Raw genomic sequence first — 57,053 nt, 5'->3', positions numbered from 1 at the left:
ATACAAGCTGGATATCCCGGAGATCTCAATGAAAAAGACCCTGACGGCGCTCGCCGTAACGGCAACCTTCGCCGCCCCCGTGTTCGCGCAAAGCAGCGTCACGCTGTACGGCGTGATCGACGAAGGCCTGAACTACACGAACAACGTCGGCACCGGCCACGTCTACGAAATGGCGAGCGGCTATGCCCAGGGCAGCCGCTGGGGCCTGAAGGGCGGCGAAGATCTTGGCGGCGGCATGAAGGCGATCTTCCAGCTCGAAAACGGCTTCGACGTGAACACCGGCCGGCTCAACCAGGGCGGCCGCATGTTCGGCCGCCAGGCCTACGTCGGCCTGAGCCAGACCCAGTACGGCACGCTGACGTTCGGCCGCCAGTACGACTCGGTGGTCGACTATCTCGCGCCGACCACGGCCAACGGCAACTGGGGCGGCTACCTGCTCGCCCACCCGTTCGACAACGACAACACCGACAACTCGTTCCGTCTCGACAACACGGTGAAGTACGCAAGCCCGAACTTCGGCGGCTTCCAGTTCGGCGGCGCATACAGCTTCAGCAACAGCACGAACTTCTCGGACAACCGCGCGTACAGCTTCGGCGCGCAGTACCAGAACAACGGCCTGCTGATCGGCGCCGCGTACCTGCAGGCGAACCATCCGGGCGACGGTTCGGCCGGCGCGATCACCGCGAACGACGCGAGCTACATCGCCGAGCGCATGCGCGTGTTCGGCGCGGGCATCAACTACACGTTCGGGCCCGCGACGGTCGGCTTCGCGTACACGAACTCGAACTACAAGAACCCGACCGGCAACGGCTACCTCGGCACGCCGGGCGCGATCATCGCCCCGGGCGCGACGGTCAGCGCGATCAAGTACCAGAACTTCGAGCTGAACGGTTCGTACCAGATCACGCCGGCGTTCATGGTCGGCGCACAGTACGTGCTGTCGCTCGAGAAGTACGACGCGTCGACCGGCACTGCGAAGCCGAAGATCCATTCGGCCGGGTTGATGGCCGACTACAACCTGTCGAAGCGCACCGACGTGTACGTGCAGGCCGCCTACCAGCACATCGCCGGCGACAAGACGAACTCGATCCTCGACAACGCGTTCATCCCCGGCACCGACGCGCCGTCGTCGACGTCGAACCAGGTGGCCGTGCGCATCGCGCTGCGCCACAAGTTCTGACGCAACCCGGTTCTCCGTTCTTCACGCGACACCCGCGCCGGTCTGCCCGAGGTGTCTTTGCCCGCCCGCAAGCGCAAGCCTGCCGGCGGGTTTTTTCATGTATCTGGCAACCCTCCAGGATTGCAGCCCAGCCTAGGCAGTAGAGCGTCCAATCGTTTCATTCCGCTCGCCAGGGAATGGGTGGCGGTCAGCACGGGCCAGCCTCAAGCAGCTTGCGTGCAACCGCAGGCAGGTCAGTGTCCGCAACCCCATCGAAGCTTGGGCTCATGCGTTGGCGCTTGGAACCGTCGGCGGCCGGCGCACGCAGCCCCAATTCTTCACAAAGCGTCGGCAGCATGGGGTGCGTGCCGGCATCTTTCAATCCCGTGACGAGAGGTTCCAGCAGTTTGCGAAGTTGCGCGTAGCCATCGGGCACGACTCAGTCTCGCAGCGCCATGGCACGCAGCAGCGCATCGATCTGCCCGAACGCATCCTGCTGCCACTGCTCGGGCGTGCGATCACCCAGCGCATGTGTGTCTTCGACGAAGCGCCTCACGCAGGTGGGACCGTATCCCTCGAAGGTATCGAATTTCTCGGCGATGTACCGAAAACCGCGTTTACCGCTCGCATGCCCCAGGAGTGGGAGACATTCTTGTGCAAGCGCCTCGATCTCACCAGGGTAGTTCCGCACGCAGTAGTAGATGTCGTAAGCGTCCTTCTGCTTGTAGCGACCCGCCAGCGCATGGCCTTTCATCGCCAGCAAAGCAGGAATCGAGCACACCGCGATCTCCACGCGGTTCGTCCCTCCGTCCGGCATCGCCCCGGTCACCGCCACAAGTTGATAGAACCGCATTGCCAGGTCTGCCCCATCCGCCCGTTGCACGGCGAAGTCGCTGATCAAGGGGGGATCGTTCTTGACGATTTCCGCGTCGCGCGGCATCAAGAAATCGACTACGACATCGATCGCTTCCCCGCCATCTCGCGCGGGAACCTTGCGAACCAATTGAAAGCGCCGAAGCCCCTCGCGCTGGGCGTATCCATGGCCTTGAAGCGCTCCGATCAAGGTCGCGTACTCGCCGTCGCCGAGTGCTTCCGCATCCAGTCCGACGTCCACGTCGAGCGTGCCGACGTGGGGCATGTCCTCGTTGGCCAGCAGCAGCCAGGGAACCGCGCCGCCGATGATGGCGAACTTGCCCTTGAAACTGCCAAGGATCTGGCCGATCTCGACCAGTACGGACTTTACGGCCGCGGTCGTGCGGTCGTCGTATTCGGCGGCCGACTGTGGTGCCTGGGATGGTGTCATTCGGGCCATGAGAGCTTTTCCTGGCGTAAGTGATCGGCGGCCTCCGCGCCGCGTTCGCCGGCAATGGAGAGGTCGAGGTAGGTCTGAACCGGACTCGTGCAGACCGCGCCTGGTGCAGGTTCGACTGTGTCGGCGAGTAGACCCAAGTCCTTCGGAACGGTGACAACCACGTTCTCGCCCTTCGATACGGATGCGAGCGTCAGGGCTATCTGGAGCTTGCCCAGACCTTCCTCGTCGGCGAAGAAGTAGTGCGTGCTGGTGCGCCCGTAAGGAGAAAGCCACTGCGCTGCCGAGAATGATGCGAAGGCAGCACGTACCGGACCCTCTTCGACGCGCAGTGCGCTTCGGGCCGCGTGTTCGAACGCGCTGCCGTGCAACGGCGTGTAGAACCGCAATCGCTCACCAGGCGGTGCCGTGTAGCTGTCGCGCCATGCGTCCAGTAGTGCGTCGGGCTCCGAGAGGACGAGGCCACCGTCCGACACACGCGCCCATTCTCGATCAATCAAGCCTGTGCGCACGTTGCTGACGTGTCCGAGACTGACCCCGGAGATGTCCGACAACTCGGTGACTCGCCATGCACGGCGTGGCTCGCGCAACATGGCGCGCAGCACTTGCGCGGATTTCGGCTTGAACAGCGACTTGAGTTCGCGTTGTTCGGACGCGGGCTTGTCCGCTACCACGCGTTCGATGAACACGCCACCGAAAGCAATTCGGGCATTTCCCTGCAAGTCGAGATAGCCGACGCCCTTCTCTTCGCACAACTGCCTCACTGCGGGAGAGATATAGGGGGCGATGAAGACAGGCGTCGCCTCGGGGGCTCGGTGCTCGACGTAATTCCGCAACTCCAGCAGCGCCGAGCGGGCGTACCGCGGTTGCCCGTTCGATTTGTACTCGCAGATGAGTATGTGCTTCCGCCCGTCCACGAGCAGCCGGGCGATCAAGTCCGGTTCCCAATCGCCGGACACGGCTTCGGCATCGATGCATTCGACCTGAAGGATCGGAATCTTCTCAAGCAACCCACGTAGCGCCTCACCGGCACGAGTTTCTTCTTTCATTGAATATGGCCCTTTCAGCATTCCTTGAAAATACCACATCTACTGAAATAGGAAGCGTAAATTTCACTAAAAACATAAATTTCAGCACATGCTGAAAATGATCTGTACATTGAAATTTTTGAGTGAGATAGCACCGTAGCTCACGCCCGGATCAACAACCGAGTTCAACCATACCGAGTGTCGGTACCAGGCTTGGACGGATATCCGCTGATTTATCCGACCCCGATTTAACTCGAACCGATACCGGTAAGAGCGTCGATTCGAGGAGGGATAAACACGGCACGATCAATCTTCTGTTGCCACAACTGTCCGCAGGCGTGCATTGGAGTCCGCCTTCCCCCGGGCAACAGCGACGTCATGGCGTCGACAAGATCACAGCCTCCGGCAATCATGATCGGTCGACATTCGCTGCGCAGCCGATACACTGTGTGCCGCCTCAACGGTCCGCCCCGACAAGCACCGTCTATCCCCCTGTCCCATTGCGCGCGCCCAGTCATCATGATCCAGTGGTCGGTCCGCGTGGCGCGCATCCCGATCCCATGGAGTCCCGCTTGAAACGCTGGCATCGCACGCTGCTTGCATTCACCACCACCCTCCTGGCCGCAGCATCCGCGCATGCCCGCGCGGTCTGTATCGTGGTCGCCGATGCGACCACCGGCCAGGTGCTCGTACAGCAAGGCGATTGTGCGACCCGCGTCACGCCCGCATCGACGTTCAAGATCGCGATCAGCCTGATGGGCTTCGATGCGGGCATCCTGAAGGACGAACACACGCCGACGCTCGACTTCCACGCCGGCTACCCCGAATGGGGCGGTGCGCCCTGGCGCGAACCGACCGACCCGGCACGCTGGATGACGCTGTCGATCTTCTGGTATTCGCAGCAGGTCGCGCAGGCGCTCGGGCAAGCGCGTTTCCAGCTGTACACGAGCGCATTCGGCTACGGCAACGCGGACGTCACCCGCCGGCAGGGCAAATTGAGCGGCTTGACGGGCGCCTGGGTCAATTCGTCGTTGCGGATCTCGCCGCTCGAACAGGTCGGCTTCATGTGCAGGGTCGCGAACCGGACGCTGCCGGTCAGCGCGCACGCGTATGACATGACCGAGCGGATCACGCTGATCGACAGGCAGCCGGACGGCTGGATCGTGCACGGCAAGACCGGCACGGGATCGCCGGGGCTCGGGTACGACGCGTCGCGCGCATACGGCTGGTTCGTCGGCTGGGCGGCGAAGGGGCCGCGCAAGCTCGCGTTCGCGTACCTGATCCAGGACGACCACCGGCAGGCGCCGAACGCCGGCCTGCGTGCGCGCGACACGTTCCTCGACGCGCTGCCGGCGCTCGCGCAATCGGCCCGGCCGCAATGAGCACCGGCCCGCGCAACGCGCGAATCGACCTGCTGCGCGGCGTGTCGATCGTGCTGGTCCTGCTGCATCACTTCAACATCCCCTACTCGCTGCGCGACACGTCGCTCGCGCGCATCGTCGGCTGGGACGCGGTCCATGCGAGCGTGCGCAACGGCAACTACGGCGTGACGATGTTCTTCGCGATCTCGGGCTACCTGATCACGTCGAATGCGCGCCGCCGCTGGGGCAGCCTCGGCGCGCTCGACGTGCGCGCGTTCTACGTGTCGCGTATCGCGCGCATCGTCCCGTGCCTGCTCCTGCTGCTCGCGCTCGTCAACGGCCTCGCGGCGGCCGGCGTGCCGATCTTCCAGAACCATGCGCCGGAAGGCATCCCGGTGTCGTTCTGGCTCGTGAATCTCGCGTCGCTCACGTTCTGGATGAACGTGCTGATCGGCGCGTACGGATGGGTCAACTACGCGCTCGGCGTGCTGTGGTCGCTGTCGGTCGAGGAGGTGTTCTACCTGTCGTTTCCGCTGCTGTGCATCGCGCTGCGCCGCGACGCGCGGCTGTTCGCGTTCTGGCTGCTGATTGCCGCGATCGGCCCCGTGTACCGTTTCACGCATGCTGGCGACGAAGGCGGATTCCTCTATGCGTACTTCGCGTGCTTCGACGGCATCGCGATCGGTTGCTGCACCGCGTTGCTCGCCGAGCGCGCGCGCTGGCAGGTACTCGCGACGACGCCCGTGCAATGGCTCGCGGCAGCGGCGATGACGGCGCTCTATCTCGCGTGGCCGATCGCGCAAAGCCATGTGATCGGGGTCTCCGCGATGGCGCTCGGCACGGCCGTGCTGCTGATCGGCGCGCATGCGGAACGCGGACGCACGCATGGCCGCGTGCTCGCACCGCTGCGCTGGAGCGGGCGGCTCAGCTACGAGCTGTATCTGTTCCACCTGATCGTGCTCGGCGCGCTGCGCACGTTCTGGCCGCCGCCTGCCACGCATGGCGACGGCAAGCTGGCGTTGCTCGTCGCGTACCTGGTGCTGTCGGCCGGCTTGAGCGCGGTCGTCGCGCGCGCGGTCTCCATCATTTTCCCTTGCACTGCGCGTGCATGTTCGCCACCCCAAACTCGCGCCACGGCCCCCATTCACCCCCCTGGCCGGGAACGTCGCCCAGCACCCACCAGCCGTTGAGCCAGTACTTGCCGGCGTAGGCCACTTTCTGGCAGGGCGTGGAATAGGTTTGCTTCGGATCCCACGACGCAACCGTCTCGCCGGCGTCGGCGCGCACCGTCACGCGATGGGTTGCCGTCGATTTGCGGTTCAGCGTATCGGTCACGGTCAGGCCGAAGTCGTATTCGCGCGCGCTGCCGGCCTTCGGCGCGACGAAGCTCACGGTCGCGCCCTGTTGGACGACCTGCAAGCCGGCCGGGCTCGTCCACGCGTACGACAGCCCCTTGCCGCTCGATTGCGCGCCCGACAGCGTCACGTGCTCGCCGCCCGCGATCGTCGACGGTCCGGCGATCGATGCGCCGGGCGGCGCGATCGCCTCCTGCGCCTTCACCTTGAGCACATGGGTCTTGCTCGCCGTATATCCGTTGGCATTGGTCACGGTCAGCCCGAATATATAGTCGCGATCCTTGTCGGACGGCGGGACGACGACGCTCGCGCTGCTGCCGGCCGGTTTCAGCGCGACGCCGGCCGGCGCGCTCCATGCGTATCGCAGGCGTTCGCCGACCGACGCCGCGCCGGACAACGTGACCGTTGTGTTCGCATCGGCTTGCGCGGGCCCCGTGATCGTCGCCTCCGGCAGCAGCACGCCGTCGTTTTGCACGGTGACCACCGCGCCGTCCGGCCCGACCGAGTTCACCGTGACGATCTTGCCCGACAGCGTGTCGTGCAGCGCGTGCCCCGGCATCAGCGGAGCATCCTTCATGCCGTTCGCGCTGCCCGGCGTCGTATCCACCAGCGTGTTCATCAGCGAGTTGCCCTGATACTTGACCGTTCTCACGATCACGCCGTTGACGAACGGATCGTCCGCTTTCCAGTCGTCGAAGCCGCGCAACGGCTGCCGGAATTCGAGCCACAACTGCGTACCGTCGCCGCGCGCGATGCGATAGCCTTTCGAGCCGGCCCGATCGCCGAACAGCGGCGTCAGCTTGTAGGTGCCGGACTCGCGAATCTCCGGGACATCCGTTTGATCGAGCCAGCCGGAGAACAGCTGGTAGCTACCCGGGTAAAGACGACGGCCGCCGCCACCGACCGTGTCGGACGGATCGTCGACCTTGCCCGTGCGGCATGCGTCGCCCACCTGCACGGCGCCGCCGACGGTCGGGCAATCCACCCGCGAATCGGGATGGGACGCACCGAGCGAATGGCCGAATTCGTGCGTCCACATCCAATACGCCTGGCCGCTATTGTTCGACAGGATCCAGTTGCCGGGCTTTGCCGCCAGCCCGGCCCAGTTGCAACTCGCCAGCTTCGGAAGGTCGACGAACAGGTAGTCGAACTGCGCCGGATCGACACCCCGCCCCTGCGCGGCCTTGCGTGCCGAATCGAGCAGCGCGCTCGACGTGCAGGTTGCCGGACGCGCGCCGAGGTCGACGTCGGCAAGCACCGTCCCGGCAAGCGTCGCCTTTCCGTGAGACGCCACTTCGATGTAGCGGCGCAGCGACGAATAGTCGTCGCCATCGCCGAACACGGCCTTGCGGATGACCTCATGATCCTTCGCCGCGGCATCGCTGAAGCGTGCGGCCAGCACCAGCGCCGTTTTCTCGCCCAGCAGCGGGCGCTGCGGCGGCGCGAACGTCGCCGCCGATACCCACGTCGCCGACGGCTCGCCACGGGCGGACTGCATCGCGACACCGTCGCCGCCCTCCCGGATCGCGAGCACTTCGTCCCGGCCCGTCGAAATCCGGTACGCGTTCAGCATGCCCAGCCGTCCGGCCGGCCCGGTCTCGAATCGCCACTGGGCCATCTTCGCATCGCCGCCGGCGCACGGCTCGACCGACACACGGCCCATGCCGGTATTGCCGGCCTGGGTGCGCAGGCACATGTCCTGGCCGCGCGCCTGCGTGGCCCCCGCGTTGCGGATCTGGTAGTAGCCCGCGCTCGGCACGAATGCCCAGTCCTGCGCGGCGCCGCCGTCGCAGGCGGCGACGACGGGATCGGTGCTTGCCGGTTGCCACGCCAGGCATCGCTCGGCGCCGTCCTGGTAATGCTTGATCGGGTCGTAGGCGGGGGCGGCGGATGCGCCGGTCGGTATCAGCAGGGCTGCGATGGCCGTTGACAGGGCCGTCAGCGCGAAAGTCGGGTTAAGGGGCTTCACAATCATGAGATAGCATTCGGCGCAAGCGGTGCGCATTGAAAGGAGTGCCCATTGTTCCAGCGCCCCGCAACCCGCTCAAACAACCTCAACTTTTCCTCAATACTCCAATTCAATGGATCGCCGGCGGCGTCGATTTCATGCGGAATCGGTACGCGCGCCCGTCTGTTCCGGGCCGGCCGAAACAGAGCTAGACTGTTGGACTGAAAATGCGGGATCGCGTGTTCCGGGCGGCTTGGCCCGCCGTGTCGTCGCCGTCATCCGAAAACATCGTATTCGGGGAAATTCCGCCCAATGCTCGACAGGCTCCGCCGGATTCCAACGCTCGCAGCGTCGGTACGACCGTCCACGTGGCTATTGCTGACCGGCGTCGCCATGCTTGCGGCGCTGAGTTGCACGCCGGCCGCCGAGACGCTGCTTTCGCCGCTCGACCGTCTTTACTGGGACCTGGTTACATCCGGCTTCGATCACGGCGCGCGCGACAAGGTCGCCGTGATCATGGTCGACAAAAAGACCATCGCCGAGATGGGCGACGGCGGGAGCTACACGCGCGCGGGCTATGCGAAGGTGCTGGACCGCGTCTCCGGCGCATCGAGCGTCGTGCTCGACATGACGATGATCACGGCGTCCCGGGACGATGCGCTGCTGGCGGCGGCGATCGCGAAGCACGGTCGCGTGGTATTGCCTGCGCAGGGGGCGCCGGTCAACGGAAGCGCCGAGACCATGATTTTTCCGGCGCGGCTGCTGCGCGAAGCGGCTGCCGCGGTCGGCCAGCGCAGCGTCGTGCTGGGCAGCGATCATCTGGTGCAGGGCATCGTGCCTTACGTCAGGAGTGGCGACGGCCACGAGATTCCGCACGTCGGCCTGCAGGCGATCCGCGTCGCGAACGCGCCGTTGCCGGACGTGCGCCGCCATGTGCAGGATCATGTGACCGGGATGGGGGATGTCGAAGGCGGCTCGATCCTGCTGCTCCTGCCGTTGCGCTTCGACCTCGACCGCTATTCACTCGTCGACGTGCTGAAAGGTCGCGTTCCCGCGTCGACATGGCACAACCGCATCGTGTTCATCGGCGACGGGATATCCGACCTGTCGGGTGCGTTCTATCTTTCGCCCCGGAGCGACGGGAGAGTGCGGCGCGTCGAGATCGATGCGCTCGTGACCGATGCGCTGCTCGCCGGGCGCCTGATGCTGCGCATGCCCACTTCGATACAACTGGCCGTCAGCATCGCGGTCGCGACCGGCATGCTGTTGACCTGCATGTTCGTGCCGGGCTGGCGCATGTACGGATTCGCGCTGGCGTGGCTGGCCGCATACGTCGCCGGCGAAACGGCGCTGCACGTCTACGGCGCGTACTGGACGCCGGTCGGGCCGTTGCTGGCGGTGTGCGTGACGATCTTCGCCGTCTGCGGCTGGCGGCGGGCAGGCAGCCTGCGCGCGGCCCTGATGAAGGAATACCGCGGGTTGCGCGGACTGGCCGGTCGGCATGCGTTCGCCGGTCTCGCGCAGCCGGCAGCCGCCGGCGACGCGGTGTCGATCGACGACGACGTCGTGCAGGCGATGTCCCGCATTCGCGAATGGCAATCGACCTATGTCGACGTGATCCATACGCTGCCTTATCCGATCTTCGTCGAACAGGACAGCCACCTGCTGATGTGCAACGAACGCGGCAGAGCGATGCTGAAATCGATCGACGTCGACAACGATGCGGCCGTCCGGCAGGTGCTCGGCATCGCGTACGACGAGATCCTGGCCGCGAAGGAGACGGGGAGGATTCACTCGGTCGAACTGACCTTGAACGCGCGCACGCACATGATGATGGTGACGCCGTTCGGCGACGGCGATCACCATCGCTCCACGGCGAGCATGATCTGCCTCGTCGACATTCACAACGTCAAGGCGGCGGTCGAAAGCGACCGGATGACGCTGCGCCACATGGCGCACGATCTGCGCAATCCGCTGTCGACCGTGCTGTCGCTGCTCGAGCAGCGCACCGTCGCCGACGGCGCGACAGATCCCGATTTTCTGGCGGATCTGCACAAGCTCGTCGACTACAGCTTGCGCGTCGCGCAGGATTTCACCCAACTGTCGCGTGCCGAACATCTCGACAAGAACGCCTATGTGCCGGTGTCCGTGAGCGATCTGGCAACCGAGGCGGTCGACCAGGTCTGGCACAGCGCGAGCGCGAAGCGGATCCGCGTCGAAGGTCCGCATGAAGACGGCGACGAGGTGTTCGTGCCCGGCACGCGCGACATGCTGCTGCGCGCGTTGATCAACCTGCTCGAAAATGCGATCAAGTATTCGGACGAGGAGACGGTCGTCGACGTGTGGATCAACGTCGGCGAGCGCAATGTTTCCATCACCGTGGAAGACAAGGGCATCGGCATTCCGGCGGAAGCGATGCCGCGACTTTTCGAGCCGTTCTTCCAGGTCGACGGCACGTATCGCGATGCGAGCCGCGGGGTCGGGCTGGGGCTGCCATTCGTCAGGACGGTCGTCGAGCGTCATGGCGGATCGATCGACGTGACGTCGACGCCGGGGCGGGGCAGCCGCTTCACCGTGCACTTGCCGGTGACCTGCGCGGAGCTGAACGGCCCGGCGTAACCGGCCGCCGCCGAAATGAAAAAAGCCCTCGCGCGAGGCGAGGGCCATGCCGGCATCGGTCGATGCCGGTTGAACGATACGGGTTTCGCGCCGGCCCGGGCGTGCGCCGCGGGCCGATGCTCGTCGGGATTCGCGTCAGTCCTTGTGCTCCTCCCAGGCCTGGTCCCACGCGGTGCCCTTGCCCGGCTCATACGCCCAGCCAGCCATTGAACACCAGTTGGTGTACGGGAACGGCTTGCATCGGTACAGCTTGCCGTTGTTCGACACGATGTCGCCGGCGCCGTACTTGGTGCCTTCCTTGTATTGCGGATGGTTGCCGCCGCCGTTGCCGCCGCCGCTTTCGCCGCCGTTACCGCCGCCGTTTTCGCCGCCGCCGTTTTCGCCACCGCCGTTGCCGCCGCCGTTTTCGCCTTCGCCGTTGCCGAAGACCGTCCACGCATCGCTCCACGCGGAGCCCTTGCCCGGTTCATAGGCGGCCGGCGCACCCGAGCACCAGCCGCTGTACGGGAACGGCTTGCATTGGTACAGCTTGCCCAGGTTCGATACGACGTCACCGGCCTTGTACTGCGTACCGGCCTTGTATGCCGGGTACTGGCCACCTTCGCCGCCGCCGTTGCCACCACCGCCGTTACCGCCGCCGCCCGTATCCGTCGCCTTCACGAGCACCGTGTGCTGCGCGGTGGACGACAGCTTGCCGTCGCCGACCTTGACCGAGAACGTGAACGACTGGTCCTTCGCGAGCTTCGGCGCGGTGAAGTGCAGCGCCGGGCCGGAAGCCTGCGCATCGATGCCGGACGGAGTCGTCCACTGGAACGTCAGTTTGTCGCCGTCCGGATCGGTCGATTTCTCGGCCGAGAGGACCACGGCCTGACCGCCGTCCGCCTGGGCCGGGCCGTTGAGCCGTGCGACCGGCGGACGGTTTTCGGCCGGCGGCGGTTCGACCGACGATTCGGCCTGAGCGGTCACGACGACCTGGGCGGCATCCTTCAGTCCCGCCGGATCGGTCACCGTCACGCGGAACGTATAGCGGGTGTCCTGCTTGACCGCCGGGACGTCGACCGTCGCCTTCGCACTGGCGGGATTGCCGATCTTCAGCGGATCGCCGCCGATCTGTTCCCACTTGAAGGTCAGCTTGTCGCCGTCGGGATCGCGCGAGTTCGATGCGTCGAGCGTCACCGTCTGCGGCCCGGTGACCGTCATGCCGGCGCCCGCGTTCGCGATCGGCGGATGATTCTCCGCGCCGCTGCCGCCGTCGCCGTGACCGAGGCCCTCGTGCATCGCGTTCAGGATGTCGCCGTTGTCCGCGTCGATTTCCCACGAGAACATCCCGCCGAGTTGATGCTTGCGCACGTAGTCGCCCTTCGCGTTCACCGAGCGCGGATCGTCGAACGTGAGAAGCTCGCCGGTGCTCTTGTTGAACACGTACGGCGCCTCGGCGGTCTGGTCGTAGTGGTACTCGTAGCCGTTGATGCCCGCATTGTTCGGCCCGATCATTTCCGACTTGAGTTTCTTGTAGTCGAGAATGCCGGCTTCCCACTGCCCCTTGTGCGGCCCCTTCGCGGTGCCGGTGAACGGATTGCCGTCCGTGTAGCCCGACACGCCGGTCCAGCCGCGGGCGTATGCCGCCGCGCCGACGACGAGCTTCTTCGGATCGACGCCCTGCGCGAGCAGCGCCTTGATCGAGTTGTCGGTCGTGTACTTGGTGTCCGGCCGCGCCGCGGGTGCGTAGAGCGCCGTCTGGTGACCCAGCTCCGTCAGACTGAACGCACCGTAGAAGTCGTACGTCATGTCGAAGATGTAGTCCATGTACTTCGTGGCTTCCTTGTAGTTCACCACGTCGATCTTGTCCTTGCCCGCGCCGATCGCCGACGTCAGCTCGTAGGTCTTGCCGGTATCCGCCGACACGCGGTCGAGCATCTGCCGCAGCTCCTTCATCAGCGTCACGTACAGCGCGCCGTCCGTCTGCGGATTGCCAATCGCGCCGTTCGCGCCCTTCCCGCCCGGGAATTCCCAGTCGATGTCGACGCCGTCGAAGAACTTCCAGGTGCGCAGCAACTGTTCGGTCGAATCGACGAACACCTTGCGCTTGGCCGGATCGTGCAGATGGAAGAACGGATCGGACAGCGTCCAGCCGCCGATCGACGGCAGGATCTTGAGATTCGGGTTGCGTTTCTTCGCGGCCATCATCTGGCCGAGCACGCCCTTGAGCTTCGAGTTCGCGGTCTGGCCGGGCAGCGTCATGCCGAGCTCGCCCCACGTGTCGTGGATCGCGACGCTGAAGTCGGGCAGCCCCGCGCACGTCTGCTGCAGCGCGCGGAACGAATTCGGCACGTCGCGCGCGAGCGACGTGTTGATGTCCGCACCGCCGCAGATCGGAACGAAGCCGTACAGCATGTGCGTCAGGTTCTCGACCGGCACGTTGTCGACGTTGAACTTGCGGTCATAGACCGACCACGCCGCGAAGTAAGTGCCGACCACCGAGCCGGACGTGTTCTTGAAGTGCTTGTGCGCCTTGCTCGCGTTGTCGGGCAGCGTGTCGGCCAGTTCCGGAATCGTATCGAAGACGACCACGTCGATCGGCGCGCTGTCGGTCGATGCGCCGTTCGCGTCGATCACCCGGACTTGCATCTTCTTCACGCCCGGCGTCTTGACGTTGGTGACCACGGTCCCGCTCTGGTTGCCGCCGGGCGTCAGCTTGATTTCCGATGCGGCGTCGACCGCGCCGTCGACCACCGCGACCGCCTTCACCGCGGTTCCGTTGCTCCAGATGTCGAAGGGCAGCGGCACGTCGACCTTCTTGTTGAGCTTGACGATGTCCTTGTAGGGTGCGCTCCCGGCTTTCTGCAGGTCGATTTCGACGAAGCCGTGCGGCTGCGACGTGATTTCGTACTGCTTGAGGCTGGGTTTTCCGGGGGCTGCGAATGCCGCGTTCGCGAAACACAGCGCGCTGGCCGTGGCGATCGCCGCGAACGCAAGCGTCTGGTTACGGCCGGATGTACCGGCGATGCTCGCTCGATGGAGGTTGAGTTTATTCAGGCGCAATTTGATCGTCTTCCTTGAGTAATTGAAAAGAGTGTCTGAATCGACCTTCGTATTGTTTTTTACCCGCCGTCTCGCGCAAACCAATCTGAAGGATGTCTCAAGAAATGCCGGCCCCGAAGGCGCCGGACGCCGGTTTCTTGATGAATCGCTCAAGAAGATTCACGGCCCGGTCACGCTCGCGGAAACTGCAACCCGTGTCACATCCCAGTCGATGCATGACGCACATACGCCGGGCCTCGCGCAGGCACCGATCAACCTCTCTTACGAAAGCAGTATCGCCAGATACGATCAATCACCTACACACCATGAACAAACACACCGCGAACCGAACGCTCTTCAAACTGTCGCCGCTGGTTGCATGCGCTTCCATGTTCTTCGCACAACATGCGATCGCGCACGGCTATCTCTCCGATCCGCCGTCGCGCAACCTGATGTGCAGCTCGAAGCAGGGTCCGGCGTCGAACTTCAATTGCGGCTCGGTCACGTGGGAACCGCAGAGCGTCGAGGGCAAGCAGGGCTTTCCTCAGGCAGGCGCGCCGGACGGGCAGATCGCGAGCGGCGGCGTCGTGCAGTTCAGCGAACTCAACGAGCAGTCCGTCGATCGCTGGAAGACCAACGACATCAAGGCGGGCGCGCACCAGTTCAAATGGACGTTTACCGCGCCGCACGTGACGAAGGAGTTCAAGTACTACCTGACGAAGCAGGGCTGGAATCCGAACCTGCCGCTGACGCGCGACCAGTTCGACCTGACGCCGTTCTGCACGATCGACGGCGGCATGAAGAAGGCCGATGAGATCGGGCCGCACGGCTGCACGATTCCGTCGGACCGGACCGGGCATCACGTCATGCTGAGCACGTGGCACGTCGGCGACACGGCCGGCATGTTCTACAACGTCGCGGATCTCAACATCAAGGCGGACGGCGGTCCGACCGATCCGGGCAAGCCGAGCTGGTCGTCCGTGGGCAACATCGCGCCGACCGTCGACCTGAAGGCCGGCGACAAGGTCATGAACCGCGTGTTCAAGTCGGGCGGCGAAGTGCCGTCGATGAAGACGACCGTCACGATCGGCACGGCGGAACAGGGTGAACGCAACATGTGGCCGATGCTGCTCGCGAAGGAAATCAACCGCGTGCAATCGGCGAATCTGCTGGCCGGCATCGAGCGCGACGGGCGCATCGAACCGTCGCTCGGCGCGAACGACGTGTTCGCGAAGAGCGGCAGCGGCATCGTGCGCACGGAAACGACGGTCGAGAAAAAGCCGGAATCCGGCATCGACGAAAACTTCAGCATCACGAACAACCCCGAATTCAAGATCGAAAACGGCAAGGCGACGGCGAAGTTCTTCCTGAAGTTCAACCATTCGAAGGACACCAGCGTCACGGTGAAGGTTTACGACGCGGCCAATTCGATGGTCGGCTCGAAGTCGGCAACGATGCGGATGCAGGGCGACCTGAGCGTCGATATCGCGAATGCGAAGGCGGGCGCGCATACGGCCGTGGCGACGTCGCAGATCGAAGGCGGCACGCTGAAGCAGGAAACCGTCACGTTCAAGCTGACCGGCGGAACGGGCGGCGGCGAAGGCGCGCAGTGCCAGGCGGCGTGGAAGCAAGGCACGGCTTATACGGGCGGCGCCAAGGTGCAGCACGACGGCCGCACCTACGAGGCGCGCTGGTGGACCCAGAACGACGTGCCGGGCTCGCCGGCGACGACGGGCGCCGACCACACCGGCAAGGTCTGGAAGGACCTCGGCGCATGTAGCAAGTAAGGACGCCGGGAGGCTTCGTTCGAGCCGCACGCCGCCAGACGTGCGACTCGTTCGTCGCCGACGGATGCATGCGCAGCGCGTTTCGGGCAGGTCGAACCTGCCCTTTCGAAACCGGCTGCGCCTGCATCACGCTCGAAAAACAGCGTTATCGAAAGGCGCTTCGACTCGATCGAGTCCGTATCCGGGAAAGCGCCCAATCAATTCGTCATCTGAAACGAGATGACATTCCCAACCGCGCATCGCGCCGGATTTTCAACCGAGGGCATACAACGTGAAAACGAATACTCCGAAATGGATGAACAGGCGGGGCCAGCGAGGCTTCACCTTGCTGGAACTGCTGGTGGTGCTGCTGATCATCGCGCTGCTGGCGGGCTATGTCGGCCCGAAGCTCTTCTCGCAGGTCGACAAGGCAAAGGTCCGCTCGACCGAGTCGCAGATGAAGACGCTCGGCGACGCCGTCACGCAGTTCAGGCTCGATACGGGCCGCTACCCGAGCGCCGACGAGGGGCTCGACGCGCTGGTCAAGCAGCCGCAAAACGTCGACGGATGGAGCGGCCCGTATCTCGCGAAGGCCGTGCCGAAGGATGGCTGGGGGCGCGCCTATCAGTGGAACGTCCCGGGCCGCGACGGCGAGGCGGAGATCGTGTCGCTCGGGCGGGACGGTCGTGTAGGAGGGGGTGGCATCGATGCGGACCTCGTTTATGGCATGTAAGGGTCTGCGTCGCTGGACCGTCGCGGCGACGTTGTTCGTCGCATGCGCGTCCGGCGCCGCGGCCAAGGACTGTTTCACCCAGGCCGGCGAGCGGCACGGTATCGATCCGCTCCTGCTCGTCGCAATCGCAAAGGTCGAATCGTCGCTGAATCCCGACGCGATCAATTACAACCGGAACGGCACCTACGACATCGGCCTGATGCAGATCAACAGCTCGCATCTGCCGCGCTTGATCAAGACCGGCGTCACGCGCAAGCGCCTGATCGACGAACCGTGCACGTCGATCGATACCGGCGCATCGATTCTCGCCGGCTTCATCGAACGGCACGGCTATACCTGGAATGCGGTCGGCGCCTACAACGCCGGTTCTTCCGAGAAGCGCAAACCGGCACGCCAATCGTATGCGACCAAGGTCTGGCGCGAGTATCGCGCGCTTACCGTCGATCGCGGCGCCAGCATGGCGGCGCTCGACGCGTGGCGGAGGTAGCCATGGAATCGTTTCGGATACGGGTGCTCGTCGACGGCAAGGTCGCGCAGCAGACGATCGAGGCGGCGAGCGAGGCGGATGTGCGAGCCCGGATCGCGACTCAGGGCGGCGCCGTGCTCGATATCCGCCGCGTGCGCTTCGGCGGCCGGAAGCGCGCCGCGAAATTCGCGCTCGCGCTGTTCCTGCAGGAACTGTCGACCTTGCTCGATGCGGGCCTCGTGCTGATCGAGGCGCTCGAGGCATTGCGCGACAAGAACGACGCGGGCAAGGCGTCGAAGCATGTGATCGACCGGATTCTGTCGGTGATGTACGAGGGGCAGCCGTTTTCCGCGGCGCTCGCCCGGCAGCCCGACATATTTCCGGAACTGCTCGTCGCGACGATCGCATCGTCGGAGGGCAGCGGCCAGTTGCCGGTCGTGCTGAAACGCTACCAGCAATACGAAGTGCGGATCGAGCAGATCCGCAAGCGGGTCACCGGCGCGTTGATCTATCCGGCTGTCGTGATCGGCGTCGGCATCGCGATCCTGCTGTTCATGGCCTTCTTCGTGATACCGCGCTTCGCGGTGGTGTTCGAGTCGCTGACCGAGTTACCGCCGACCGCGCAGGCGATGCTCTGGTGGGCGACCGTGTTGCGCGAGAACGGCGCGGCGGTCGGTTTGGCGGTCGCCGCGACGTTCGTCGGTGCGGGACTGACGTTGCGCTCGGCTGCCTTCAAGCGCGCGGCGCGGCGGTCGATGTGGCGCGCGCCGAAGGTGCGCGACGTCTGCGCGCTGTTCGCGCTGACCCGCTTCTATCGGACCGTCGGACTCCTGATCGCCGGCGGCACGCCGGTGATCGAAGCGCTGCAGTTGTCGGGCAAGGTACTGCCCGAGCACTTGCGGCCGCGCCTGGCGGCCGCGCTGAGCGAGTTGCGCGCCGGACGCCCGGTGTCGACCGTGTTCGCGGCCCACGCATTGACGACGTCCGTCGCCGAGCGCCTGTTGCGCGTCGGCGAGCAGAGCGGCGATCTGGGCGGGATGTGCGAACACATCGCGCAGTTCCACGACGGCGCGCTCGACCGGTCCATCGAAATGATAAGCAAGATCTTCGAACCGGTGCTGATGCTCGCGGTCGGCGCAACGGTCGGCGCCGTGGTCTTGTTGCTTTACATGCCGATCTTCGAATTGGCCGGCAGCGTCGGATAACGATCCGCGCGATGACGCGTCGGCGACGCGATCCCACCTCCCTACTGGAGAATGCACAATGAATACGCAACACATGATTGAACGCTGGCAGACGGAATCCGGTACATCCGGCGCCGGATTCGCGCAGTACGTGGACGATCTGATGCGTGCCGACGCGACTCGGCTCGCCGACGTGGCGGCCTGCCTCGGCATCGAGCCGGTCGACGCCGACACGCTGCGTGCCGCGCCGACGCGTTTCGACCTGCTGCCGCTGCACGACGCGCTGTCGCTGCGCGCGCTGCCGATCGAGTTCGATGGCGCATCGCGCATCGTCGTCGCCGACCCGTTCGCGCGCACCGTGCGCGACGAGCTGCTCGCGCGCTTCGGCGCGAAGCCCGTCGGCGTCGCGATGAGCGTACCCGGCGAAGTCGAGCGCGTGCTCGGCGACATCGAGTCGAACGAGCGCCTGATGGACGACGTCACGATCGATGCGCCGGGCGAGACGCTCGCGCAGGTCACCGAATCGATCTCGCTTGCCAGCATCGCAAAGGACGAAAGTCCGATCATCCGGCTCGTCAACACGACGCTGTACGACGCGCTGCAGAGCCGCGCGAGCGACATCCACCTCGAATCGGCGGCCGACGGCCTGGCGATCCGCTATCGGATCGACGGCGTGCTGCAATCGATCCGCCACATTCCCGGCGTCGAAGCGGCGACGCAGACGATGTCGCGGCTCAAGGTGCTCGCCGCGCTCGACATCGCGGAAAAGCGCGTGCCCCAGGACGGCCGCTTCAAGGTCGTGATGCAAGGGCGCGAAATCGATTTCCGCGTATCGATCATTCCCGGAACCTACGGCGAAAACGCCGTGATGCGCGTGCTCGACAAGTCGCAGCGCGGCGACAGCGTGAGCCTCGACGTGCTCGGCTTCGACGCGCCGACCGCGCGCCGCGTGCGCGCGCTCGCGCATCGCCCCTACGGGCTCATGCTCGTGACGGGGCCGACCGGCAGCGGCAAGTCGACGACGCTCTATGCGGTGCTGTCGGAGGTCAACACGGGCGACGACAAGATCATCACGATCGAGGACCCGGTCGAATACGAGCTGAAAGGCGTGCTGCAGATTCCGGTCAACGAACGCAAGGGCTTGACGTTCGCGCGCGGGCTGCGCTCGATTCTGCGGCACGATCCGGATACGGTGATGGTCGGCGAAATCCGCGACGAGGAAACCGCGTCGATCGCGGTGCAGTCGGCGCTCACCGGCCACCGCGTGCTGTCGACCGTGCACGCGAACGACGGCTTCAGCGTGATCGACCGGTTCATCTACATGGGCGTCGAGCCGTCGACTTTTCTCGAGGCGCTCAACGGCGTCGTATCGCAGCGTCTCGTGCGGCGGATCTGCACGAGCTGCGGCGGCGCGGCGACGGACGGCGCGGATCTGGCCGGCGCGTCGCTCGACACGCTGCGGCGCGAGGTGGTGCCGGGCGGCGGCTGCGACACGTGCCGCGGCACCGGCTATCACGGCCGGATCGGGCTCGCCGAGGTGCTGACGCTGGACGCGCCGCTGAAGGCGGCGCTGCTCGAACGCTCGGTCGAGAAGCGCGCCCGCGCGCTCGAGAACAGCCCCGACTACCAGTCGATGCGCGATGCGGGGCTGGCGGCGGTGCGCGCGCGCATGACGACATTTCAGGAGGTGCAGCGTGCGATCGCTCTGGAATGACGTCACCGTGCTGATCGACGCCGATACGCTGAGCGTTTGGGTGCACGAGGGCCGCCGCGCGCCGTGCGCGGGCGCGCCGCATGAGGTCGTCGCGCACGAAGGCCGGCCGGCCGACGCGCTCGCGCGCGTGCTTGCCGGTCTGCCGAAAGCGCGCCTGCCGATGTGCAACCGCATGCACGTCGTCGTCGGGCATCCGTGGTCGCACGGCGTGGTGCTGCCCTGGCAGGAAGGTCTGGTGTCGGACGCCGCATGGGAAGCGTACGCGCGCATGCTGTTCGCCGCCCGCGCGCAACGCGGCGCGCTGCGCATCCTCATCGAGGACGAGCGGCGCGGCCGCACGCGCCTCGCGGTGGCGGCATGCGACGCGCTCCTCACGGCGCTCGTCGACGCGAGCCGCGCGGCCGGCTGGCGGATCGCGAGTTTTCGCGACGCGCTGTCGGCCTCGCTCGACGCACACGCCGCCCGGCTGGGCGGCGACGATTTCAGTTTCGCGCTGCGCCAGCCGCACGTGGTGACGTGTATTTTCCGGCGCTCGGGCGAATGGCGCGACGTGGTCACGTTGCCGCACGCCGGCGAGCGCGCCGACGACTGGTTTGCCGCAGCGGCGCTGATCGCCGGGCAGCCGGCCGGCGGCGACACGTATGCAAGCCGGTTCGACGGCTCGATGTTCTCCGGCGGCGACGCGGCGGGCGCATCGCCGGATCGCACCGGCGTCGAACCGACGGGCGCCGCAGCGGGGGAACCGGCATGAAGCGCCTGACGGGATTGAATTTCGCCGCGCCGCGCACGCGCGTCACGCCGTGGGCGGGCTTCGCGCTCTGTTGCGCACTGGCGGCGGGAATGTTCGCCGGCAGCGAATGGACCCGCGTCGATGCGCTTCGCGACGACGTCGACCGAATCGGCAAACAGATCGAGCAGCGGCAGCGCGTCATCGAGCGCGAACAGCGGCGGGAAAAGGCCAAAACGCCGGAACAGCGGCGCATCGAGCGCGTGCTTGCGGAGCAGAAGATGAGCGACAAAGGCTCGGGCCTGTCGGTGGTCGACTGGATCGAGCACGCGTGGAAGCCGCAGATCGCGCTGAAATCGCTGACGGTGGACAAGGCCGGTCGCGAGGCGCGCATCGAAGGCGGCGCCGCGGATCTGTCGCATATCTACCTGTTCGTCGACCGCCTGAACGACCGTCATCCGGACCGCAAGATCGGCCTGCTTCAGCATCGGACGAAGATCGAGGACGGCAAGAGCATCTTTCATTTCAGCTTGAGCATCGAACACCCATGACAAACCTGAAAGCCATCGACACGACGGCGCTCGCCGCGCGCTTGCGCTGGGGCGCCTACGCGGCGACCCGCAAGCTGCGCGTGCCCGGGCTGCTCGCGGCCGGCGCGGTCGTCGGGCTGCTCGGCCTGCACGCGCTTTACCTGCAGCCGGACGGCGCGCGACTCGACGCGGAGCGCGATGCGCTCGCGAAGGAACTGGCCGCGTTGCCGAAGCCGGGCCCGCAGGCGGGCGGCGGCAGCATGACGCTGCGGGACGTCCAGCAGTTGCGCAACAGCGAGCAGGCGTATTCGCTGTTCGAGATCCTGTCGCAGAACGGCCTGGAGCGAAAGCACGCCACCTACCGGCGCGAGGCCGAAGTAAAGGGGAAGCTGCGGCGGCTCACGATCAACATGGCGATGAGCGGCAGCTACTCCGGGCTGCGCAACGCGATGCGCACGATCGCCGACCAGCCGATGGTGCGCATCGAGAGCGTCGTCATCGAACGCGAAAAGATCGACAGCCCCATCGTCAACGTCGACCTTCGGGTCAGCTTGCTGGGGCCCGACACATGATGCCCCGATCCCTTTTCAGACTGGCGGCGGCGTGGGCCGTCGCAGTCGCCGCGAGCGGCACCCTTGCAGACGAGATCGCCGGTCAGCCACGCGTCGTCGACGTTTTTCCGGCCCAGAACTGGGCATCGCTCGGCGCGGAGGATGCGTCTGCCAGCGCACTCGCCGAAGCCGGCGTGTCCGAAGCGGAAGCGCCGGCGCTGGCCGATCCGATCGACGCCGCGCCGGCGCCTTCCGCGCCTTCCGAGCCGTCGGCGCCGTTCGAGATCGCCGGCGAATGGCGCGAGCAGGGGCAACGCATTGTCGTGCTGGATGGCGGCGGCCGGACCTTTCTGCTGTGCGGGCGCCGTTGCGGCGTCCGCGACGCCGTATTGCCGGGCGCCGAGATCGCCGACGGCTATCGGCTGAAGACGCTGCGCGAAACGGGCCCGGTCGTGATGACCCGCGACGGTGCGGACGTCGAGCTTTCGCCTCCGTCGCCGACCCCTTGAATTCCGAATCGAACCTTTATCGAACACCACCATGAAACGTACCGTCAGTCTATTACTCCTGGTCTCGACGCTCGCGCTGGCGGGCTGCGCGAGCACCCCGTTCAGCGCCCCCGCGGCCGACGCCGGAACGCCTGCCGAACGCCTCGGCACGCTCCAGCGGCAGAAGGAGATCGCACCGGAAGATATCCGGATCGCCACATCCGTCGAGCTGACCCGGCAGGAATACGTGCGCGCCGAATTGAAGGCCGCCGAGCGGCAAAGCACGCAGGGGAACCACGCCGCCGCGATCGATCACCTGAACAACGTGCTGGCCGAGGACGCCGGCAATCTCCGCGCCCGCCAGGAACTCGAGCAGGTCGCCAGCCGCCAGCAGATGGCGATCGAACTGTCGCGCGCGCAGCGCATCCGCGGCGAACAACCGCAGGAAGCGCTGGAGATCGCCCGGCGCATTCTTGCCGAGCAGCCGAACCACGCGGAGGCCAAGCGGCTGCGCGATTCGCTGTTGCGCGCGTCGCAGGCGAGCCGGCCGGTGCGTCCGCAACTGTCCGACGCGTTGCGCAAACCGGTTTCGCTCAATTTCAAGCAGCAGCCGATGTCGACCATTTTCGACGTGATCTCGCGCGTGTCCGGCGTGAACTTCGTGTTCGACCGCGACGTCGATACGAGCCAGCCCGCCACGATGTTCGCCGAGCGCACCACCGCGGAGGACGCGATCAACCTGCTGCTGCGCACGAACCAGCTCGAGAAGAAGGTGCTCGACAAGCACACGCTGCTCGTCTACCCGTCTCAGCCGGAGAAAAGCCGCAACTACACCGAGTTCGCGCTCAGGACGTTCTTCCTGTCGCACGCGGACGCGAAGTCGGTGATGGCCGCGCTGCGCCAGATGATCAAGCCCAAGGACATCTACGTGGACGAGCGGGTCAACGCGGTTGTCGTGCGCGACACGCCCGAAACGATCCAGGTTGCGGAGCGCGTCGTGATGGGGCTGGATATTCCGCAGTCCGAAGTCACGCTCGACGTGCAGGTCCTGGAAGTCAACATGAACGACAGCGTCGATCTCGGCGTCCAGTATCCGGGCCGCATTCAGTTCGGCGCGCTCGGCGGCGTCGACGGCGCCGTGCTGACGCTCGGCGACCTGCTGCGCGTGAACCGCGACCGGATCGGCGTATCGAGCGAATCCGGTGCGTTGTCGCTTGCGATCGACATGCTGCAGAAGCAGGGCAAGACCAAGACGCTCGCGAATCCGAAGATCCGCGTGCGGAACATGGAGAAGGCCAACATCAAGATCGGCGAACGCGTGCCGATCGTGACGACCACGAATGCGAACGGCGTCGTCACGGAATCGGTCAGCTACCAGGACGTCGGCCTGATGCTGAAGGTCGAGCCGCGCATCAGCCTCGACGACGAGGTCAGCGTGAAGGTCAACATGGAAGTCAGCAGCATCCTGTCGAAGGAAACCACCAAGACCGGCCTGGTTGCCTATGCACTCGGGACGCGCAATGCGGAAACGCTGATGACCGCGAGAAACGGCGAAACGCAGATCCTCGCCGGTCTGGTCAAGCGCAACGAGATCGAGAACGTTTCGGGGCTGCCCGGCATGTCGGGCCTGCCCGTCGTCGGCCGGCTGTTCGGCTCGAACGCCCGCAGCAACGAGCGCTCGGAAATCGTGCTGCTGATCACGCCGCACATCGAGCGCAACCTCGACTTGCCGACGTCGGCGGTCACGACGTTCCTGTCCGGGACGGAGGCGCGCATCACGACCGAGGCGCTGACGCTCGAAGCCGCGCCTGTACCGGCGCGGACGGTATCCACGAGCGGCCCGGATCTCGATGCTTCGATCGAGCCGACCGTACCCGCCGCGCAACCGGATACGGACAAGGTCGCCGACGGCGCGCCGGAAGCGGATGCGGAAACGAAAACGAAAACGAAAACGAAAGCGGATGCGGATGCGCGTCCGGCCGGCGAGCCCGGCGCCGCCAAAGACACGGCGGGCGAGCGCGGCGCGCATGGCGGCGGCATGATGCGCGTGCGCGCGGAGGCGGCCGCCCGGCCGTCGGCGGTCGCGCCTGCGCTCGACGAACAGACGGCGGCTCCGGCCGCTCCGGCCGCACAGCCGTCGAAGGCCGAGGCCGTCGCCAAGGCGGACTCGCGCTTCGAACCGGCAGCGCCCGCATCGGCGAAGCCCGGGCTGGTGGCCATGCTGCGTTCGCTGATCGGCTCGCTGGTGTCCTTCGTTGCCTCCGTCCGGAGCGACGGCCTGCCCGGCGCGACCCTGCAAGCCGATACGCCGGCGTGGCTGCCGCGCGCGGAGGGCTTCGCATGATCGCCCGGCGACGCGTTCGCGCACGCGGCTTCACGCTGATCGAACTGATGGTCGCGCTGACGCTGCTTGCGCTGCTCGCAACGGTTGCCTTGCCGCTGACCGATCTCGTCAAGCGTCGCGCCGCCGAAGCCGAGTTGCGCCGCTCGCTGGTCGTGATCCGTTCGGCGCTCGATGCGTACAAGGCCGCGGCCGACGACGGACGGGTCGAGCGCAGCGCCGACGCCAGCGGCTATCCGCCGGACCTGCGCACGCTTGTCGAAGGCGTCGAGGACAAGACGTCTCCGGGCGGCGCGCGACTGTATTTCCTGCGCAAGATTCCCGCCGATCCGATGTGCGAATGCGACGGCAAGGCGGCCGACGAGATGTGGGAAACGCGCAGCTACGCGAGCGATCCCGCATCCTTTTCGTCCGGCGAGGACGTATTCGACATTCGTTCGACCAATCGCAAGGAGGGCCTCAATGGCGTCCCGTACAACCAATGGTAGGCGAGCGCGGCGTGTCGCCGGCTTCACGCTCATCGAACTGCTCGTCGTCATGGCGATCATCGCGACGCTGACCGCGTTCGTCGCGCCCGGCTATCTGAAACAGGGCGACCGCGCCAGGGAAACGGTGCTGCGCCACAACCTGAACACGCTGCGACAGTCCATCGACGATTACCGGGCCGATAACGGTCGCAACCCGGATTCGCTCGACACGCTCGTCGCCAATCGCTACCTGCGCGAAGTGCCGCTCGACCCGGTGACGGGCAAACGCAATTCGTGGCTTCTGCTGGCCGGAGACGCCGGCGGCGTAGCCGACGTGAAGAGCGGCGCGAAGGGCCGCGCACTCGACGGAAGCGGCTATGAGACGTGGTAACCTGCGGCGGCGTCCACGCGCTCAACGCGGCATCGCGTATCTCGGCGTGCTGATGCTCGTCGCGGCGCTGGGCCTGGGAATGACCCAGGCAGCGCGCATCTGGAGCACCGTTCAGCAGCGCGACCGCGAAGCCCAGTTGCTGTTCGTCGGCGACCAGTTTCGCGCGGCGATCGCAAGCTACTACAATGCCGCAGGGCAGAACCGCTATCCGGCGTCGCTCGACGCCCTGCTGGAGGATCGCCGGACCTTGCCGACGCAGCGGCATTTGCGACGCCTGTATGCCGACCCGCTGACCGGCTCGACTTCCTGGGGGCTCGTGAAAGCGCCGGACGGCGGGATCATGGGCGTGTTCAGCGAAGCGTCCGGCCGGCCGCTGAAACGCCAGGGGTTCCCGGTCCGCTACGAGGCCTTCGGCGATCGCGACACGTATGGCGAATGGACGTTTGCATATTTGCCGCCTGCGCCCGGCGACGGCTCCGCGAACGGAGCCGGCACGTCGACGGGCGCGGCGGCACACTGAGAGTGAAACGACATGATCGTTGCAATCCTGGAAGACAACGTGATGCAGGCGGGCGTCGTGGTCCGATGGCTCGAGAAGGCCGGCTACGAGATCGAGGTGCGTCACGATGGAGAAAGTTTTGTCGAGCTGGTGCGTTCCCGGCGTGTCGACGTGCTGCTGCTCGACTGGGACGTGCCCGGCATGTCGGGCATCGACGTGATGCGATGGGCGCGGGAATCGTTCGCCGATACGCTGCCGATCATCATGATGACGCAGCACGACGGCGAGGACGATATCGTCTTCGGTCTCAACAACGGCGCCGACGACTATCTCGTCAAACCGCTTCGAGAGCGCGAGCTGATCGCGCGCGTGAGCGCCCAGGTGCGAAAATACTATCCGGAAACCCGGCGACCGAAGCTCGTCGAGGTCGGCAAGTTCGCGCTCGACACGGGCAGGCATGTCGCGACCGTCGACGGCGAGCCGGTCGAACTGGCCCAGCGCGAATTCGATCTCGCGCTGATGCTGTTCGAAAGCGTCGGCCAGATCGTGTCCAAGGACATGATGATCAAGCAGATATGGGGCGTCATCGACCGCAAGTACGACGCGACGCTGGCCACCTATGTGAGCACGCTGCGCAAGAGTCTGGGACTGCGGCCGAAGAACGGGCTCATCATTTCGACGATATACAACTACGGGTACCGGCTCGAACGGACCTGACCCGCCGGCGGGCCCGCTTGGTTCCCGCGGCTGTCATGGAGACGGTCGCGGGGGTTTAGAAATCGTTCAGGTTCTTTTGCATCCTGCAACGCGGCCAAGATAATTCTCATCTTTGAGTCATGCCGATCAATCGGTCGGCAACAGATAAAGGATGTTGAATCATGTCTTCCGTTTCGCAGGTACACACATGGCGCCGCTCGCCGAGCGTCGACCGATACGATCGGCTTTCCCGCTCGCTGCACTGGGTATTCGCGGCCATCATTCTCTATACGATGGTTGCAGGCATCTCGCTTCATTTCATCACGCACCCGAAGATCTGGGCTTTCGTGTCGACGCTCAACATGTCGCTCGCGACGTGCCTGATCGTCCTGTTTCCGCTGCGGTATTTGTGGTCGTTCTTCCGCAGGACGCCGCCGGAGATTCGTTCGATTCCGGACAAGCAGCGCGCGATTGCGCATCTGGTTCATTCGCTCATTTACGCGCTGATCGCCGTCGTCCTGGTGAGCGGCTACATGATGGTGCCTGAAGGGTACTGGCTGTTCTGGACGGTATTCGTGAAAACGCCGTTCTCCGCCGGCCCGATTACCGAGCACTGGTTCGCACTGCACAAGGTTGCGTGCTACACGCTGGCCGCTCTGGTGGCGGCGCATGCCGGCGCCGCGCTGAAGCATCATTTCGTGTCGAAGAACGATGTCCTGAAGCGCATGCTTTGAAAGCGATCGGGCCGATCGCCTCGCCGATCAAGGCAAGGAACCGCGACGAAGCGTGGCGCAACCAGCCAGTACGGTAACGAAGGCCTCATGGCGAACGGAATGACGGCCGAAAGCGGCGGCATGCGACGCGCCCCAAGCACGAGCGCGCGAACACGGAGTCGCCACGTTCGTCGCCGTGGCCGAATCGACCGACGCGCGCACGTTCGGCCGGTTCGCGCCGTTGCCGAACACGAGCGTCGTGTAGGTGTTGCCGTCGGCATCCTTGCCCGCCACCTGGTCGAGTTCGTACTCGAGATGGCGCATCGAGCTGAACAGGCCGATCAGCTTGCCGCTGCCGGCCTGTGTGAGCCGATCCTTCGTGGCCACGACCGTGTAGCCCTCCTCCTTCATTTCGTTGAGCAGGTTGCGACCGTCCGCGCGCCCGCGCTTGTCGGCCACCGGATCGAACCGCGCCCAGTGGTTGCGGCCCCCGCCCATCGGCACGTCGACGCCGCCGATTGAAAGAATTCGAAGGATTGATGAAAGGCAACGGCGAGGCGCCACGACCGGGCGCCCCGCTCGCAGCGGCATCACCCCGCGTGCTCGGCCGTGACGCTGCGCACGGTCACGATGCGTGCGGGCGGTATGTTTGCCCACACGATCCGGCTGCCGCAGGCGACGAATGCCGAATCGCCGAGCGGATGGCGGCCGGGCGGCCGCAGGTCGTACGTGAACTGAATCATCACGCCGTCGGCCGACAGCACGCGATGGCACTGGTCGACGATCGCCGTCACGTCCTGGCGCGGCAGCGTGCGCAGCGGCAGGCACGACACGATCGCGTCGACGCGCGCCCCGGGCGGCAGCAGCCGCTCGAGCTGCCGCGCGTCGCCCGACACGACCGGGATTCCCGGAAAGCGTCGCCGCAGATGCCGGACGAACGCCGGCGAACGCTCGACCACGACGAGCCGCCGTGGCGCGACGCCGCGTTCGAGCAACGCCGCGGTGATCGCGCCGGTGCCGCCGCCGAGCTCGACGACCAGCCCGTTGCCGTCCGGCACCGCGTCGGCCATCTCGCGCGCCAGTTGCCGCGAACTCGGGCACAACGCCCCCACCGCGGCCGGACGGCCGACCCACTCGCGCACGAACAGCGCCGAGACACGCCACGCGTTCGGCCACATCATGGGCGGCCCTCGCGCGGCTGCGCTGTCGGCCTCGACGTGCCGACGGCTTCGTTGAACAGGACTACGGCGACACGGGGCTTTGGCATGCGCATCCTCCTGGACGAGGCGGTCCGCCGCAGGAAGAGCGACGTTCAAATCGATTCTAGGAAACGCAAACTTAAGGCGACGTGAAGATTGTCCCTGATTCCGCTGATCAATTCGTGCCAGATCGGCCGCCGCATCGCGCACGGCACCGCATCACCGCAGGTTGGTTCTCGCCAGCTCGACGATCTCGTCGCCTCGCCCGCTGAGAATCGCGCGCAGCATGAACAGGCTGAAGCCCTTCGCATGCGCGAGTTCGATCTTCGGCGGCATCGCAAGCTCGTACTTCGACGTGACGACGTCGACGACAGCCGGCCCGTCGTGCGCGAACGCCAGGCGCAGCGCTTCCTCGACGTTCTCCGAATGCTCGACGCGCACGCTGAAGATGCCCGCGCCCTTCGCGATCGCCGCGAAGTCGGTCGGGCTCAGGTCGACGTTCGTGTCGAGATAGCCGGCCGCCTTCAGCTCCATCGACACGAAGCCGAGCAGGCTGTTGTTGTACACGACGATCTTGATCGGCAGCTTGAGCTGGCGTGCGGTAAGCAGATCGCCGAGCAACATGGACAGCCCGCCGTCACCGGACAGCGATACCACCTGCCGCCCCGGATGCGCGCCCTGCGCGCCGAGCGCCTGCGGCATCGCGTTCGCCATCGAGCCGTGATTGAACGAGCCGTGCAGTTGCCGCTTGCCGTTCATCGTCAGGTAGCGCGCGGCCCACAGCGTCGGCGTGCCGACGTCGGCGGTGAAGATCGCGTCTTCCGCCGCGACTTCGTCGACGATCTTCGTCAGGTATTGCGGGTGGATCGCGCGGCCCGGCGGCTCGGCCACCGCGAGATCGTCGAGCCCCTTGCGCGCCGCCGCGTAATGCTTCAACGCGTTTTCGAGGAAACGCCGCTGCGTCTTGCGCGTGAGGCGCGGCAGCAGCGCCGCGATCGTTTCCTTCACGGTGCCGACGAGGCCGAGCGCGAGCGGCGCGCGATGCCCGAGCTGCGAGCCCTTCCAGTCGATCTGCGCAACCTTCGCGTTCGACGGATAAAACGGCCGGTACGGGAAATCCGTGCCGAGCATCAACAGCGTGTCGCACGACTCCATCGCGTGATAGCCCGAGCTGAAGCCGATCAACCCCGTCATCCCGACGTCGAACGGATTGTCCCATTCGACGAACTGCTTGCCGCGCAGCGCATGCACGACCGGCGCGCCGAGCGTGTCGGCCAGCGCGACCACTTCATCGTGCGCGCCCTGCGTGCCGCTGCCGCACAGCAGCGTCACCGCGTCGGACGCGTTAAGCAGCGCCGCGAGCCGGTCGAGATCGGCGTCGGCCGGCAGGATCGACGGCGGCGCCGATTCGCTCCACGCCGGCAGCTCGTCCGGGCCGTCGCCGAGCGCGATGTCGCCCGGCAGCACGATCACCGCGACGCCGCGCTCGTCGATCGCGGTGCGCATCGCGCGCGCGAGCACGCGCGGGAACTGCGATGCGTTCGTCACGAGCTCCGCGAAGTGACTGCATTCGCGGAACAACTCCTGCGGATGGGTTTCCTGGAAGTAGCCGAGGCCGATCTCGGTCGACGGAATGTGCGCGGCGATCGCGAGCACCGGCTGGTGATTGCGGTGGCAGTCGTACAGCCCGTTGATCAGGTGCAGGTTACCGGGGCCGCAGCTGCCCGCGCACACCGCAAGCTGCCCGGTCGACGCGGCGTCCGCGCCGGCCGCGAACGCGGCGCTTTCCTCGTGCCGCGTATGCATCCAGCGGATCGAGCCGATCTGGCTCAGGCTGAACGACAGGCCGTTCAGGCTGTCGCCCGTCACGCCCCAGATGCGCTCGACGCCCGCTGCCGCCAGCGTCTTCGCCAGGTATTCCGCCATCGTCTGTTTAGCCATGCTGTCCTCGCTCGTTGATGGGTCGTCACACGAATGAACCGGCTCCGGTGGCCGCCTGCGCCACCGAACGGATGAGCATACGCGATCGCTTCGCGCCGCGTCGTGAACGTGCGACGCGCTTGCGCGCGTTGCGTTCGGTCCCTTTCGGCGGTGTCGGGCAACTGTCGCCGTTTCGTCGGCCAATGGACGGATTGACGGGTATGCCTGGCGCCGGTCCGGCGCGCATTCGTCGAAGCCGCGCGCCTACAACGGCAACGCATGCGTCGAAAGAATCTCTTTGAGCACCATGAACGAGCGCACCTGACGCACGCCGGGCAGGTACAGCAGCTGTTCGGCGTGCAACCGGTTGAAGCTGTCGTTGTCGCGCGTGCGCACCAGCATGAAGTAGTCGAACTCGCCGGTCACGACGTGGCATTCGACACATCCCGACACTTTCTGCGCGGCCTTCTCGAACGCGGCGAACGCTTCGGGCGTCGAGCGATCCAGCACGAAGCCGATCACGACCAGCATCCCCGCGCCGAGCGGCTTCGGATCGAGCAACGCGACGATGCCGCGGATCAGCCCCATCTCCTTCAACCTTTCGACGCGCCGCAGGCACGCCGGCGCGCTCAGCTTCACCTTCGCCGCGAGGCTCACGTTGGAGATCGACGCGTCCTGCTGCAGTTGCCGCAGGATCGCGCGGTCGATGCGATCGAGCGCCGGTGCGGCGTCAGCCGGCGATGCGCTCCCTCGATCTAATTTCATTGCGTCACCTCCTTACTCAACGAATCTAAATTGTTTATATCGTGCTCTCAACGTCGATAACGTAGGCCGACGCAATTGATTTCGCAAGCTCATTTCTCGCGCTTCTGCCTATCATTTTTCTCGTCGGAACACGGCCTGCCGGCCGCACCCGAACGATCCGATTCCCCGCCCTGTCCACCGCTTTCCGGAGCACGCCGATGAACCTGCAACGTTTCCCCCGTTATCCGCTCACGTTCGGCCCGACGCCGATCCAGCCGCTCAAGCGCCTGAGCGCGCACCTCGGCGGCAAGGTCGAGCTGTATGCGAAGCGCGAGGACTGCAACAGCGGCCTCGCGTTCGGCGGCAACAAGACCCGCAAGCTCGAATACCTGATCCCCGACGCACTCGAGCAGGGTGCGGACACGCTCGTGTCGATCGGCGGCGTCCAGTCGAACCAGACGCGTCAGGTTGCGGCCGTTGCCGCGCATCTCGGGATGAAATGCGTGCTCGTGCAGGAGCACTGGGTCAACTATGAGGACCCCGTATATGACAAGGTCGGCAACATCCAGCTGTCGCGGATGATGGGTGCCGACGTGCGGCTCGTGTCCGACGGCTTCGACATCGGCATCCGCCGTAGTTGGGAAGAAGCGATGGAGAGCGTGCGGCAGGCGGGCGGCAAGCCGTATCCGATTCCGGCCGGCTGCTCCGAGCATCCGCTCGGCGGGCTCGGCTTCGTCGGCTTCGCCGAGGAAGTGCGGCAGCAGGAAGCCGAGCTCGGTTTCAAGTTCGACTACATCGTCGTGTGCTCGGTGACGGGCAGCACGCAGGCGGGGATGGTCGTCGGCTTCGCGGCGGACGGTCGCGCGGATCGCGTGATCGGGATCGACGCATCCGCGACGCCGGAGAAGACGCATGCGCAGATCACGCGCATCGCGCGGCACACGGCCGAGATTGTCGAACTCGGACGCCGCATCGACGAGCAGGACGTCGTGCTCGACACGCGTTATGCAGGCCCCGAATATGGGCTGCCGAACGACAGCACGCTCGAGGCGATTCGTCTGTGCGCGCGGCTCGAAGGCGTGCTGACCGATCCCGTGTACGAAGGAAAATCGATGCACGGGATGATCGACAAGGTTCGGCGCGGGGAGTTCGAGCCGGGCTCGAAGGTGCTGTATGCACACCTCGGCGGCGCGCCGGCGTTGAGTGCGTATGCGGAGATTTTCCGACAGGGGTGAGGCGGGCCGGGCGGAGGTGCGGCGCGCGCTGTTAGCGCCCGTTTCGAGCCTCCGCCGAACGGGTGCCAGGCGGCGCGGTTCGTCGATGCCGCGCGCGTCATTTGCTCGTTAAAAGCACGCGTGCTCGGACGAGCCGCGCTGCGGACCCACGTGACAGACCGTTGCAACGAGCATGTGGGCGGCAAGAACACATCTAATTCGCATCGACCTCTCCCTTGCGCCGAAACAACCGCGACACATACGCGCCTGTCAGCATCACGAGGAACCGGCTGTTGGTCGACAAATAGCGCTTCCACATCCGCCCCGGTTCCTGGATGACGCGGAACGCCCACTCAAGGCCACTGCGCTGCATCCACAGCGGCGCACGCTTCACCTTCCCAGCCACCACGTCGAACGTCCCGCCTACGCCCATTACGAAATCGACGCCCAATTGGGATTTCCAGCGATTGATGAAGTTTTCCTTGCGCGGCGACGTAATCGCAACGAACAGGAGCTTCGCGCCCGACATACGAATCTGGTCGACGACGGTACGCTCGTCATCCCAGAAGTAGCCATGGTGAATACCGGCAATCCGTAACATCGGGTACTTTGCCGAGACTGCGCAGGCCGCCTTTTGCACAACGGCCTCGGAGCCGCCCAGCATGAAAACCGGCAGGCCGTCCTGCTGGGCCATGTCGAGCAGGCGCTCGAACAGGTCGACGCCGGCGACGCGCTCCGAAACGTCATGGCCAAGCAGGCGGGCGCCCCACACGACACCCATCCCGTCGATGTTGACAATATCGCAGGCATGCACCGAGGCGGCCAGCTCCGGATCGGCCTGCATATTGACCAGCTTGGCGACGTTGACGACCACGTGCTGCGTGAATTGCGAGCACGCAATGCGATCGCGGATCAGCTCGACGGTTTCGGTCATGGTGCCGACGTCCATCGGACAGCCGAACAGTTCAATGCGATTCATGCGAATTCTCCCCGGGACAGGGAATAGGACGACAGAGCGTCGGGCTTGACGTGGTTCGCAAGAAGGCCGATCGAGTAGAACGCCCACGCTTGCGTCCATCGCAGGTAGTCAACGCGATTGACGGAACGACCCGTGCGCTGATAGGCGAAGCGGCGTTCGGCAGGCAGGTAGAGCGTCTGCATCGCGCGATCGAATACACGCTGCGCCAGCGGGCGGTCGGACTCCACCGGTGACACCGTCAGCAGCGTGATCAGCGCTTGCGCGAACGAATGCATGTCGAGAGGCCAGATCCGGTCGGCGTAGTATTTCGCTGTGCCGTCGGGCGTGAAGAACGTGTTCCGGTAGTACTTGAGGCCCCGATCGATCGCGTCGTCGAAACGCCTCGTGCCAGCGGCCTGTTGCAGGCAGTGCAGCGCCTCGAGGTTGTAGCCGGTGTGGAAGCCGTCGACGAATGCGTGATGACTACGCAGGCCGTAAGCCCATGCGCCGTCGTCGCGCTGCATCGACACGCTGAGCGTCGCCGCACGCAGCGCGCGTTCGCACATCGCGGAATCGCCGGTTCGGCGAGCCGTCTCTACAACGAATGCGGTCACCCACAGGTTCGCGTTGTGGACGAACGCTGATTCGCCCGGGATGTATGCGTAGTATCCGGAACCGTCGTGTTCCGTATAAAGCGAATCGAGGAAGTATCCGGCATCGACAGCCGTGTCGATGAAACGGGAATCTCCGGTCGCGTCGCCAAGCGCGTACAGCGCCCGCGCGGCGTAGCACGTCGTGATTGCGTTCGGCGTGCCGACCGGCACAAAGAAGGCGCGCGCCGCCCAGTCGAAGTGATAACCCCATGCACTATGGCGCCACAGCCGCCGGTCGACGCGTTGCTCCAGCAGCCAGTTGCCTAGCAAGCGCGCTTCCGCAACGCTCGTTCCGTCGCCGATCCGGCGCTCACGTTCAAGCAAACCGAGAATGATCAGCGCGATACCCTTCGGATTCCGCTTGCGTGGGACGCCGGCCAGGCCGCGCAGATTGATCGGGCTGCGCTTGTGAAATTGAAGCCACGCGATGCGCGCGAGCGGCAAGCATGACAGGCCGGAATAACGAAACAGGCGGCTGTTCAGGCCATCGAACGGATCGTGGCCCGCGTAGTCGTGGCGCTGGCAATGCGCGAGCAGGCCGTCGGCGACGGCGGCGGGATCGGGAAATGCAGTCATCAATCGTTTCTCTTGACATCCACGGAGACATCGCCGAAATACACGGCGAGTGCATCGACGTCAGTGGGATAGGTTTGCCAACTTGGCTTGTAGATGCCGAACTTGAGATAGCTGTGCCGATCGCCGACATAAGCGTTCGGTATGCCATTCGCATCGAAAACGGCGAGTTTGTCCTTCCACACCTGCGTAATAGCCTGGCGCCCCGATGAATCGGGCGCATAGAGGATCGTCCAGTCAACCCATCTTCCCCGGTCATTCGCGGCGCAGCAGAGATGTCTTTGCGTGTCATGCGTCGTATCGTGGCCGCCGCGGACGGATATGATGTATTCCGATCCGAACAGTTGCAGCATGACCGGGGGCGAGCCGCTATGCTCACCCTGGTGAATTTGAGTGATGATTGCGAATTGCTTGCTGTCGAATCTGAGATCGCTCGGAAGATAGGTGCGCCACCGGATCAGATATTCATGTCCGGGAGCAAGCTGGATGTTGCGCGGCAAGAGAAATTCTGCCCTCGGCAACCGATTGATCAGATGGGAAAAATCCTGACTCTTTCGAAGTTCGACTCGAATCGCGCGACGGCCGGAGGCAACCGGATCGTCCACCAGCGTGATATTCGTCGGCGTGGTTTGCTGGAACGTCAGGCCGTTCAGACCGTTATGCCACGAGTTCGAATAAACGGATTGGTAATCGGCAGACTCCACGCGAACTGCCGTCGTCGTTGCACAAGCCACGACCAGTATTGATCGGAGCCCTGCCGCAATCAGCACAGTGCCGGACGTGACGGGCTTGCCGAATTTCATACGGCGGCTCCGTTCGTGATGTCGCGATAGCAATGAACATACCGCTCCGAAATAACATCGGCGACGTAGTCCTGTTTTGCCCGGGACAGTGCGGCGGCTTTCATGCGCGTCGCGAGCGCCGGATTTTCGAGTAGTTGACGAACACGGCCGGCAAGTGCCTCGGCGTCATTGGGTGGGACGAGATACCCGGTCACACCTTCTCTCACCAGATCTTCTAGCCCGCCAACCCGTGTGGCGACGACAGGCACACCGCAGAACATGGCTTCCAGTGCTGCGATACCGAATGCCTCGAACTGGCTAGGCAGACAGAACACGAATGCGTTTCGATAGAACGAGAGTTTGTCGTCGCGCTCCAGCCATCCCTCGAAATGGACTCGATCGATCACGTCATGAGCGTGTGCAACGCCACGCCATCGCTCCGTATCACCTTCGCCGGCCAGCCTCAGCGCGATATCGAATCCCTGCCTCGTGAGTAGGCCGAGAGCCTCGATCAGCACGTCGACGCCTTTCTGGGTCGACAGGCGACCGGCAAATGCGATATAGGGTTGAACGCAGGCCCGCGGGCGATCATGCGAACCGCAGTGCATTGCATCATGTTCCGCATCCGTCGCGAAATTGGCAACGACGCTTGTATCGTCAGCGTTTCTCCGAAACTGATTCAACAGCCGTGCCGACGCAGAAGACGCGCCGATTACCGCGTCAGCGCCTCCTATGAACTGACGTATTGCCGCACGCGTCACGCCGTCGGCACGTGCGACAAAGCGGTCGAAATTACCCGAATGCAAATGGAACACCACCCGTCGTCGCATCGCTTTCGCGATCATATAGAGGGCGAACTTTCGGTAGAAGGAACCACGCTCCGAAACGTGGAAATGCACAACGTCGGCTCCCCTTGCGGCAAAGATGAAATTCGGCATGTCCGACGAAAAGAACCGCAGTGATGAACCGGTGTTCTGGAAGCCATGTGTTTCGAAGATCGTCGTTCCGATGTCGGCACGCTCGAAGCTGGCCCGCCGGGCGGCCAGTTCCCCGAGTACCGAAGCAATACCGCCGCGTTGACCATATCCGGGACCGACGTGCAATACGTTGATCCGGTTCGCGTTGGGAATCCCCGCGTCATTCATCTCATGTCTCATTCGATTCCCCCCTCGATGACCTGGCATGCGCGGAGAACACATACATCATCAGCAACGCTGAAAACACATAGGATGGCGAGAGAAATGCCATCGAGAACAGATTGTCGAAACAAAACGCAAGAACGACATACATCCAGATCATGTTTTTCCTCCTGGATTGCCCATAGAAAAGCATGAATGCAAGCCAGAGAATCGCGCCAAACAAGCCCATTTCGACAAACAAATGCGGGTAGAACGTATCGGTGGTCTTCAACACACCGTCGAGCCCATACCAGTTGAAGTGATAGGTCTGATATAGCGGCGAGTCGTACTTTACCGACGCGGGGCCGCCGAAACTCCCAAGGCCCTCACCGAGCAAATTGCCGTTCAGCAGAGACTCGAACATCACCCGATAGGATTCCGCTCGCGCCGAGTTACCGGAGAGGATGTAAAACGACAGTTTCGCCATCGCGACCCGAACGAACGAATCGAATAATCCGATCAGGAGAAACAGAGTTCCGGCCAGCATCGCGAGAAGCGACACCGCCCAGACTCGAATATCCCGCCAGCCAAGAAATACCGGGTAAAGAATGATCGCGACGTACATCTTGAAAGAAAATCCGAGCAGCGAGAACAGCAGGAATACCCACGACCATTTCAGCCTGGACGAATTGCAAAAATGGAAGCGACACAGCAGAAAAGCACAAAAGTTGATGAAGCTGAATTCCGAAAAGAATCCCATCCACCCCTGCGCACGCAGGAACAATCCCGAGTCGATCCGCACCGGCATGAACAGCGGCAACCCGATCGCGTACGACACATAGAAATACAGCTGGAACAGGTCGTTGCTCACGACCACGCCGATGAACGTCCTGACCAGCACGTCGAGCCGGTCGCGGTACGGGAAGATCGCCACCGTGATCGCGACCGGAAAGAGGAAGCGGACGAGTTCCTCGATCCCTGCATGGACGTTGAACGACAGCAGCATCCCGATGCAGAGCGACACGGCGATGGGGAGCGCGACGACGGCCAGCCGGTGAAAGCGCGGGCGCAGCAGAATCGCCGCGAACACGAGGCCGAACGCGCTCATCTTTACGACCTGCGAACGATCGTCGTCGAGCGTGAGCAGCGTGTCGCTGACGCAGAAGACCAAGTAAGCGAGCGCCAGCAGTCCGGCGCCCAGGTCGGCGACGCGCGATCGACGATGCGGCACGATCGCCGGGAATCGGGCGGCCGCGTTCATGGACGCGCTCCCGACGCCGCCGGCGTCGCTTTCGTATCGGCTGCGTCCAATGCCCCGATCGATTCCGCATAGGCCGTGCATACCCGCCGTGCATGCATCACGACGATCGCGTTCCGGATCAGCGTCACGACCACCGCGGACGCCAGCATGCAGAAGAACCCGGTTTCGCCGCCGATGACGGCGCAGCCGCCGAGCAATGCGACGAACAACACCGACGTACCGATGTTGATCCGCGCGGTGACCGCGCTCTGCTCGAACACCATCATCACGTTGCTGCTGACGACACCGAGCACGCCGGCCGCGCACTGGATCGACAGCAGCACGCCGCCTGCGAGCACCGCGGACACGCCGTGGCCGTCGAGCCCGTATCGGTAGGTCAGTCCTGCCACCATCGCAAGATTCGCGACAAGTACGACCAGATTCGACAGGTCGATATTGCGCCGCATCGCGCCCAGCGTCGCATCGAGCGGCGCCTTGTCCTTCTTCCGCTTCACGAAGTCCGGCAATTGCGCGATCGAAATGGCGCGCGGCAGCAGGTTGCCGATCGCGGTCACCGAAGAAAACAACGACAGCATTCCCGCGAACGACGCACCGCACATCGCCTTCGCCACCGGTACGGTCACCAGCGCGATGCCGCCGGACAGGAAATTGGTCAGCCCGAACTGCAGCCCCTTCACGTCGATGCGCATCGAAAACGCGCGACGATCGGGTGCGCCGATCGCGGCGAACATCGCGACGGCCACCACGACCAGCGCAACGGCCAGACACGACGACGCGGAATGGCCGTGGCGCGTGCCAATCCACAGCATCGCGCACGAGCCCACGATCAGCAGGCAGTCGAACGCGATCGTGATCCGGTAGCGGCGGTACGACACGAAGAAATGTCGCGCGAGCTGATACACGGTCCAGCCCCACATCAGCGCGACCACGCCGCCGAGATCGAACGCGACGAGACCGGTCGCGGACACCAGCACACATACGAACGTGGCGGCCACGGCGGTCCATCCCGCCATCGACACCAACGAGTAGAACGCGCCGCGCGCCGCCTGCTTCCCGTCGGTCGCCGGTACGCGTACCAGAATCAGCGTCGCCCAGCCGATGGCCGTGAAGAAGCCGATCATCTGCGCGATCGACAGGTTGGACGCCGCAGCCCCAAGCTCGTCCAGCGAATAGATCCGCTGGATGACCCAGAACGTCAGCACGCGATAGAGACCGGGCGCGCCGGTACAGACAAGCGCTTCGACACGGCCCAGCAGCTTTTCGGCGTCGGCATTCCGCAGCATGATGTTTGTGCGCCCGCCCGTTACCCGCGCGCCAGTATGCCGCGCGTGTCGATCACGACCTTGGTCTGCAGCCGCACCGGGTCCATTCGCCGGAACGGCGCGTGATCGACGAGGATCACGATCACGTCGGCTTCGGCCAGCGCGGTGTTCAGATCGCACAGCCGGGTCTTCGCTTCCAGCGACGCCGGCAACGCGGCGATGTTGGGTTCGACGACCAGCAGCGTCGCACCGGCGTTCCGCGCCAGCGCTTCGACGATCTCCATCGCCGGGCTCTCGCGCAGATCGTCGATATCCGCCTTGAACGCAAGCCCGAGACACGCGATCACCGGCTCGCGGAAGCGGCTCGCCGCCTGCCGCACGCGCTCGTAGACGAAATGCGGCTTGTCGTCGTTCACGTTGCGCGCGGTTCGGATCAAACGCGCGTGCTCCGGCGCGGAATCGACGATGAACCACGGATCGACCGCGATGCAATGGCCGCCCACGCCCGGCCCCGGCTGCAGCACGCTGACGCGCGGATGGCGGTTCGCCAGCCGGATCAGTTCCCACACGTTGATGTCCAGTTGGTCGCAGATCACCGACAACTCGTTCGCGAACGCGATGTTCACGTCGCGAAACGCGTTCTCGGTCAGCTTGCACATTTCGGCAGTGCGCGCATCGGTCAGGATGCACTCGCCGCGCACGAACACCTCGTACAGTTCCTGCGCACGCGTGCCGCATTTGCGCGTCATTCCGCCGATCACGCGGTCGTTCTCCACGAGTTCGCGCACGACGTGGCCCGGCAGCACGCGCTCGGGGCAATGCGCGATACGGATGTCCGAGCGCTCGCCGGTCTGTTGCGGAAAGGTCAGGTCCGGGCGTTGCGCCGCGAGCCACGCGGCAATTTTTTCGGTCGCCCCGACCGGCGAAGTCGACTCCAGCACCACCAGGTCGCCCTTCTTCAGCACCGGCGCGATCGACCGGCATGCGGCCTCGATATAGGTCAGGTCCGGCTTGTTGCCATCGGCAAACGGTGTCGGCACCGCGATCAGGAACGCATCGGCCGGCTCGGGCGTTGCCGTCGCGCGCAGGTAGCCTTGCGTCACGGCGGCGTGCACGAGCATGTCCAGTTCGGGTTCGACGATATGGATCTCGCCGCGATTGATCGTGTCGACCGCGTGCTGCGACACGTCGACGCCGACCACGCTTTTACGGCGCGCGGCAAAGGCCGCCGCGGTGGGCAGGCCGATGTAGCCCAGCCCGATGACGGAAACGGTTTCGAATGACATGAATGAGGTTCTCCAGACGTCGGGGGATTCAGCAGGGCGAGCCGGCCAGGTATGCCGGCCCCTGCGTCAGGATCGGCGGCGAGACCAGCAGATCCGCAATCCGCTCGCTTGCGCGGCCGTCGCCATACGGGTTGTGCGCGCGGCTCATCGCGCGATAGGTGCGGCCGTCTTCCCAGAGCTCGACCACCGCGCCGACCAGCCGCTCGACTTCGGTGCCGACCAGCCGGACCGTGCCCGCCCCGACGGCTTCCGGCCGCTCGGTGGTGTCGCGCATCACGAGCACCGGCTTGCCGAGCGACGGCGCCTCTTCCTGGATCCCGCCGGAGTCGGTCAGGATCAACCACGCGCGGCTCATCAGATAGACGAACGGCAAGTACTCCTGCGGCTCGATCAGCATGACGTTGCCGATGTCGCCGAGCAGCCGCGTGACGGGTTCCCGCACGTTCGGATTCAGGTGCATCGGGTAGACGATGCGGCACTCCGGATAGCGCTTCGCGATGGTCGCGAGCGCTTCGCAGATCTGCTCGAACCCGCGGCCGAAATTCTCGCGGCGGTGCCCGGTCACGAGAATCATGCGCCGCTCGTCGTCGACGAACGGAAACCGCTCGCGCATCTGCTGCACCAGCGCCCCGTCGTGCTTGAGGCGCTCGGTAATCGTCAGCAATGCGTCGATCACGGTATTGCCGGTCACGTGCACGCGGTCGGCTTCGACGCCTTCGGCCAGCAGGTTCGCCCGTGAGGTTTCGGTGGGTGCGAAGTGATGCAGCGCGAGCGCGCCCGTCACCTTCCGGTTCGCCTCTTCCGGCCACGGTGAATACAGGTTGCCGGTGCGCAGCCCGGCCTCCACGTGACCGACCGGAATGCGCCGGTAGTACGCCGCGAGCGTCGCGCCGAGCGTCGTGGTCGTATCGCCGTGCACGAGCACGAGATCGGGCCGGAACGATTCCAGCACCGGGTCGAGCGCATTGAGGATGTGCCCGGTCAGGCTGCCGAGCGTCTGCCCGGCGCGCATCAGGTCGAGATCGAAATCCGGCACGATGCCGAACAGGTCGAGCACCTGATCGAGCATGTGGCGATGCTGGGCCGTCACGCAGACGCCGCAGCGCACGCCTTCGCGGGCCCGCAGCGCGTGGACGAGCGGCGCCATCTTGATGGCTTCCGGGCGGGTGCCGAACGTAACGAGGATGTTTTCGTGGTGATGGGTCATCGGAATCTCCGTCGGCGGATCACGTGCGATCCGCAGCGGTTTGCGAATCGGCGCTGTCATACCCGTACGCGCCGTAGTTGCCGTACCGAGCGGAGCGCAGCCCCGGCCGGAAGCCGTTGAACACGACCGCGGTCGCGCGCGCGCCGGCGCGTTCGATCCGCTTCGCCGCTTCGAGCAGTTCGCCCGAGGTCGTCACGCCGGCGCGTGCCGCGAGCAGGATCGTGTCCGCATGCGCGGCCAGGACGACGGCGTCCGTCACCGGCAGGAGCGGCGGCGCATCGAGCAGCACGACGTCGTAATCGCGTGCAACGTGCGTCAGTAACGCAGACAGACGATCGGACGACAGCAGTTCGACGGGCCGGTCGACGTGCGGGCCGGCCGGTAGCAGGTCGACGTTCGGCGCGACGTCGCGCACGATGGCGGCGGCGGCGGTCCCGCCGCCGCGAAGGACGGTCGACAGGCCGATCTCCGGCCGCGTGCCGAAGCGCCTGGCCAGCTCGCCACGACGCAGGTCGCCGTCGATCAGCAACACGCGCTTGTTCGACTGTCCGAGCAGCGCGGCCACGTTGGCCGACACGAACGATTTCCCGACACCCGCGGACGGTCCCGTGATCAGCACGCGGTTGCCGTCGGGCCAGTCCATCAACTGGAACCGCAGCGCCGTGCACAGGCTCCGCAGCGCCTCGACCGCGGGTTCGTTCGGTCGCGTCAGCGCCAGGACCGTCGCCTCGCATGCCGCAGCGTCGCGCTGCGCGAGCCGGCGTTGCGCAACGCTGTGCGGAATCGTCGCCATCACGTTCAGGTTCGTGTCGCGCTCGATCTCCGCGGGATCGGTCACGCCGCCGAACAGCACCGCGCGGCCGACGACTGCGCACGTGCCGAGCACGAGCCCCATCAGTGCGGCAATTACCGTGACCAGCGCGGGCTTCGGCCGCACGGGCTCGTCCGGCACGATCGCGCGATCGATCACGCGCACGTTGCCGATCTTGCTCGCGGTCGCCAGGCGAAGCTGCTGGATGCTGTTCAGCAGGCCGACATAGATCTCCGTTTGCACTGTCACATCGCGGCGCAGGCGTACGACGTTCTGCTGTGCGTCGGGCAAACGCCGGATCGTGTCGTTGATCGTCCCGATCTGTGCCTTGGCAGCGGCGATCCGCCGGTCGACCGCCGCGAGTTCCGGGTGAGCCGCCGTCAGCGTCGACGCCAACGCCAGCCGCTTCTGTTCGAGTTCGAACAGCGACATCTGCGCGGCGGTCGATTGCGTCAGCATCGCCTTCGCCTGCTCGGTCAGGTCCACGATTTCGTGGCGGGCCTGGTATGCATTGAGGCGATCTTCGGCGGCGCGCAACTGACGCTCCACGGTCGGTACCTGGTCGCTCAGGAACGCCAGCGACTTCTCGGCGGTAGCTGCCTTGCGGCTCGCGTTCTGCCGAACGTAGTTGTCGGCGATCGCGTTCAGCACGGCGGCCGCACGCTCCGGATCATGGTTTTCGTACGACACGCCGATCACGCCGGACTGATCCTTGCCGCGATTCGCTATCGTCAGTTTCTTCTGCAGTTCGGCGAGCACGACCTGCCTCGAGTCCGCCTTCACGACGAACTGTGCGCCCGCCTCGGCTTCGATGCCGGCCACCTGCAGCGTCACGTCGCCTGCGGCCGTCTTCACGCGCAGCGGCGCGCCGATCGCGCCTTCCACATCGCGATCGAGATCGCCGCCGGACAGACGATAGCGACCGTCACCAAGCGACGTGACGATGAACGCATGTTTCTGGAAGTCGCGCGGCACGTCGAATGCCGGAACATCGATGCGCTCGTTGCCCCAGACGAATCCGCCGATCCCGAACAGGCCGGGCGTCGACAGCCCGCGATTGAAGCGTGCGACGGCGGAGCCGATCACGGGGATGCGGCGCGGATGCGCTTCGATATGCAGATGCCGACCGTCGACGACCGGTTCGGTCACGAGCCGCGAACGCAGGATTTCCATCTCGCCGTCGTCGGTCGACTTCACGTCGAACAGCGCGCCGAGGCCGCCGACGAGCCCGCCCTCCGCCATGCCGCGCAGGTCCGAGCCGCCGCTTTCGACCTGCACGGCAATGTCTGCCTTGTAGACCGGCTTCGCGACGAGTGCATAGCCCGCTCCAAGCGCGGCACACGTCGCCGTGACCGCGACGATGCGGCCTGCGTGCCGGATCAGCAGGTCGAGGATGCCGCGCACGTCGAGTTCATCGGCGTCGCGTAAATGAGGTTGGCGTGGGTTCGATGCGTTCATTTGAGGCTCACTGCAAGTGTTCCGGCGCATCCGTGCCGGTATCCGGATGCTGCTGCAGGTTCGGGTCGAAGGTGGCGATCCGCGCGGCCCAATCGGCAACGCCGTGCTCGATCAGCTTCGTCGCGTAGTCGTAGACGTAGCGGCTTCTGCGGTACGGATCAGGAACGTCGATCCGGTAGCGCTCGGTCAGGCGATACACACGGCCGCGCGTCATCGGGAAAGTCCGCTCGATCAGCTCGCGATGCGCGACCTCCATCACCAGAATCAGGTCGGCCCACCGGCAGGTCCGGTCATCGACGCGCCGGGCCCGATGCGCCGACAGGTCGAAGCCACGCGCGATCAACAGCGCGTTCATCACAGGGTCGGCCGGCGTCCCGCCGATCGCCGCGACGCCGGCCGACTCCACCGTGCGACCGGGCAGCGCGCGCGACAACAGCGCCTGCGCGGCCGGGCTGCGGCATACGTTGCCGGTACACACCACCAGGATCCGTTTCATCATTTCGTGACGATCGCGGCCGTCAGGCCCGCGTTGATGGCCGGAAGCAGTTGCGCGAGCACGCGGCCGAAGCGCGCCAGCTTCGTGCTGTCGACGTACACGACGTCGCGCGGCTGCAGCTCGAACTCGTTGGCGAGCACCATCGACACCGGCGACCTGCCATCCAGATGAAACACCTGCGCCTGCCGGTCCGCGCCGGCGCGAATCACGTAGGTTTGCTTCGGATCGGCCGTGCCCTGGTTCACGCTGCCCGCCTGCGACAGCGCGTCGGCCAGCGTGAGCCGGCCGTTGCGCTGCGGCAGCGCCGTCGTCGGCTTGTTGACTTCGCCCATCACGTACACGCCGAACTGGTCGCGCGCGCCAACCTGCAGCAGGTCACCGTTGCGCAGCACGATGCGCGACGGATCGACGCGCTCGCGAATCAGCCCCGACAGGTCGACCGGATAGGCGGCGCCGTCACGCACGAGCGTCATACGGCTCTGATCGGCGTCGGCTGTGAAGCCGCCCGCGCGCGCGACTGCTTCGAACAACGTCATCGGCGTGTCGTTGAGCGATTGCGCGCCAGGCGCATGAACTTCGCCGTCGATGTAGACGCGATTCGCGCGATACGACGCAACGCGCACCGTCAACTGCGGCGCGACGAACCACTTCGACAGCCGCGCGCGCAGCGCGGACTGAATCTCGCTCGTGTTCATGCCGGCGACATGCAGTTCGCCCACGTACGGAAAAGCCAGGTTGCCGGCCTGATCGACCACGAAGCCCGCCGGCGGATCGGCAGGACGCACCTGTTGCGTGCCCGGGTTGCCCTGCGCCGCGGCCAGTTCGGGGTGATCCCACACGGTGATCTGCAGCACGTCGCCCGCGTCGATCGCGTATGGCGCCGGCGCGGCAAAGAGCGCCGCGCGCATGCGTTCATCCTGTGCGCGCGCCTCGCGCCGCTGGGCCGCGATCAACTCGCCGTCGATCGGCCCGATCGGCACCGACGCCACCGCTTCACGCAGAGCGGGTGCGTTTTGCGGCCGGCCGAGCGATGCCGCATCGATGCGATGCATCGTCACCGTCAAGCCGCCCTCATATGCCTGCGTCGCGATACCATCATCGTGAGGCGCATCGTGCGCAACGTTCATATGCATGCCCGGTTCGACCGCGCAAGCGGACAGCAGCACGACGGACAAGACCGTCATCGCCGATCGCAATCGTTGCGCCCGTGAGCCGGGCCGTTTTCCTGTTTCCATTTCCATTGTCCAGACGCCGTACGTCGGCGCGTCATTCAATAGGCATTGCGATGCGTGAATCCATACAGAACGGTCGCCGCCACGATCCGCATATCCATCGCAAACGACCAGTTATTCAGGTAATAGAGATCGTGTTCGATCCGCCTCTGCATCTTCTCGATGCGATCCGTCTCGCCGCGATGACCGTTGACCTGGGCCCAGCCGGTAATGCCCGGCTTGATCCGGTAGCGCTGGATATAGCCGTCGACCAGGTGCCGGTAGAAGCGGTCGTGCTCCACCGCGTGCGGGCGCGGCCCGACCACCGACATGTCGCCCTTCAGCACGTTGAAGAACTGCGGCAGCTCGTCGAGGCTCGTGCGCCGCAGCAGCGCGCCGACACGCGTGATGCGCGGGTCGCCTTGCGTCGCCTGCCGGACTTCGCCCGGCTCGCTCGGGTCGCACATGCGCATCGTCCGGAACTTGTAGATCGTGAAGACGCGCCCGTAAGCGCCCCTGCGTTGCTGCCGGAACAGCACCGGCCCCGGCGACGAAAACTTGACCGCCAGCGCAACGACGGCCATCAGCGGCGCGATTCCGATCAACGCCAGGCCCGCGAACACGCGATCGAACATCGCCTTGCCCGCCAGCGCCCGCGCGGACAGCGGCGACGAGACGAGATCGAGCGCGCGGCCACGAATCGCGCCGTCCGGATGAAGCGGCGTCATGCCGGTGAGATCCGGCATGAAGCGGATGTCGACCAGATCCTCGGCGAATGCGCGGACGATCTCGCCGACGCGATCGGCCTCCGACAACGGCAGCACGATCCAGACTTCCCCGACCTGTGCGCGACGCACGTGCTCGACGAATTTGGCCAGGTCACGATGCACGGCCGGTTCTTCCGGCCCGATCGGCGACGGACCAGCCATGTCGAAGATCGCGGCTATCCGGAACGGCCGCCACGTTTCACGCGCATCGCGGCCAACGAGCGTCCGGCAACGTTCGAGATGCCCGACGAGCGCAACCGGTTTGCGCCGCGCACGCCGCGCCGCCGCGACAACGCCGAGCCACCACCGCACGGCCTGCGACACGACGAGCGCGACCGCCGACAACGCGAACCAGCCGGCTACCCAGTCGAGCGCGACGGGGAATTGCCGGTCGTGCGCCGTGGCGGAAATCGCGCCGACACACAACGCAACGGCCAGACAGGCCGGCGCGAGCCACACGCGACGCCATGACAGGCGGCGCTCGGGATCGCCGTACAAGCCGACCAACGGAAACAGGAGCAGCGCGCACGCGATCGAAACGGCCATCAGCACGGCATCCGATTCAGCAGACGGCGAGCCGCCCAGCCAGCTTCTCGCCGCCCATGCGGTAGCGACAAGCAGCGCGGCATCCAGCAACCTGAACCGCGACGCTTTTCCGCGAACGGCGGGGGTGTATCTAGTTTGGTTTAACGAAGGCATAACCCTGGGCGATCACCGTCGCGGTCGATCGGCAATGGAACTGCGGTGCATCGTCACGCAATGCATGCCACGCCGGCACGGATCGACTCCCGAACCGATGATCGATTTCATCTATTGTTTAGCAATACGAACCTGATTCGATTGACACAGGCCTTCAATCAAATGTTACGAACTGTTGATTTTCGAACCTGGTGGACGTGGCCTGACAACTTCAACGAGACCGACGCTCTCCGCTTACCACGAGCTCATCGCTTATCGAGACGATGTAAGACTTGGATACTGCCACCACGATCTGACGTTTTAAATCGTTCAAGTCCGAAACAAATTGATATAGAGATGTTTCTTGTCCTATTTGCCAATGAGGTCCCTGCCTACATGGCAGATTGATTGATGTCAATTGATCAAGCACGCGGTGCGATGCGCATCGGGTCACTTCGCGAGACAGTGTGGAAGCACCGTCATCCCGCGGACACGATGTCCGACGATTGCGACGTGTGTCGACGTTGCGATAAGTGCGGCGTCAATGCGCCGCTACGCGCGGGTGGTCGGTTTTCGCTGCGCGTCCTGACGAGCAACGCGCGCCGGCGTCACTTCCGCGCTTCGTCTCGGGTGCCGGCCGACCCGGTGTCGACGTGCATCGACGTCGCCTGTTCCGACATGACGTCCCGGCTCCGCGACGAATTCGAGGATCTCGACAGTGACAAAAGGGCGCGCGTGTGCCGCGCGCTCGTCACGATGCCGCTCGTGCGCATCCATCGCGGCAACGTCAGCGGCAACGCTCGGCTCACGTGTGAGAACAAGAAAGTCTGCTTTGAGCGTGATCGAAATTTCGCAGCGAGATCGCGTACGGGGCGCAATCCGACGCGTAAACGAAACGCCGCCGGCAAGCCGGCGGCAAAAGATGCGTCCATGGATGACGCGGCGCACCTGAGGCACTCGATTCGGCAAGCGCGGGGCATTCAGCAGTGAACGACCCGCGCGACGCCGCTGTGCCAGCGTCGCCCGCTCAATTCTGCGTGAGCGGATTCAGCGTCGTGCACAGGAAGCCCGTGCAGTTGGCCGGCTTGAAGTAGAACGACGCCATCACCGGAGTCGACGTGCCGAGCGCGAGATCGCCCAGATACGCGGCGCCCTGCGCGCCGAAATTGTTCGACTGCTGGACGAAGCTGTCGCCGGTCGACTGGATCGCGGCCGACTGGTACGTGAAGGTCGGCGACTGGGTCTGGTCCTTCACGTAGACCCACGAGATCGTGCTGCCGAACAGCATCCCGCCCTTCGCGCGATAACCCTTCGCGCCTTCGCTGTTGGCCTGCGCGATGAAGTCGCTGACGTTCGTCGCCGGCACCAGCGCATCGTACGTATAGGTCGCGTTCGACGCGTTGTTCTTCATGTACACGTTCGCCTGCACCGATCCGACCATCATCGGGCCCAGGAACCAGTAGCCCGACTGGCCCTGGCCGTTCGCCTGCGTGAGGAACGCGTTCGTGTCGGCCGGCAACGCCGTCGTCGCGTACGTATAGGTCGCCGACGAGCCGCCGTCCTTGCGATAGAGATAGCCGTACGTGAGCGGCCCTTCGTAGCGGTAGCCGCTCGTGCCTTGCGCGTTGGCCTGGTTGACGAAGCCCGTCATGTCGGACGGCGCCGCCTGCAACTGGTACGTGTACGTCTGCGCCGCGCCGTCGTTCACGAAGATCGAACGCGACCCGCCGTTCGACGCGTTGTAGAAGTAGTCGCCCAGATAGCGATAGCCCTTCGCGCCTTCGCTGTTGAGCAGCGTCAGGAAGCTCGCCTGATCCGCCGCGGTCGGCTGCGCGTCGTAGCGCAGCGTCAGCGTGCTGCCGCCCGAGCCACCGCTGCCGCCGCTTCCCGTCCCGCCGGAACCGGTGCCGCCGGTGCCGCCACTTCCGCCGTTGTTGCTCGTGCCCGATCCGCCGCCGGCCGAAGCGGGCGAGGCATTGTCGTCGCCGCCGCAAGCAGTCAGCGCCAGACAGGTCAATACGATCAATGCAACGGCTTTCATCGGAATCACCTTTCAAACGAACAGGACGAACGCAACCGGTACGCGCGAATGGTTCCGCACGCACGGACCATCACGAATCAAGCATCAGGAATCGGCCGGCGGCGCCCCGCCGGCCCGGGAACGTCAGTTGACCTGGAGCTGGCCACCGCGGCCGAGGCCGCCCTTGACGTCCTGCGCCTTGTAGCTGCGCAGCGCAACGACCATCTTGTTGTACGCGTCGATGAACGCGACGACCGTCGCCTTGCCTTCCGGCGTCGTCGAGAAGCCCGCGAGCGCGCCGCCCACGCCGCCGCCGAAGCCGCCCAGCGCCGCGCCGTAGTTGGTCGCCGTCGAGCTGCCTTCCGACGCCGCGATCTGCACGGCCGAGCGCACGTCGAACAGCGTCAGCGTGACGACCGATGCCTTCGTCTGCAGGTGGCCCGCCACCGCCGCGACCGCGCTGTTGCCGATCAGCCCGCCGATCATGCTGCCGATGCCGCCGATCGGCGAATCGTTGATGACGATCTGCGGTTCCATGTAATAGTCGGCCGCGACACGCTGGCCCTTCTGCTGCTTCGAGCCCGCGCGGTATTCGCCCGAGTTGCGTTGCAGCTGCGTGATGCGCGACAGGCGCGCGTCGCTCTTCTGGTTGCCGATCGACGTGATCACGAAGCAGTTCGACTGCTGGACGGCCAGGCGCAGCAGCGGGTCGATCGTCGTCATCTTGGTCGCGCTGCCGAACGGGCCCCACCAGTCGGCGTTGCGGCCATCATCGACGGCAATCGTGCCGAGCGGCGACGCGCAGCGCTGCAGCCCCGAATCGGCGCCGGCGCTCGTGCCGCCCGCGGCGGCACCGGTCACGCCCGCGTTCTGGCCGCCGGGCGTCACCACGCCGCCGCAGCCCGTCACGGACGCGCAAAGCGCCGCCACCAGCGCACCTTGAGTGAGACGTTGGGAAAGGATGGTCTTCATGTCGTTATTGATCGATTAGAGTCGTTGTCCGGCTTATGTGTTCGTGCGAACTTCGATAAGCCCCCCGGCTGGCGCGCGATGGTGGTCTCCCCGCTGCTGCCCCCGTTGCTTCAGGCCCGGTCAGTAGTACCAGTACGTCTGCTGCCAGACGCCGTAGTACGGATAGCCCGAGTACCAATAGTCGTAATAGCGGTCACGCCATTCCGTGCGCCATTTCCAGTCTTCTTCGTCTTCCTTCTTGGCCTTGCGCGCCAGGTCGAGCAGCTTCTTCGACTCCTTGTCGCCACGGCCGGCCGCGATCGACAGCCACTTCTCCGCTTCGCGCGCGTCGGACCCCATTTCCTCGAGGCCGAACAGGTAGAAACTGCCGAGCGCCTTCTGCGCCCGCAGGTCGCCGCGCTCGGCGGCCTCGCGCATCCACTTGAGTGCCTGGTAGCTGTCCTGGCGCACGCCGTCGCCGCGGAAATAACGCAGGCCGAGGTCGTAGGCGGCCTTCGGCTGGGTCTTCGCGGTCTGCTTCAGCGCAGCGATGCGCGGGCTTTCCTGGTCTTCCGAATCGTCCCTTTTTTGGTAGGACACCTGATCTTTAGGACGGTCGGAACAACCTGTGTCGTCGCAGATCCGCACCGTGTTGCTGGTGATCGACGGATCCTGCGCGCACGCGGCCAGTAGCAACAGCAGCCCCGGTGCGAGTAAACGGCGGTACATTGTTACTTCCCTCAGGTTCTATTGGCGCCGCAATTCTTCGAGCTATCCCACCCCGGCGAGCTCGTACCCGGCGGCGCGCGGCGCAACGGATACAATCCGCCAACGCCGACACGCACTCCAAGGCTCTCTCAGGTTCTCTCTTCGAATCGTTCAGTCACTGCTTCATTGTTCCCGCGTTTCGCTGCACCGCCTGTGGCCGGCATCGATCTCCAAACATGACGCGAAAAACAATAGTGACGTGGTGAGCAATAATAATGGAGAAAAATGGCATGTCAAGGTCATTCGCTTTTTCAAAGCTTGCATGACGCGTCAGTTTTGATATGCTCACCCTCGCCAAAACCCCTGGAGACCCCATCGAGATGTCCAACAGCGAGCAGGCCAACGTCGATCTGATCACCGCCAACAAGGTGCGCGACCTACTGAACCGGAACGGCATTCCGCCGCGAAGTCACAACACGACGATCGCGAACGTGCTCGGCCTGAGCTTCTCGGTCGTCACGCGCAAGATGAAAGGCCTGATCCCGTGGAACCTGTCGCAGTTGCAGGACATCGCGACGCACTTCGGCGTGCCGCCCGCGATCCTGCTCGACGACAAGGGCACGCAGCCGGCCGCCGCCGAGATGGTCGACGCGACGCTCGTGATCGAGTCGCGGCGCTTCCGCTGCCGCGCCGCGATCTCGACCAAGGCCAGCAGCCAGATCGAGACGGATTTCGTCGCGCTGCAGTGGCAGGGCGAATGGCTCATCACCGAGCGTCAGCACGCGCGCGAAGGCCGCACGTATCCGGTCGACGTCATCGAGCTGCGCTCGACCCAGCCGAACGTGTATGCGGCGCGGATCGCCGTGGTCGACGATTCGCAGGATGTCGCCGAAACGGTATGTGAATATTTCATCGAAAAAGGCGTGAACGCGATTCCGTACTTCGACGGCGCAGCGTTCCGCAAGGCGCTGGAGGTCGAGGATTTCGACGGCTACATCCTCGACTGGATGCTCGGCGACCAGACGGCCGCCGAACTCGTGCGCGGCATCCGCTCGAGCGAGAACAGCGGCGCGCCGATCTTTCTGCTGACCGGAAAGATCTCGACCGGCGAAGCCAGCGAGGACGAAATCGCGCACATCGTGTCGCACTACAACGCGCGCTGCGAGGAAAAACCGGTGCGCCTGCCGATCCTGTTCGCCGAAGTGGCGCGCGAACTGAAGATCCCTCTGCCGGCTCCCGCCGCCGCGAACTGAGGCCGCAACGACAAATCACCACCGCACGACCGAGGGCACGACATGCGAATTTCGACCATCTGGATCAAGAGCCTGCTGACGGCCTGCCTGCTCGGCATCGCGGCCGCGACCTGGGCCGCTTCGTCGTTTACGTTCACCGTCGACGGCAAGATCGACAAGCACAACCAGCAAGGCGGGACGGCCTACGTGTTTTCCGAGCAGGCGCTGATGGCGCTGCCGCAGCACACGATCGTCACGTCGACGAGCTGGACGCCGAAGGCGACCTTCACCGGCCCGCGTCTGTCCGACGTGCTGAAGATCGTCGGCGCGCACGGCACGCAGATCGAGTTCCACTGCATCGACGAATACACGTTCACGATCCCCGTGTCCGACGCCGATCGTTACGGCGTGATCCTCGCGCGAACGATGAACGGCAAGGTGCTCGGCAACGACAACTATGGCCCGCTGTGGATCATGTACCCGCGCGACCAGTATCCCGATGAACTGAAGACGCCGCTCGGCGAGGCCAAGTTCGCGTGGCAGATCATCGGCCTGACGGTGAAATGAAACGCCGGCGATGGAAAAATAGAAAAATCATCCTGGTCCTCGGCTCGCTGTGGATCATGGGGTTCGCCGCGTGGGCGTTCCTGCTGTGGGACCTCCTCGCCACGTCGGTCAACGAGGGCGTGCTCGAAGGGCCGCGCGAAGGCGTGTTCTGGACTGCCGCGCAATACCGGAACGTCTATACGCGATTCGACCGGCAGCTGATCCTCTACGCAACGCAGCAGGACGACGACTTCGATCACGTGCAGATGCAGCTCGACAGCCTGTCGGTGTCGTTCGGGTTCCTGCAGCGGCCCTCCGAAGTATCTGAATACTGGCTGCGCATCCCGCGCGCGCGCAACGAGATCGGCGCGCTCGGCGAATTCATGACGCGCCTGAAGCACGACGTGCCGTTGCTGCGCGGTGCGCCGAAGAACGCGCGGCAGCTGATCGACGAGGTCAATGCGTACTGGCCGAAGGTCAACGGCCTCGCGAACTACTTCCGCGCGATCGAGATGGCGCAGCGCGACTTCACGTTCCGTCAGCTGAAGGAAAAGCAGCGCGCGATCCTGATCCTCGGCACCGTGCTCGGCGTGATCCTGTGCGCGCTGTTCCTGCTGCTGTTCTACACGATGCGCACGCGTGACGACCTGCTCGAACGACAGGATGCGGCGCTCGACGCCGAGCGCAAGGCGTCCGACCGCGCGTTCGAAATGATCGAGGCGAAGAACGCATTCCTCGGGATGGTCAGCCATGAGTTGCGCACGCCGCTGCAGGCGATCTGCGGGTCGATCGAGATCCTGCTCGCGCGCCCGCAATCCGACGCGAACCTGAAGACGATCCGGCGGTTGCAAAATTCCGCGCTGTCGCTCGAAGCCCTCGTCAGGGACCTGACCGACTACATCAAGCTGCGCTCGACCAAGCGCCTCGCCGAACTGGAAACGGTCGGCATGGCGTCGCTGCTCGCCGAAGTCATCGAGCCGCTGCGCAAGAAGATCGCGGCCAGGCGTATCGCGGTCGCGCAGCAGGTCGAACCGCGCGATCTCTCGATCCGCTCGGATCGCAAGCTGTTGCGACAGGTGCTGTCGAACCTGATCGAGAATTCCGTCAAGTACACGCTCGGCGGATCGATCGACATATCGATCGCACTCGCCGACGCACCGGCCGGCAAGCAACTGACGATCGCCGTGCGCGACACGGGCACCGGCATCGCGAAGCAGCATCTGCCGAAGATCTTCGAGCCGTTCTATCGTGCGAACGACGCGGTCGGGCTGCATGTGGACGGGATCGGCATGGGGCTTGCCGTCGTGCGCGAAATCGTCACGACGCTGCGCGGCCATGTGGACGTGCGCAGCGTGGTCGGCGAAGGCAGCGAATTCGTCGTGACGCTGCCCGTCGAAGTGCCCGACGTCACCGAGGCCGCCGGCGAAGCGCCCGCATGGCCGGCCGCCGCCGCGCATCGCGGCCGGCGCGCGCTGGTCGTCGACGACAACGACAACGCGCGCGAAACGCTCGGCGCGATGCTGTCGGCGCTCGGCATCGACGCCGATCTGTGCGGCACCGGCCAGGAAGGCGTCGCGCGCTTCGGCACGGGCCGCTACGACATCGTGGTTCTGGATCTCGAACTGCCGGACCTGAGCGGCTTCGAGGTTGCGCGCCGCATTCGCGCGGTCGCGCGGCCGGACGACGACGGCCGCCATCCGGCGATCCTCGGCGTCAGCGCGTATGAATCGGCCGCGCTGCGCGAGAACCAGCGCGTGTTCGACGAATTCCTGCCGAAGCCGGTACACCTGCGCGAACTCGGCGCCCTTGTCGAGAAGTTGCTCGGCTGAATCGGCGTGCCGCGTGCAAACGCGCACGGCATCGCGCGCCGGCGCCGCGTCATGCGCTCCCGCTCACATTCCCGTTCATTCGCCGATCAGATGCAGGACGATATCGCGCCGGTGCGCCGCGCGACGATGCTCGAACAGATAAATCCCCTGCCAGGTGCCGAGCACCATGCGGCCATGCTCGACCGGAATCGACAGCTGCACCTGCGTGAGCGCCGTGCGCAAATGGGCGGGCATGTCGTCGGGGCCTTCGGTGTCGTGCTCGTAGCGGCTTTCGTCTTCCGGCGCGAGCGTCGCGAAGTAGCGCTCCAGATCGCGCCGCACCGACGGATCCGCGTTCTCCTGGATCAGCAGCGAAGCCGACGTATGCCGGCAAAACACGGTAAGCAGGCCCGTGCGAATCGACTGCTGGTCGATGAACGCACGCACCTGCGGCGTGAACTCGACGAGGCCGCCGCCGTGCGCATCGACGGCGATATGCGTGATGGCTTGTTGCATGGCCATAGCGTCAGGCCAGCGCCGCGAAACCGTCGGCTTCGATCTGCCGGGCATCGGTGGGGCGCACGACGCGCGCGACTTCGACGCCGTCGCGCAGGAACACCAGTGTCGGCCACAGCTTGACGCGGAACGAGCGGCCGAGCGGGCGGCCCGGCCCGTCCTCGATCTTCAGGTGGCGCACGGCGGGATGGGCGGCGAACGATTCGACGATCGCGGGCTGCGCGGCCGCGCAGATGCCGCACCAGTTGGCGCCGAATTCGATGACGGTCGCGCCGGCGAGTGCGTCGACTTCCTCGCGCGTGGGCGCGTTGGCGGTATAGCGTTGCAGCGTGTCCATCGGGGCCCTCATGTGCAATTCCGGAATGTGGCCGTGCGGCGCGCGAGGCGCGGCGGCATGCGGCCTGCGATTTCTTACTGTAGCCGAAAAGCCTGCGTGGCGCCGATGCGCTCATGGCCGCTCGCGCGCCGCGTGCTCGCGCCGTTGCCGCGCATCACAGGCACTGGAGGGCGAGCAATTTTCGTGCGTCGCCGCATCGCGACAATCCCCGGATGAGACGACAAGAATCGGAGCGCCGAGCGGCCGCAACAGGATCAGCATGCAAACCGATCCCTCAACGAAGCGAAGGCCCCGACCATGAACGCTCCGCATCGCGTCACCGAACCGAACATCCTCTATTTCGGCACGCCCGTCGTGCTGGTCAGCACGCTGAATCCGGATGGCACGGCCAATCTCGCGCCGATCTCGTCCGCGTTCTGGCTCGGCTGGCGCGGCGTAATCGGCATCGCCGCCAGTTCGCAGACCACCCGCAACCTGCTGCGCACCGGCGAATGCGTGCTGAACCTGCCGTCCTCCGCGCAAGCGCACGCGGTCGACCGAATCGCACGGACGACGGGCACGCATCCGGTGCCCGACGGCAAGCGCGCGAAGGGCTACGTGTACGAACCCGACAAGTTCGGCACGGCCGGGCTGACGGAGACGCCATCGCAAACCGTGCGGCCGCCGCGTGCGCTCGAGTGCCCGATTCACCTGGAAGCGGTCGTCGCGGCCACGCACGGCCTCTCCGATGAAACACCGGACCTGCGCGGGAAGATCACGCTGTTCGAGGTGCGCATCCAGCGCGTGCACGTGCATCCGGACCTGCTGATGGACGGCCATCCGAACCGCATCGATCCGGACAGATGGTCGCCGCTGATCATGAGCTTTCAGCGATTTTACGGCCTGGCGCCGCGGCAGCTGCATGCGTCGAGGCTCGCCGAGATTCCCGAGCGCGCGTATCGCAGCCCCGACATCGAGCGTTCGCGCGAGGCGGGCGTGCCGGCCGACGCCGGGCGGTGATGAAGCGCGATGTGGCGGCCCGCGCCGGCCGTTGCGCCGAGACCGATCGGATAAAATACGGCCGGCCATGCTCATTGGCCGATGACCGAACCGACGGAGTGTTTTCAGTGATTCAAGCTACCCCAGTATTCAAGGACAACCTCGCGCAATTGCCGGCCATCGACGGCATCGCGCGCATCGATCTCGTCGGCGCGAACGGCGACGTGGTCGCCAGCATCGAGAACCAGCCCGGCAAGCAGGGTTCGCTCGCGGTCTACCATTACCTGAAGCAGGCATTCGGCGCGCTCGACGCGAAGGCTGCCGAGCATGGCCTCGCGGTGTTCGCGGAGCACACCGCCGACGCACGCAACCGCCCCGGCGCGCACCCGAACGTCGATCGCCTGCTCGCGATCGTGGCCGGCGGCGACGCGCTACGCATCGACGTCGTCGCGAAGGGCTGAGCGACAGGCGGGACCATGACGCCGCACCTCGATGCGCTGCACGCTCACGCATCTCGTCAACGGGCGCCAATGCATGCCGCGTCATCGTTCCGCCGTCCGAGCCGCGCGATTCAGTCATGCGGGACCGAACGCCCGCACGCGCCGGCAAACACGCTCCGTTTTCGTCGAGCGCGCGCAGTCGCCCCTCGTCCGAGGTGCGGCTTGACGAACCCCTCGCCCCGCCCGCCGCCCGTCATTCTCGCGATCGGCTCCTTGATTTAAACGACGCCCCGGGAAAGCCGCCAGCCATCTCGCCGACAAATCGTGTCGTTCGTCACTCCACCACGCCAAGCTTTTCGCAGCCGGCACACACGCGCGTCACGCGTGCATACCCATACGGGACCCGCGTGCCGTAGCGGCATCGAACATGCCGGGCTCGTTGACGAACACGGTACCGTTTGCCAGCGCGACCGGCGCCCGGTCTTGTCCTGGCGCGACGCGTTGCGCCGTGTGCGAGGCGACGGGCGATGCGTCGAATAAAACGGTAGCGAAGGGTACCTGCATGCGGCACTCGAACAGCAGCGCGCCGCCGCACCGTCGTCACTCCACGGGCTCCTCGCGCGCATCGTCGGCATCACGCTGATCGCGGTCGGCGCCGCAGCGGCAGCCTGTTTTTTCTCGGAGACGGCATCGATCCGTCTGACAGCGTGGCGATCGTCGCGAGTACGGAAGCGTTCGCGCTAGTCCATTGAACCGGATGAATTGCACCGGATGCGTCGAGTTGGATCGGAGTACTTCCACTTCAACGGGGCGGCCTGCTTGTTGTATTGGCGGATGTAGCGCATGAGCTTTT

The 57,053-nt window shown here is 65.2% G+C and carries 51 protein-coding genes and 2 pseudogenes; 26 read left to right on the top strand and 27 right to left on the bottom strand.

All coding sequences use genetic code 11. The annotated features are described in order from the left end of the window. The first annotated feature begins 28 nt into the window (after positions 1-28). Positions 29-1,180 carry a porin gene (locus HWX36_RS29365; RefSeq protein WP_175957117.1) on the top strand — a complete coding sequence of 384 codons (1,152 nt, stop codon included), beginning with the start codon at positions 29-31 and terminating at the stop codon, positions 1,178-1,180. 187 nt (positions 1,181-1,367) lie between these two features. Here the strand turns inward: HWX36_RS29365 and HWX36_RS29360 are convergent, their stop codons facing one another. Genes HWX36_RS29360 through HWX36_RS29350 form a run of 3 tightly spaced genes read right to left on the bottom strand, consistent with a single transcriptional unit; the run spans position 1,368 to position 3,517 of the window. Continuing rightward, entirely contained in the window at positions 1,368-1,595 is a 228-nt protein-coding gene (locus tag HWX36_RS29360) for a hypothetical protein (RefSeq protein WP_244136553.1), read from the bottom strand. 3 nt (positions 1,596-1,598) lie between these two features. Continuing rightward, positions 1,599-2,471 carry a nucleotidyl transferase AbiEii/AbiGii toxin family protein gene (locus tag HWX36_RS29355; protein WP_175957115.1) on the bottom strand — a complete coding sequence of 291 codons (873 nt, stop codon included), beginning with the start codon at positions 2,469-2,471 and terminating at the stop codon, positions 1,599-1,601. Then, positions 2,459-3,517 (bottom strand): type IV toxin-antitoxin system AbiEi family antitoxin, encoded by a 1,059-nt coding sequence (locus tag HWX36_RS29350; RefSeq protein ID WP_244136552.1) that lies wholly within the window; start codon positions 3,515-3,517, stop codon positions 2,459-2,461. Before HWX36_RS29350 ends, HWX36_RS29355 begins: the two co-directional genes overlap by 13 nt. Before the next feature lie 551 nt (positions 3,518-4,068). Here HWX36_RS29350 and blaOXA point away from each other — a divergent pair. Both blaOXA and HWX36_RS29340 read left to right on the top strand, forming a co-directional pair. After that, the gene (gene blaOXA, locus HWX36_RS29345; protein WP_244136551.1) at positions 4,069-4,878 is read left to right on the top strand and encodes an OXA-1043 family class D beta-lactamase; all 810 of its coding nucleotides are present in this window, start codon (positions 4,069-4,071) and stop codon (positions 4,876-4,878) included. Continuing rightward, positions 4,875-6,047 carry an acyltransferase gene (locus HWX36_RS29340; RefSeq protein WP_175957110.1) on the top strand — a complete coding sequence of 391 codons (1,173 nt, stop codon included), beginning with the start codon at positions 4,875-4,877 and terminating at the stop codon, positions 6,045-6,047. The genes blaOXA and HWX36_RS29340 overlap by 4 nt, the downstream gene beginning before the upstream one ends. Here HWX36_RS29340 and HWX36_RS29335 read toward each other — a convergent pair. Continuing rightward, positions 5,941-8,187 (bottom strand): carbohydrate-binding protein, encoded by a 2,247-nt coding sequence (locus HWX36_RS29335; protein WP_244136550.1) that lies wholly within the window; start codon positions 8,185-8,187, stop codon positions 5,941-5,943. The two genes, HWX36_RS29340 and HWX36_RS29335, sit on opposite strands and share 107 nt — an antisense overlap. A 285-nt stretch (positions 8,188-8,472) precedes the next feature. Between HWX36_RS29335 and HWX36_RS29330 the strand changes: the two genes are divergently transcribed. Further along, positions 8,473-10,779, top strand: a complete 2,307-nt coding sequence (locus tag HWX36_RS29330) for an ATP-binding protein (protein WP_175957108.1) — start codon at positions 8,473-8,475, stop codon at positions 10,777-10,779. 135 nt (positions 10,780-10,914) lie between these two features. Here the strand turns inward: HWX36_RS29330 and HWX36_RS29325 are convergent, their stop codons facing one another. Beyond that, positions 10,915-13,815 (bottom strand): glycosyl hydrolase family 18 protein, encoded by a 2,901-nt coding sequence (locus tag HWX36_RS29325; protein WP_244136561.1) that lies wholly within the window; start codon positions 13,813-13,815, stop codon positions 10,915-10,917. A 311-nt stretch (positions 13,816-14,126) separates the two neighbouring features. Here HWX36_RS29325 and gbpA point away from each other — a divergent pair, with 311 nt between their 5' ends. The 15 genes from gbpA to HWX36_RS29250 all read left to right on the top strand — a co-directional run bounded on the left by gbpA (position 14,127) and on the right by HWX36_RS29250 (position 27,087). Beyond that, positions 14,127-15,587: an N-acetylglucosamine-binding protein GbpA gene (gene gbpA, locus HWX36_RS29320; RefSeq protein ID WP_175957106.1), complete on the top strand. Its 1,461-nt coding sequence runs from the start codon at positions 14,127-14,129 to the stop codon at positions 15,585-15,587. A 271-nt stretch (positions 15,588-15,858) separates the two neighbouring features. Then, on the top strand, positions 15,859-16,299 hold the full coding sequence (gspG, locus tag HWX36_RS29315; RefSeq protein WP_175957104.1) for a type II secretion system major pseudopilin GspG: 441 nt from the start codon (positions 15,859-15,861) through the stop codon (positions 16,297-16,299). Beyond that, entirely contained in the window at positions 16,289-16,786 is a 498-nt protein-coding gene (locus HWX36_RS29310) for a lytic transglycosylase domain-containing protein (RefSeq protein WP_244136548.1), read from the top strand. Before gspG ends, HWX36_RS29310 begins: the two co-directional genes overlap by 11 nt. A gap of 2 nt (positions 16,787-16,788) precedes the next feature. Further along, entirely contained in the window at positions 16,789-17,970 is a 1,182-nt protein-coding gene (locus tag HWX36_RS29305; protein WP_175957099.1) for a type II secretion system F family protein, read from the top strand. A gap of 58 nt (positions 17,971-18,028) precedes the next feature. Beyond that, positions 18,029-19,663 (top strand): GspE/PulE family protein, encoded by a 1,635-nt coding sequence (locus tag HWX36_RS29300; RefSeq protein ID WP_175957097.1) that lies wholly within the window; start codon positions 18,029-18,031, stop codon positions 19,661-19,663. Next, positions 19,644-20,414, top strand: a complete 771-nt coding sequence (locus HWX36_RS37400; RefSeq protein WP_244136547.1) for a hypothetical protein — start codon at positions 19,644-19,646, stop codon at positions 20,412-20,414. Before HWX36_RS29300 ends, HWX36_RS37400 begins: the two co-directional genes overlap by 20 nt. Beyond that, positions 20,411-20,941, top strand: coding sequence for a hypothetical protein (locus HWX36_RS29290; protein WP_175957095.1), 531 nt, complete (start codon positions 20,411-20,413; stop codon positions 20,939-20,941). Before HWX36_RS37400 ends, HWX36_RS29290 begins: the two co-directional genes overlap by 4 nt. After that, positions 20,938-21,492 (top strand): hypothetical protein, encoded by a 555-nt coding sequence (locus tag HWX36_RS29285; RefSeq protein ID WP_175957093.1) that lies wholly within the window; start codon positions 20,938-20,940, stop codon positions 21,490-21,492. The genes HWX36_RS29290 and HWX36_RS29285 overlap by 4 nt, the downstream gene beginning before the upstream one ends. Continuing rightward, positions 21,492-21,980, top strand: coding sequence for a hypothetical protein (locus HWX36_RS29280; protein WP_244136546.1), 489 nt, complete (start codon positions 21,492-21,494; stop codon positions 21,978-21,980). The genes HWX36_RS29285 and HWX36_RS29280 overlap by 1 nt, the downstream gene beginning before the upstream one ends. Beyond that, on the top strand, positions 21,940-24,303 hold the full coding sequence (locus tag HWX36_RS29275) for a secretin N-terminal domain-containing protein (protein WP_244136545.1): 2,364 nt from the start codon (positions 21,940-21,942) through the stop codon (positions 24,301-24,303). The genes HWX36_RS29280 and HWX36_RS29275 overlap by 41 nt, the downstream gene beginning before the upstream one ends. After that, on the top strand, positions 24,300-24,788 hold the full coding sequence (locus HWX36_RS29270; protein WP_175957089.1) for a type II secretion system protein: 489 nt from the start codon (positions 24,300-24,302) through the stop codon (positions 24,786-24,788). Before HWX36_RS29275 ends, HWX36_RS29270 begins: the two co-directional genes overlap by 4 nt. Continuing rightward, a complete protein-coding gene (locus tag HWX36_RS29265) occupies positions 24,763-25,158 on the top strand; it encodes a prepilin-type N-terminal cleavage/methylation domain-containing protein (RefSeq protein WP_175957086.1) in 396 nt (131 codons plus the stop codon). Before HWX36_RS29270 ends, HWX36_RS29265 begins: the two co-directional genes overlap by 26 nt. A gap of 52 nt (positions 25,159-25,210) precedes the next feature. Further along, entirely contained in the window at positions 25,211-25,678 is a 468-nt protein-coding gene (locus tag HWX36_RS29260; protein WP_244136560.1) for a type II secretion system protein, read from the top strand. A gap of 12 nt (positions 25,679-25,690) precedes the next feature. Next, complete coding sequence (locus tag HWX36_RS29255; protein WP_175957081.1) at positions 25,691-26,374, top strand: response regulator transcription factor; 684 nt, start codon at positions 25,691-25,693, stop codon at positions 26,372-26,374. Between the two features lie 161 nt (positions 26,375-26,535). Further along, positions 26,536-27,087, top strand: a complete 552-nt coding sequence (locus HWX36_RS29250; RefSeq protein WP_175957079.1) for a cytochrome b/b6 domain-containing protein — start codon at positions 26,536-26,538, stop codon at positions 27,085-27,087. 159 nt (positions 27,088-27,246) lie between these two features. On the opposite strand, the pseudogene HWX36_RS29245 reads toward HWX36_RS29250, so the two are convergent. The 4 genes and pseudogenes from HWX36_RS29245 to HWX36_RS29230 all read right to left on the bottom strand — a co-directional run. After that, a pseudogene (locus tag HWX36_RS29245) lies at positions 27,247-27,588 on the bottom strand (alkaline phosphatase); the annotation flags it as partial. 68 nt (positions 27,589-27,656) lie between these two features. Beyond that, a complete protein-coding gene (locus HWX36_RS29240) occupies positions 27,657-28,247 on the bottom strand; it encodes a methyltransferase domain-containing protein (RefSeq protein ID WP_175957078.1) in 591 nt (196 codons plus the stop codon). Positions 28,248-28,484: 237 nt separating this feature from the next. Then, entirely contained in the window at positions 28,485-30,206 is a 1,722-nt protein-coding gene (gene poxB / locus HWX36_RS29235) for a ubiquinone-dependent pyruvate dehydrogenase (RefSeq protein ID WP_175957075.1), read from the bottom strand. A 243-nt stretch (positions 30,207-30,449) separates the two neighbouring features. Continuing rightward, entirely contained in the window at positions 30,450-30,950 is a 501-nt protein-coding gene (locus tag HWX36_RS29230) for an Lrp/AsnC family transcriptional regulator (RefSeq protein ID WP_069250588.1), read from the bottom strand. Between the two features lie 197 nt (positions 30,951-31,147). Between HWX36_RS29230 and HWX36_RS29225 the strand changes: the two genes are divergently transcribed. Beyond that, entirely contained in the window at positions 31,148-32,164 is a 1,017-nt protein-coding gene (locus HWX36_RS29225) for a 1-aminocyclopropane-1-carboxylate deaminase (RefSeq protein ID WP_175957073.1), read from the top strand. Between the two features lie 193 nt (positions 32,165-32,357). Here HWX36_RS29225 and HWX36_RS29220 read toward each other — a convergent pair whose 3' ends face one another. The 12 genes from HWX36_RS29220 to HWX36_RS29165 form a co-directional block, all read right to left on the bottom strand. Next, positions 32,358-33,122, bottom strand: coding sequence for a WecB/TagA/CpsF family glycosyltransferase (locus HWX36_RS29220; protein ID WP_175957071.1), 765 nt, complete (start codon positions 33,120-33,122; stop codon positions 32,358-32,360). Further along, positions 33,119-34,198 carry an aspartate-semialdehyde dehydrogenase gene (locus tag HWX36_RS29215; RefSeq protein WP_244136544.1) on the bottom strand — a complete coding sequence of 360 codons (1,080 nt, stop codon included), beginning with the start codon at positions 34,196-34,198 and terminating at the stop codon, positions 33,119-33,121. The genes HWX36_RS29220 and HWX36_RS29215 overlap by 4 nt, the downstream gene beginning before the upstream one ends. A 131-nt stretch (positions 34,199-34,329) precedes the next feature. Continuing rightward, a complete protein-coding gene (locus HWX36_RS29210) occupies positions 34,330-35,130 on the bottom strand; it encodes a polysaccharide lyase (RefSeq protein WP_175957069.1) in 801 nt (266 codons plus the stop codon). Next, complete coding sequence (locus HWX36_RS29205) at positions 35,127-36,254, bottom strand: glycosyltransferase family 4 protein (protein WP_244136543.1); 1,128 nt, start codon at positions 36,252-36,254, stop codon at positions 35,127-35,129. The genes HWX36_RS29210 and HWX36_RS29205 overlap by 4 nt, the downstream gene beginning before the upstream one ends. Position 36,255: 1 nt before the next feature. Beyond that, on the bottom strand, positions 36,256-37,488 hold the full coding sequence (locus HWX36_RS29200) for a hypothetical protein (protein ID WP_175957063.1): 1,233 nt from the start codon (positions 37,486-37,488) through the stop codon (positions 36,256-36,258). Beyond that, positions 37,485-38,771: a hypothetical protein gene (locus HWX36_RS29195; protein WP_175957061.1), complete on the bottom strand. Its 1,287-nt coding sequence runs from the start codon at positions 38,769-38,771 to the stop codon at positions 37,485-37,487. The genes HWX36_RS29200 and HWX36_RS29195 overlap by 4 nt, the downstream gene beginning before the upstream one ends. A 20-nt stretch (positions 38,772-38,791) precedes the next feature. After that, on the bottom strand, positions 38,792-40,036 hold the full coding sequence (gene wecC / locus HWX36_RS29190; protein WP_175957059.1) for a UDP-N-acetyl-D-mannosamine dehydrogenase: 1,245 nt from the start codon (positions 40,034-40,036) through the stop codon (positions 38,792-38,794). A 28-nt stretch (positions 40,037-40,064) separates the two neighbouring features. Beyond that, positions 40,065-41,243 (bottom strand): UDP-N-acetylglucosamine 2-epimerase (non-hydrolyzing), encoded by a 1,179-nt coding sequence (gene wecB, locus HWX36_RS29185; protein WP_175957057.1) that lies wholly within the window; start codon positions 41,241-41,243, stop codon positions 40,065-40,067. Positions 41,244-41,262: 19 nt separating this feature from the next. Continuing rightward, positions 41,263-43,512 carry a polysaccharide biosynthesis tyrosine autokinase gene (locus HWX36_RS29180; protein ID WP_175957055.1) on the bottom strand — a complete coding sequence of 750 codons (2,250 nt, stop codon included), beginning with the start codon at positions 43,510-43,512 and terminating at the stop codon, positions 41,263-41,265. A 7-nt stretch (positions 43,513-43,519) separates the two neighbouring features. Next, positions 43,520-44,011, bottom strand: coding sequence for a low molecular weight protein-tyrosine-phosphatase (locus HWX36_RS29175; protein ID WP_175957053.1), 492 nt, complete (start codon positions 44,009-44,011; stop codon positions 43,520-43,522). Continuing rightward, a complete protein-coding gene (locus HWX36_RS29170) occupies positions 44,008-45,192 on the bottom strand; it encodes a polysaccharide biosynthesis/export family protein (RefSeq protein WP_347879235.1) in 1,185 nt (394 codons plus the stop codon). Before HWX36_RS29170 ends, HWX36_RS29175 begins: the two co-directional genes overlap by 4 nt. 86 nt (positions 45,193-45,278) lie before the next feature. Continuing rightward, on the bottom strand, positions 45,279-46,685 hold the full coding sequence (locus tag HWX36_RS29165; protein ID WP_175957038.1) for an undecaprenyl-phosphate glucose phosphotransferase: 1,407 nt from the start codon (positions 46,683-46,685) through the stop codon (positions 45,279-45,281). A gap of 390 nt (positions 46,686-47,075) precedes the next feature. Between HWX36_RS29165 and HWX36_RS29160 the strand changes: the two genes are divergently transcribed. After that, entirely contained in the window at positions 47,076-47,654 is a 579-nt protein-coding gene (locus tag HWX36_RS29160; protein WP_175957032.1) for a hypothetical protein, read from the top strand. Between the two features lie 37 nt (positions 47,655-47,691). Here the strand turns inward: HWX36_RS29160 and HWX36_RS29155 are convergent, their stop codons facing one another. The 3 genes from HWX36_RS29155 to HWX36_RS29145 all read right to left on the bottom strand — a co-directional run bounded on the left by HWX36_RS29155 (position 47,692) and on the right by HWX36_RS29145 (position 50,364). Beyond that, positions 47,692-48,705 carry a hypothetical protein gene (locus tag HWX36_RS29155; protein WP_175957030.1) on the bottom strand — a complete coding sequence of 338 codons (1,014 nt, stop codon included), beginning with the start codon at positions 48,703-48,705 and terminating at the stop codon, positions 47,692-47,694. A 123-nt stretch (positions 48,706-48,828) separates the two neighbouring features. Then, entirely contained in the window at positions 48,829-49,656 is an 828-nt protein-coding gene (locus HWX36_RS29150; RefSeq protein WP_175957028.1) for a hypothetical protein, read from the bottom strand. A 120-nt stretch (positions 49,657-49,776) separates the two neighbouring features. Beyond that, positions 49,777-50,364, bottom strand: a complete 588-nt coding sequence (locus HWX36_RS29145; RefSeq protein WP_175957026.1) for an SEL1-like repeat protein — start codon at positions 50,362-50,364, stop codon at positions 49,777-49,779. Positions 50,365-50,723: 359 nt separating this feature from the next. Here HWX36_RS29145 and HWX36_RS29140 point away from each other — a divergent pair, with 359 nt between their 5' ends. The 3 genes from HWX36_RS29140 to atsR are packed head-to-tail and all read left to right on the top strand — an operon-like array spanning position 50,724 to position 53,950. Next, positions 50,724-51,596, top strand: coding sequence for a helix-turn-helix domain-containing protein (locus tag HWX36_RS29140; protein WP_175957024.1), 873 nt, complete (start codon positions 50,724-50,726; stop codon positions 51,594-51,596). A gap of 42 nt (positions 51,597-51,638) precedes the next feature. Further along, positions 51,639-52,142, top strand: coding sequence for a molybdopterin-dependent oxidoreductase (locus HWX36_RS29135; RefSeq protein ID WP_175957022.1), 504 nt, complete (start codon positions 51,639-51,641; stop codon positions 52,140-52,142). Continuing rightward, a complete protein-coding gene (atsR, locus tag HWX36_RS29130) occupies positions 52,139-53,950 on the top strand; it encodes a hybrid sensor histidine kinase/response regulator AtsR (RefSeq protein ID WP_175957020.1) in 1,812 nt (603 codons plus the stop codon). The genes HWX36_RS29135 and atsR overlap by 4 nt, the downstream gene beginning before the upstream one ends. 75 nt (positions 53,951-54,025) lie before the next feature. Here atsR and HWX36_RS29125 read toward each other — a convergent pair whose 3' ends face one another. Both HWX36_RS29125 and HWX36_RS29120 read right to left on the bottom strand, forming a co-directional pair. After that, positions 54,026-54,445: a secondary thiamine-phosphate synthase enzyme YjbQ gene (locus HWX36_RS29125; RefSeq protein WP_175957018.1), complete on the bottom strand. Its 420-nt coding sequence runs from the start codon at positions 54,443-54,445 to the stop codon at positions 54,026-54,028. A 10-nt stretch (positions 54,446-54,455) separates the two neighbouring features. Further along, positions 54,456-54,782 (bottom strand): thioredoxin family protein, encoded by a 327-nt coding sequence (locus HWX36_RS29120; RefSeq protein ID WP_175957259.1) that lies wholly within the window; start codon positions 54,780-54,782, stop codon positions 54,456-54,458. A 297-nt stretch (positions 54,783-55,079) separates the two neighbouring features. Between HWX36_RS29120 and HWX36_RS29115 the strand changes: the two genes are divergently transcribed. Further along, positions 55,080-55,781 (top strand): flavin reductase family protein, encoded by a 702-nt coding sequence (locus tag HWX36_RS29115; protein WP_175957016.1) that lies wholly within the window; start codon positions 55,080-55,082, stop codon positions 55,779-55,781. 107 nt (positions 55,782-55,888) lie between these two features. Beyond that, entirely contained in the window at positions 55,889-56,221 is a 333-nt protein-coding gene (locus HWX36_RS29110; RefSeq protein WP_072438200.1) for a DUF2322 family protein, read from the top strand. A 719-nt stretch (positions 56,222-56,940) separates the two neighbouring features. On the opposite strand, the pseudogene HWX36_RS37395 reads toward HWX36_RS29110, so the two are convergent. Further along, positions 56,941-57,053: pseudogene (locus tag HWX36_RS37395) on the bottom strand (IS630 family transposase); the annotation flags it as partial.

It is taken from the genome of Burkholderia sp. BCC0405 (genome assembly GCF_902833075.1).
Taxonomy (GTDB): Bacteria; Pseudomonadota; Gammaproteobacteria; order Burkholderiales; family Burkholderiaceae; genus Burkholderia.
This window is presented reverse-complemented; position numbering and strand designations above follow the sequence as displayed.

Excerpts from the sequence above, each read along its gene's own strand:
- HWX36_RS29220 (WP_175957071.1), bottom strand. The coding sequence starts at position 33,122 with ATGAATCGCATTGAACTGTTCGGCTGTCCGATGGACGTCGGCACCATG.
- poxB (WP_175957075.1), bottom strand. The coding sequence starts at position 30,206 with ATGGCTAAACAGACGATGGCGGAATACCTGGCGAAGACGCTGGCGGCA.
- HWX36_RS29120 (WP_175957259.1), bottom strand. The coding sequence starts at position 54,782 with ATGGACACGCTGCAACGCTATACCGCCAACGCGCCCACGCGCGAGGAA.
- HWX36_RS29330 (WP_175957108.1), top strand. The coding sequence starts at position 8,473 with ATGCTCGACAGGCTCCGCCGGATTCCAACGCTCGCAGCGTCGGTACGA.
- HWX36_RS29335 (WP_244136550.1), bottom strand. The coding sequence starts at position 8,187 with ATGATTGTGAAGCCCCTTAACCCGACTTTCGCGCTGACGGCCCTGTCA.
- HWX36_RS29170 (WP_347879235.1), bottom strand. The coding sequence starts at position 45,192 with ATGACGGTCTTGTCCGTCGTGCTGCTGTCCGCTTGCGCGGTCGAACCG.
- HWX36_RS29200 (WP_175957063.1), bottom strand. The coding sequence starts at position 37,488 with ATGAACGCGGCCGCCCGATTCCCGGCGATCGTGCCGCATCGTCGATCG.
- HWX36_RS29210 (WP_175957069.1), bottom strand. The coding sequence starts at position 35,130 with ATGAAATTCGGCAAGCCCGTCACGTCCGGCACTGTGCTGATTGCGGCA.
- HWX36_RS29305 (WP_175957099.1), top strand. The coding sequence starts at position 16,789 with ATGGAATCGTTTCGGATACGGGTGCTCGTCGACGGCAAGGTCGCGCAG.
- HWX36_RS29240 (WP_175957078.1), bottom strand. The coding sequence starts at position 28,247 with ATGATGTGGCCGAACGCGTGGCGTGTCTCGGCGCTGTTCGTGCGCGAG.
- HWX36_RS29175 (WP_175957053.1), bottom strand. The coding sequence starts at position 44,011 with ATGATGAAACGGATCCTGGTGGTGTGTACCGGCAACGTATGCCGCAGC.
- atsR (WP_175957020.1), top strand. The coding sequence starts at position 52,139 with ATGAAACGCCGGCGATGGAAAAATAGAAAAATCATCCTGGTCCTCGGC.
- HWX36_RS29205 (WP_244136543.1), bottom strand. The coding sequence starts at position 36,254 with ATGAATGACGCGGGGATTCCCAACGCGAACCGGATCAACGTATTGCAC.
- HWX36_RS29300 (WP_175957097.1), top strand. The coding sequence starts at position 18,029 with ATGAATACGCAACACATGATTGAACGCTGGCAGACGGAATCCGGTACA.
- HWX36_RS29290 (WP_175957095.1), top strand. The coding sequence starts at position 20,411 with ATGAAGCGCCTGACGGGATTGAATTTCGCCGCGCCGCGCACGCGCGTC.
- HWX36_RS29165 (WP_175957038.1), bottom strand. The coding sequence starts at position 46,685 with ATGCCTTCGTTAAACCAAACTAGATACACCCCCGCCGTTCGCGGAAAA.
- HWX36_RS29195 (WP_175957061.1), bottom strand. The coding sequence starts at position 38,771 with ATGCTGCGGAATGCCGACGCCGAAAAGCTGCTGGGCCGTGTCGAAGCG.
- HWX36_RS29340 (WP_175957110.1), top strand. The coding sequence starts at position 4,875 with ATGAGCACCGGCCCGCGCAACGCGCGAATCGACCTGCTGCGCGGCGTG.
- HWX36_RS29135 (WP_175957022.1), top strand. The coding sequence starts at position 51,639 with ATGCGAATTTCGACCATCTGGATCAAGAGCCTGCTGACGGCCTGCCTG.
- HWX36_RS29255 (WP_175957081.1), top strand. The coding sequence starts at position 25,691 with ATGATCGTTGCAATCCTGGAAGACAACGTGATGCAGGCGGGCGTCGTG.
- HWX36_RS29140 (WP_175957024.1), top strand. The coding sequence starts at position 50,724 with ATGTCCAACAGCGAGCAGGCCAACGTCGATCTGATCACCGCCAACAAG.
- HWX36_RS29180 (WP_175957055.1), bottom strand. The coding sequence starts at position 43,512 with ATGAACGCATCGAACCCACGCCAACCTCATTTACGCGACGCCGATGAA.
- HWX36_RS29250 (WP_175957079.1), top strand. The coding sequence starts at position 26,536 with ATGTCTTCCGTTTCGCAGGTACACACATGGCGCCGCTCGCCGAGCGTC.
- HWX36_RS29155 (WP_175957030.1), bottom strand. The coding sequence starts at position 48,705 with ATGAAAGCCGTTGCATTGATCGTATTGACCTGTCTGGCGCTGACTGCT.
- wecB (WP_175957057.1), bottom strand. The coding sequence starts at position 41,243 with ATGACCCATCACCACGAAAACATCCTCGTTACGTTCGGCACCCGCCCG.
- HWX36_RS29260 (WP_244136560.1), top strand. The coding sequence starts at position 25,211 with ATGCTCGTCGCGGCGCTGGGCCTGGGAATGACCCAGGCAGCGCGCATC.
- HWX36_RS29310 (WP_244136548.1), top strand. The coding sequence starts at position 16,289 with ATGGCATGTAAGGGTCTGCGTCGCTGGACCGTCGCGGCGACGTTGTTC.
- HWX36_RS29145 (WP_175957026.1), bottom strand. The coding sequence starts at position 50,364 with ATGTACCGCCGTTTACTCGCACCGGGGCTGCTGTTGCTACTGGCCGCG.
- HWX36_RS29280 (WP_244136546.1), top strand. The coding sequence starts at position 21,492 with ATGCCCCGATCCCTTTTCAGACTGGCGGCGGCGTGGGCCGTCGCAGTC.
- HWX36_RS29125 (WP_175957018.1), bottom strand. The coding sequence starts at position 54,445 with ATGCAACAAGCCATCACGCATATCGCCGTCGATGCGCACGGCGGCGGC.
- HWX36_RS29270 (WP_175957089.1), top strand. The coding sequence starts at position 24,300 with ATGATCGCCCGGCGACGCGTTCGCGCACGCGGCTTCACGCTGATCGAA.
- HWX36_RS29365 (WP_175957117.1), top strand. The coding sequence starts at position 29 with ATGAAAAAGACCCTGACGGCGCTCGCCGTAACGGCAACCTTCGCCGCC.
- HWX36_RS29230 (WP_069250588.1), bottom strand. The coding sequence starts at position 30,950 with ATGAAATTAGATCGAGGGAGCGCATCGCCGGCTGACGCCGCACCGGCG.
- HWX36_RS29115 (WP_175957016.1), top strand. The coding sequence starts at position 55,080 with ATGAACGCTCCGCATCGCGTCACCGAACCGAACATCCTCTATTTCGGC.
- gbpA (WP_175957106.1), top strand. The coding sequence starts at position 14,127 with ATGAACAAACACACCGCGAACCGAACGCTCTTCAAACTGTCGCCGCTG.
- HWX36_RS29285 (WP_175957093.1), top strand. The coding sequence starts at position 20,938 with ATGACAAACCTGAAAGCCATCGACACGACGGCGCTCGCCGCGCGCTTG.
- HWX36_RS29160 (WP_175957032.1), top strand. The coding sequence starts at position 47,076 with ATGTCAATTGATCAAGCACGCGGTGCGATGCGCATCGGGTCACTTCGC.
- HWX36_RS29225 (WP_175957073.1), top strand. The coding sequence starts at position 31,148 with ATGAACCTGCAACGTTTCCCCCGTTATCCGCTCACGTTCGGCCCGACG.
- HWX36_RS29355 (WP_175957115.1), bottom strand. The coding sequence starts at position 2,471 with ATGGCCCGAATGACACCATCCCAGGCACCACAGTCGGCCGCCGAATAC.
- HWX36_RS29265 (WP_175957086.1), top strand. The coding sequence starts at position 24,763 with ATGGCGTCCCGTACAACCAATGGTAGGCGAGCGCGGCGTGTCGCCGGC.
- HWX36_RS29350 (WP_244136552.1), bottom strand. The coding sequence starts at position 3,517 with ATGAAAGAAGAAACTCGTGCCGGTGAGGCGCTACGTGGGTTGCTTGAG.
- HWX36_RS29150 (WP_175957028.1), bottom strand. The coding sequence starts at position 49,656 with ATGAAGACCATCCTTTCCCAACGTCTCACTCAAGGTGCGCTGGTGGCG.
- wecC (WP_175957059.1), bottom strand. The coding sequence starts at position 40,036 with ATGTCATTCGAAACCGTTTCCGTCATCGGGCTGGGCTACATCGGCCTG.